The 57,671-nt window shown below is 66.1% G+C and carries 33 protein-coding genes and 1 pseudogene (2 of these 34 cut by a window edge); 22 read left to right on the top strand and 12 right to left on the bottom strand.

The annotated features are described in order from the left end of the window. The 17 genes from SLW52_RS19710 to SLW52_RS19630 all read left to right on the top strand — a co-directional run. Positions 1–4,692 carry the 3' portion of a non-ribosomal peptide synthetase/type I polyketide synthase gene (locus SLW52_RS19710; RefSeq protein WP_320740953.1) on the top strand. It extends 3,144 nt beyond the left edge of the window, so the window shows 4,692 of its 7,836 coding nt (coding positions 3,145–7,836); its start codon lies off the left edge, out of view; it ends in the stop codon at positions 4,690–4,692. A gap of 87 nt (positions 4,693–4,779) precedes the next feature. Next, positions 4,780–10,152, top strand: a complete 5,373-nt coding sequence (locus SLW52_RS19705) for a non-ribosomal peptide synthetase (protein ID WP_320740954.1) — start codon at positions 4,780–4,782, stop codon at positions 10,150–10,152. Between the two features lies 1 nt (position 10,153). Next, on the top strand, positions 10,154–19,663 hold the full coding sequence (locus SLW52_RS19700) for a non-ribosomal peptide synthetase (protein ID WP_320740955.1): 9,510 nt from the start codon (positions 10,154–10,156) through the stop codon (positions 19,661–19,663). Positions 19,664–19,678: 15 nt separating this feature from the next. Beyond that, positions 19,679–21,487, top strand: coding sequence for a carbamoyltransferase (locus SLW52_RS19695; RefSeq protein WP_295936151.1), 1,809 nt, complete (start codon positions 19,679–19,681; stop codon positions 21,485–21,487). Between the two features lie 30 nt (positions 21,488–21,517). After that, the gene (locus tag SLW52_RS19690) at positions 21,518–23,605 is read left to right on the top strand and encodes a hypothetical protein (protein WP_320740956.1); all 2,088 of its coding nucleotides are present in this window, start codon (positions 21,518–21,520) and stop codon (positions 23,603–23,605) included. Positions 23,606–23,639: 34 nt separating this feature from the next. Further along, positions 23,640–24,641, top strand: a complete 1,002-nt coding sequence (locus tag SLW52_RS19685; protein WP_320744257.1) for a TauD/TfdA family dioxygenase — start codon at positions 23,640–23,642, stop codon at positions 24,639–24,641. 278 nt (positions 24,642–24,919) lie between these two features. Then, complete coding sequence (locus SLW52_RS19680; protein ID WP_320740957.1) at positions 24,920–26,182, top strand: HlyD family efflux transporter periplasmic adaptor subunit; 1,263 nt, start codon at positions 24,920–24,922, stop codon at positions 26,180–26,182. An 87-nt stretch (positions 26,183–26,269) separates the two neighbouring features. Continuing rightward, entirely contained in the window at positions 26,270–26,992 is a 723-nt protein-coding gene (locus tag SLW52_RS19675) for an ABC transporter ATP-binding protein (RefSeq protein WP_320740958.1), read from the top strand. Then, the gene (locus SLW52_RS19670; RefSeq protein WP_295936141.1) at positions 26,992–29,430 is read left to right on the top strand and encodes an ABC transporter permease; all 2,439 of its coding nucleotides are present in this window, start codon (positions 26,992–26,994) and stop codon (positions 29,428–29,430) included. The genes SLW52_RS19675 and SLW52_RS19670 overlap by 1 nt, the downstream gene beginning before the upstream one ends. A 43-nt stretch (positions 29,431–29,473) precedes the next feature. Continuing rightward, positions 29,474–30,205, top strand: a complete 732-nt coding sequence (locus SLW52_RS19665) for an alpha/beta fold hydrolase (RefSeq protein WP_320740961.1) — start codon at positions 29,474–29,476, stop codon at positions 30,203–30,205. Then, positions 30,202–31,026 (top strand): SDR family oxidoreductase, encoded by an 825-nt coding sequence (locus SLW52_RS19660; RefSeq protein ID WP_320740963.1) that lies wholly within the window; start codon positions 30,202–30,204, stop codon positions 31,024–31,026. The genes SLW52_RS19665 and SLW52_RS19660 overlap by 4 nt, the downstream gene beginning before the upstream one ends. Before the next feature lie 38 nt (positions 31,027–31,064). Further along, complete coding sequence (locus SLW52_RS19655; RefSeq protein WP_320740965.1) at positions 31,065–34,052, top strand: non-ribosomal peptide synthetase; 2,988 nt, start codon at positions 31,065–31,067, stop codon at positions 34,050–34,052. Beyond that, on the top strand, positions 33,955–35,328 hold the full coding sequence (locus tag SLW52_RS19650) for an LLM class flavin-dependent oxidoreductase (protein WP_295936132.1): 1,374 nt from the start codon (positions 33,955–33,957) through the stop codon (positions 35,326–35,328). Before SLW52_RS19655 ends, SLW52_RS19650 begins: the two co-directional genes overlap by 98 nt. A 73-nt stretch (positions 35,329–35,401) precedes the next feature. Further along, positions 35,402–37,852 carry a penicillin acylase family protein gene (locus SLW52_RS19645; protein WP_320740969.1) on the top strand — a complete coding sequence of 817 codons (2,451 nt, stop codon included), beginning with the start codon at positions 35,402–35,404 and terminating at the stop codon, positions 37,850–37,852. After that, the gene (locus SLW52_RS19640; RefSeq protein ID WP_295937779.1) at positions 37,849–39,615 is read left to right on the top strand and encodes a cyclic peptide export ABC transporter; all 1,767 of its coding nucleotides are present in this window, start codon (positions 37,849–37,851) and stop codon (positions 39,613–39,615) included. The genes SLW52_RS19645 and SLW52_RS19640 overlap by 4 nt, the downstream gene beginning before the upstream one ends. Continuing rightward, a complete protein-coding gene (locus SLW52_RS19635; protein WP_320740971.1) occupies positions 39,612–40,964 on the top strand; it encodes a hypothetical protein in 1,353 nt (450 codons plus the stop codon). The genes SLW52_RS19640 and SLW52_RS19635 overlap by 4 nt, the downstream gene beginning before the upstream one ends. A 74-nt stretch (positions 40,965–41,038) precedes the next feature. Beyond that, positions 41,039–41,815: a hypothetical protein gene (locus SLW52_RS19630; RefSeq protein WP_320740972.1), complete on the top strand. Its 777-nt coding sequence runs from the start codon at positions 41,039–41,041 to the stop codon at positions 41,813–41,815. A 68-nt stretch (positions 41,816–41,883) separates the two neighbouring features. Here the strand turns inward: SLW52_RS19630 and SLW52_RS19625 are convergent, their stop codons facing one another. Further along, complete coding sequence (locus tag SLW52_RS19625; protein WP_295937774.1) at positions 41,884–42,639, bottom strand: alpha/beta fold hydrolase; 756 nt, start codon at positions 42,637–42,639, stop codon at positions 41,884–41,886. A 252-nt stretch (positions 42,640–42,891) separates the two neighbouring features. On the opposite strand from SLW52_RS19625, the gene SLW52_RS19620 reads away from it, so the two are divergent. Both SLW52_RS19620 and SLW52_RS19615 read left to right on the top strand, forming a co-directional pair. Beyond that, positions 42,892–44,034 carry a class I SAM-dependent methyltransferase gene (locus SLW52_RS19620; protein ID WP_295937770.1) on the top strand — a complete coding sequence of 381 codons (1,143 nt, stop codon included), beginning with the start codon at positions 42,892–42,894 and terminating at the stop codon, positions 44,032–44,034. A gap of 133 nt (positions 44,035–44,167) precedes the next feature. Next, positions 44,168–45,171 (top strand): annotated as a pseudogene (locus SLW52_RS19615) (site-specific integrase). A 156-nt stretch (positions 45,172–45,327) separates the two neighbouring features. On the opposite strand, the gene SLW52_RS19610 reads toward SLW52_RS19615, so the two are convergent. From SLW52_RS19610 to SLW52_RS19570, 9 genes are all read right to left on the bottom strand, one after another. Then, positions 45,328–46,389 carry a hypothetical protein gene (locus tag SLW52_RS19610; RefSeq protein ID WP_320740973.1) on the bottom strand — a complete coding sequence of 354 codons (1,062 nt, stop codon included), beginning with the start codon at positions 46,387–46,389 and terminating at the stop codon, positions 45,328–45,330. Between the two features lie 6 nt (positions 46,390–46,395). Next, positions 46,396–47,604 carry a hypothetical protein gene (locus SLW52_RS19605; protein WP_320740974.1) on the bottom strand — a complete coding sequence of 403 codons (1,209 nt, stop codon included), beginning with the start codon at positions 47,602–47,604 and terminating at the stop codon, positions 46,396–46,398. Positions 47,605–47,824: 220 nt separating this feature from the next. Beyond that, entirely contained in the window at positions 47,825–48,382 is a 558-nt protein-coding gene (locus SLW52_RS19600) for a hypothetical protein (protein WP_320740976.1), read from the bottom strand. A 50-nt stretch (positions 48,383–48,432) separates the two neighbouring features. Next, positions 48,433–49,239 carry a hypothetical protein gene (locus SLW52_RS19595; RefSeq protein WP_320740978.1) on the bottom strand — a complete coding sequence of 269 codons (807 nt, stop codon included), beginning with the start codon at positions 49,237–49,239 and terminating at the stop codon, positions 48,433–48,435. Between the two features lie 12 nt (positions 49,240–49,251). Further along, positions 49,252–49,902 carry a DUF3299 domain-containing protein gene (locus SLW52_RS19590; protein ID WP_320740980.1) on the bottom strand — a complete coding sequence of 217 codons (651 nt, stop codon included), beginning with the start codon at positions 49,900–49,902 and terminating at the stop codon, positions 49,252–49,254. Further along, the gene (locus SLW52_RS19585) at positions 49,889–50,485 is read right to left on the bottom strand and encodes a DUF3299 domain-containing protein (RefSeq protein WP_017913712.1); all 597 of its coding nucleotides are present in this window, start codon (positions 50,483–50,485) and stop codon (positions 49,889–49,891) included. Before SLW52_RS19585 ends, SLW52_RS19590 begins: the two co-directional genes overlap by 14 nt. A 2-nt stretch (positions 50,486–50,487) precedes the next feature. Further along, positions 50,488–51,741, bottom strand: coding sequence for an ABC transporter permease (locus SLW52_RS19580; RefSeq protein WP_320741031.1), 1,254 nt, complete (start codon positions 51,739–51,741; stop codon positions 50,488–50,490). Positions 51,742–51,743: 2 nt separating this feature from the next. Then, on the bottom strand, positions 51,744–52,457 hold the full coding sequence (locus tag SLW52_RS19575) for an ATP-binding cassette domain-containing protein (RefSeq protein ID WP_043092026.1): 714 nt from the start codon (positions 52,455–52,457) through the stop codon (positions 51,744–51,746). Continuing rightward, a complete protein-coding gene (locus SLW52_RS19570) occupies positions 52,454–52,963 on the bottom strand; it encodes a DUF2796 domain-containing protein (RefSeq protein ID WP_267105828.1) in 510 nt (169 codons plus the stop codon). Before SLW52_RS19570 ends, SLW52_RS19575 begins: the two co-directional genes overlap by 4 nt. 190 nt (positions 52,964–53,153) lie before the next feature. Here SLW52_RS19570 and SLW52_RS19565 point away from each other — a divergent pair, with 190 nt between their 5' ends. From SLW52_RS19565 to SLW52_RS19555, 3 genes are all read left to right on the top strand, one after another. Further along, positions 53,154–53,384, top strand: a complete 231-nt coding sequence (locus SLW52_RS19565) for a hypothetical protein (protein WP_017913716.1) — start codon at positions 53,154–53,156, stop codon at positions 53,382–53,384. Positions 53,385–53,716: 332 nt separating this feature from the next. Further along, complete coding sequence (locus SLW52_RS19560; protein ID WP_320740985.1) at positions 53,717–54,997, top strand: phospholipase D-like domain-containing protein; 1,281 nt, start codon at positions 53,717–53,719, stop codon at positions 54,995–54,997. A 272-nt stretch (positions 54,998–55,269) separates the two neighbouring features. Beyond that, positions 55,270–55,545, top strand: a complete 276-nt coding sequence (locus SLW52_RS19555; RefSeq protein ID WP_267105827.1) for a hypothetical protein — start codon at positions 55,270–55,272, stop codon at positions 55,543–55,545. A gap of 191 nt (positions 55,546–55,736) precedes the next feature. On the opposite strand, the gene SLW52_RS19550 is transcribed toward SLW52_RS19555, so the two are convergent. Together SLW52_RS19550 and SLW52_RS19545 are read right to left on the bottom strand one after the other, a co-directional pair. Next, positions 55,737–57,449, bottom strand: coding sequence for an ABC transporter ATP-binding protein (locus tag SLW52_RS19550; RefSeq protein ID WP_320740988.1), 1,713 nt, complete (start codon positions 57,447–57,449; stop codon positions 55,737–55,739). Positions 57,450–57,548: 99 nt separating this feature from the next. Further along, positions 57,549–57,671 carry the final stretch of a serine kinase gene (locus SLW52_RS19545; RefSeq protein ID WP_320740989.1) on the bottom strand. It continues 939 nt past the right edge of the window, so 123 of the gene's 1,062 nt are visible here — the last part of the coding sequence; its start codon lies beyond the right edge, outside the window; the stop codon is at positions 57,549–57,551.

Genomic DNA, 57,671 nt, shown 5'->3' with positions numbered 1-57,671 from the left:
GTCGCCGTGTGGAAGGACGTGGTTGGTCACGCGGCCATCGGCGTTCATGACAACTTCCTCGATGCGGGCGCAAACTCGCTGCTGTTCGTCCGGTTGCGCGCGGAGATCCAGTCGCGGCTCGGGCACGCGCTGGACATCACCGCGTTCTTCGAGCACCCCTCGATCGCCGCGCTGGCCATGCATCTGGATCCAAAGCCGGCAAGCGCGGCGGTGGCGGCGCGGGAGTCGCCGCACGTCCCACACGTCAGCCGGAACCCGCAGGCGCCGATCGCGATCGTCGCGATGGCCGGCAGATTTCCCGACGCGGCCGATCCCGACGCGCTGTGGTCGAACCTGCGCGCAGGCCACGAAGCCCTGGCGACCTTCAGCCAGGCCGAACTGCAGGCCAATGGCATCGCCGCGGCGGTCGCGGCCGATCCCGCCTTCGTCGCATCCGCGGCGCTGCTGGAGGATGTGCAGTCCTTCGACGCCGGATACTTCCGGATGACGCCGCGCGAGGCGGAGATCCTCGATCCACAGCACCGCGTGCTGATGGAACTGGCGGTGGAGGCGCTGGAGTCCGCAGGCTACGGGAACGGCGCGCAGGCCAGATCCTGCGGCGTTTTCGTGGGATGCGGAGAGAGCACCTACCTGGCCAACAACCTGCTGTCCAACATGAGCCTGGTCCGCGACCTGGGCCTGGCGGTGATGCACGCCAACAGCAATCACTACCTGGCCACCCGCATCGCCTACAAGCTGGACCTGACCGGCCCTGCGATCAATATCGCCACGGCCTGTTCCACCTCGCTGGTCGCCGTGCACCAGGCGGTGGCGAGCCTGCGCCGCGGCGAGTGCGCAATGGCGCTGGCCGGTGGCGCGGGCATTTCCGAATTCGGGCCGAGCGGCTATCTCTACCAGGAGGGCGGCATCGAAGCGCCCGACGGGCACTGCAGAGCATTCGACGCGCAGGCCAAGGGCACGCGCGGCGGCAACGGCGCGGGCCTGGTGCTGCTCAAACGCCTAGAGGACGCGCAGCGCGACCGCGACCCGGTGCTGGCCGTGATCGTCGGTAGCGCGTGGAACAACGACGGCGCGCACAAGGCCGGCTATACCGCGCCGAGCGTGAACGGACAGGTGTCCGTCATTCAGGCGGCGCTGCAGGATGCAGGGCTGCAAGCATGCGATATCCAGTACGTGGAGACGCACGGGACCGGTACCCCGCTCGGCGATCCGGTCGAGTACCGGGCGCTGCGCAAGGTGTTCGACGGCGCAGCCGCCGACAGCTGCGTGCTGGGCACCTTGAAGCCCAACATCGGCCACTTGGATGCCGCCGCGGGCGTGGCCGGGTTGATCAAGGCGGTGCAGGTGGTTCGGCACGGCGAATTTCCGCCCTGCCTGCACTACGCCGGGCCCAATCCGCTGATGGACATGGCACGGACGCCATTCCGGTTCCCGCAGCAGGTTCAGGCCTGGCTCCCAAGGGACGGCACGCCGCGCCGCGCCGGCATCAGCGCATTCGGCATCGGCGGCACCAATGTCCACGTGATCATCGAGCAGGCGCCGCCGCTGCCGGCACGTCCGCGGCCGAGCACGCTCCCGCAGGTGCTTCCGCTCTCGGCACTGACCCAGACCGCGCTGGACGCGGCTGTCGCCGCCCTGCGCGCACGGCTCGTGGCGGATCCCGAGCCGTCATTGGCCGATGTCGCCTTCACCCTGCAGGAGGGGCGCCAGGCACACGCGTGGCGGACCTTCGTGGTGGCGGAGGCTGTGGACGACGCGGCTGCCGGCCTGGCGCGGCTCGCCCAGGGTGGCGCCCGCGAGCAGGTCGAGGGCGCGTCCGCGGCGATCTTCCTGTTCCCGGGGCAGGGCGCGCAGTACGCCGGCATGGGCCTGCAGCTGCTCGATGTCGCGCCCCGCTACACGCAGGCCTTCGAGACGTGTCGCGCCCTGGTCAGCCAGCACGCCGGCTTCGACCTGCGCGCGATGCTGGCAGGGCACGAGGAGCGCCTGCGCGCGACCAGCGTCGCGCAGCCGCTGCTGTTCTCGGTCTGCCATGCCGCCGCCGCCGAACTGATGGGCAGCGGCGTCGTTCCCGAAGCCATGCTCGGGCACAGCCTGGGCGAGTACGTGGCCGCCTGCATCGCCGGGGTGTTCTCGCTGGAGGACGCCGTCCGCCTGATCTGCGCACGCGCCAGGTGCATGGAACAAAGCCAGCCCGGGGCGATGCTCGCGGTCGCTGCCGCAGTGAAGCACACCCGGCATCTGGTCGCGTCCGGCACGCTCGCGCTGGCCGCGCTCAACGGCGCGGACAGCCATGTGCTGTCCGGCTCCCACGCCGCGATCGGCCAGGCCGAGGCCGCACTGGACGGCGCCGGCATCGCGCACCGCCGCCTGCAGACCTCGCATGCCTTCCATTCGCCGATGATGGAGGCGGCGGCGCAGGGATTGCGCGCGGTGCTGGCGACGATTCCGCTGCAACCGCCACGTCACGCGTTCGTTTCCAATCTCACCGGCACGTTCATCACGGCCGAGCAGGCCTGCGATCCGGAGTACTGGGTGGCGCACATGCTGGCGCCGGTGAAGTTCGAGCAAGGCGTGCAGACGCTGTGCGCCCATCTCACCGCCAGCAATGCCCGCGCGGTGTTCATCGAAGCGGGGCCGGGCAATGCGCTCGGCAACCTGGTGCGCCGCCACCGCGATACCGCAGGTGCCGCCGTGCTGTCTTGCATGCGCGGTGCGCGGGACGCCACGTCCGATGTCCGGTACTGGCAGCAAGCGCTGGGCAGGCTGTGGTGCGCCGGCCTGGCCATCGACTGGGCCAGCCTGCGAGGTGCGGAGCAGCCGCGGCGCATCGCGCTGCCGACCTATCGGTTCGACCGTGCGCGCTATTGGCTTGCGCCACGCGCGCCGCTGGCGACTGCCGAAGCCGCCGTCAGCGCGCGTTCGACGGATGCGCGCGACTGGTTCTATGTGCCGCAGTGGCGATTGGTCCCCAACCTCGGCGATGCGGGTACGGACGACGCGGCGCTGGCCGATGCCTGGGTGGTGCTCGCCGACGACGCCGGCCTTGGCGACGCATTGTCCAGGCACATCGCCGCGCACGGCGGCACCCTGCTCGCGGCGCAAGGCGGGGAGGGCAGCGCGAGCCTCCCGGAAGAAACGCGGCTGGAGGCGCTGCTGCGGGATCTCGATGGGCGCCCATCCGTTGCCATCGTCTGCCTGTGGCCGCTGCATGCCATCACCGCGACGGAGGAGCAGGCGCGGTTCGCGCAGGACCAGCGCCGCGTACTGTATCCGCTCCTGCGCCTGCTGCAGGCGATCAATGACCGGAATCCGCGGCTTGCGGTGCGGCTGACCGTGGTCACCGACCGTGCGCTGCGCGTAACCGGCACGGAACGGATGCGGCCGGCGCTGGCGACGCTGCGCGGGCTGTGCCGGGTGGCCGCGCAGGAGTTGCCGCAGATGTCCTGCCGGCTTATCGACCTCGACGCGTCGGCGCTCGCCGACGACGGCCAGCGCGAGCGCATGGCCATCCGCCTGTGGCGCGAGATGACCTGCGTACAGGGCGTTCCCGAACTGGCGTTGCGCGGCAATACACGGTGGCTGAAGCATTACCGCCCACTCGCCGCGGTCGCACCGACGCCAGCACCGGTGCGACTGCGACGCGGAGGGCACTACCTCATCACCGGCGGCACGGGCAGGATCGGAACGGTGCTGGCCACCTGGCTGACGCAGCAGTTCGATGCGCGCGTCAGTCTGCTGGGTCGCCGGGAGCCGGCGTCCGCGGCGCCAGCCGGTGCCGACGGCAGTATCCGCTTCCTGCGCGCGGATGTGGGCGAGCGCCAGGCCCTTGCCGCCGCGCTGGATGCGGCCGAGCAGGCGTTCGGCCCGGTCGCGGGCATCATCCACGCCGCCGGGGTGGTCGCCGAGGCGCTGCTGCCGCTGGCGCAGACCGATGAGAGCGCATGCGCCGTCCATTTCGCGCCCAAGGTCGCCGGCCTGATGAACCTGGAGTCGGTCCTGCGCGGCCGCGACCTCGACTTCTGCCTGGTCATGTCGTCGCTGGCGATCGAGCTGGGCGGACTTGGCTTCACCGCCTATGCGGCCGCCAACGCCTTCGCCGATGCGTTCGTTCAGCACCTGCGCAACCAGGGGCACGAGCATTGGTTCAGCGTGGCCTGGGACGGTTGGAACTTTGGCGCGGACACGACGCCGGGCGCGGCCCACGCGATGCGCCCGGAAGAAGGCCTGCGCGCCTTCGCCGTGGCCATGGGCCATTGCGACCAGCCCTGCCTGATCAATTCTACGGCCGACCTCGATGCGCGCTTCGCCCGTTGGGTGGGATCGCTCGCGGATGCGTCCGTCGGCGGCGACGCGCAGGACCCTGCGGACGCGATGCAGGCCGGCCTGTCGCCGTCTACCGAGCGGGCCGTGGCCGCCCTCTGGCAGGATGTGCTCGGCATCCACCCAATCGATCCGAACGCCAGCTTCTTCGAACTTGGTGGCGATTCACTTATCGCGACCCGCCTCGTGGCCAAGATCCGTGCCCGCTTCAATGTCGCGGATCGTGTTTTCTCACTCTCCGAATTCTTCGCCAACCCGACCGTCGCGCACATCGCCACGCGCCTCGATGGCCTGTCGGTGACCGACCGGTCGTCCTCGATGCGCGATGCGCTGCGTGCGACGCAGACCGTCGAGGAAGGGGAGTTCTGAGGTGATTCATCGTCAAGCATCCCTTGCGTCGCCGTTGCTGCAAGGACCTGGCCCAGGCATCGCCGGGGTCGTTCTGTGGGGGCAGTCATGAAGAAGGTGGAAGGCATCATCGAGCGTGCGCTGCAGGCGCAGGTCGCGCTGTATCTCAAACAAGGCAGGCTCGCCTACACGGCTGCCGATGGCGCGCTGTCAGACGAGTTGCGCGCGGAGATCGCCGCGCACAAGGGCGACATCATCGCCTATCTCGGCGCAATGACGGCCCCAACCGACGCCGGTGGCTGGCCGCTCGATGTCGCTCCCGACGCCGGGGATCTGCCGCTTTCGCTGCAGCAGCAGCAGGTGTGGCTGGGCCACACCATCAGCGAGCAGGGCCAGTACAACATCATCAATACGTTTGACATGCGCGGGGCGCTGGACCACGACGCGCTGCGCCGCACCTTGGACGTCATCGTCGAACGCCACGCGATCCTGCGTACAGTGTATGTGCCCGGCGAGAACGGCGGCATCGGGCAACGCGTGGTGGATGCGGCACGGTTCCAGTTGCACGTGATCGATCTGAGCTGGCTCAACGATGCCGGGCAGCACAAGGAGCTGTCCGCACGCCTTGCGACCGAGCGCTCAAGGCGCTTCGATCTTGGCCACGACCTTCCTCTCCGGGTGGCGTGTTTCATCTGTTCGTCGAGGCGACACGTACTGTCGATCACGATCCATCACATCGCTTCCGATGGCTGGTCGCAGGAGCTGCTGGTCGCGGAGATCTGCGCCGTCTACGAGGCCCTGCGCGCCGGGGAAACCCCACGCCTGCCGCCGCTGCCGCTGAGTTACGGCGACTATGCCTACAGCCAGCGCCGTGCATTGGCGCAGGGCCTGTTCGCCCAGGAGCAGGCGTACTGGAAGGCGACCCTGGACGGCGTGCCGAGCGAGCCGCTGCTGCCGACCGACCTGGCGCGCCCGCCGGTTTTCGTCGCCTCCGGGGCGACGGTGGATAGCCGGCTCGACGCCGGCGACCTGGCCCAGCTGTCCAGCGTCGCCAAGCAGCACAACATGACCCTGTTCATGCTGATGCAGGCGATCCTGGCGCTGATGATCGGGCGTTGGGCCGATCGCGACGACGTCGTCATCGGGACCCCGATTTCCGGCCGTGACCGCGAAGCGACGCACGGCATCGTCGGGCTGTTCGTGAATGTGCTGCCGCTGCGCACACGCTGCCCGGCGCAGGGACCACTGGCAACATATCTGGCGCAGTCCCGCGAGAGCACGCTACAGGCGCTGTCCATGCAGGCCTTGCCGCTGGGGTATCTGCTTCAGTCGCTGGACATCGAGCAATCGATGGGGCACTCGCCGCTGTTCCAGACCGTGTTCAATCTGCAGAACGCCGTAGACGCGGCGCCGCGCCTGGGCGAAGTTGCGCTGTCCGCGCTCGCGCAGCCGCCGCTGATCAAGTACGACCTGGAGATCGTGGCGCTGCAGGATGCCGACGGCCTGACGCTGAGCTGGAAGTACGCCGATCGCCTGTTCCTGGCCGGCACCGTGCGGATGCTGGCCGATGCATGCCTGGCCGCATTGCGGCAACTGGCGGATGGGGGCGTGGAGGACGTCGCGGCACTAGACTTCGCGGGACTGGTCCCGCGCACCACGCGCATCGGCGACGGACCGGAGGATGCGCTCAGGCAGGCGCTGGCGATCGCCCAGGACGCCTTCGCCGGCTGCCCGCTCGCCTGGATCAGGCAGGGAGGCAACGCGGCGCCGCGTCACGTGCTGCACCTGTTGGCCGACGCGGTGCTCGACGCTCAGGCGCTGCGCCAACGCCAACTGGCCGTGGAGCGGCAGCTCGCGTCGACGCTTGGGCAGGACTGGGTGCCGCACGCCTGGTCGCTGGTCGGCGCGGAGTGTCTGCGCGGGGCGGACGGGCTGGACCGCAGGAAGTTGCCGACGGTGCACTTTCCGCTCGAGACGGAGGCGCAGCGGCGGGTCGCGGCCGTCTGGAACGAAATGCTCGAATGTCCTGGGCTGGGCATCACCGACGACTTCTTCGACCGTGGCGGCAACTCCATCAAGGCGATGCGCGTCACCTCGCGGCTTTCCGAACTGTGTTCGGTAGAAATGCAGATCCGCGACATCTTCGAACACACGGTCCTGGCCGACTATGCGCTCGTGCTCGAGGCGCGCGGCCTTGGAAAGCGCCCGCTGATTCCGCCACGCCCGGCGGACGCGCGGATGGCGCTGTCGTTCGCCCAGGAGCGGGTGTGGTTCATCGACCAGCTCAATGGCGGCAGCCCCGAATACAACATGCCGGCGCTGTTCCAGCTGACTGGAACGCTCGATCTGGATCTCGCCGAACGCGCGATGGGGCTGGTGATCCAGCGCCATGAAGTGCTGCGCAGCGTCTACGCCACCGACGAAGAGGGCGTCGTGCAACGGGTGCTCGAACAGGACCAATTCCACGTGCAGCGCCACGATCTGTCGGCGTCGCCGCCGGGCGAACGCGAGCCGCGCCTGGCGCGGCTGATCCAGGAGGAACTGACGCGTCCGTTCAACCTGGCGCAGGACCTGATGGTGCGCGCGACCTATTTCGGCACCGGCCGCGACGGAGAAGGACGCGCGCAGGGCGTGCTACTGTTCAACGTGCACCACATCGCCTGCGATGGCTGGTCGCAGGATCTGCTGGTCAACGAGTTCGTCGTCGCCTACCGCCATCTCGCCCAGGGCGGCGCAGCGCCGTCCGCGCTCTCGATCCAGTACGCGGACTACGCGCACTGGCAGCGGCAAAGGATGGGTAGCGATGCGTTCGAGCGCCAGTTGCAGTACTGGCTCACCCAGCTGGCCGACGCGCCGCCCGTCCATGGCTTGCGCCTGGACCGGCCCCGGCCGGAGACTAAGGCGCACGTCGGCAGCAGCATCATCAGCCGCGTGCAGGCGGCGCAGGCTGCCGCGCTGGAGCGTGTGGCGAAGCATTTCCAGCTGACCCCGTTCATGCTGACGCACGCGGCGCTGGCCTTGGTGCTGGACCGTCACAGCCATGCCGGCGAGGTGCTGATCGGCACGCCGGTGGCCAATCGCCACCAGGCGCAGACCGAGCACCTGATCGGCTTCTTCATCAATACCCTGGTGTTGCGCCTGACGACCGCGCATGCGCGCCTGGCGGACTTCCTGGCCGAGGTCCGGCAGGTGCACCTCGACGCGCAGTCCAACCAGGACGTCCCGTTCGAGCTGCTGGTGGATCGTCTGCAGGTGCAGCGGACCCCGAAGCACACGCCGTTGTTCCAGGTCATGCTGAGCGCGGATGCGGATTACGGGCTCAAGCGCGGCGACGAACGGGCGCTGCTCGAAGTGCCTGGCGCGCAGGTGCGTACCTATCCCTTCGAAGGCACCGGGGTGAAGTTCGACATCGAGATCCACAGCCGCTGGACGCCTGACGGCGCATCGATCAGCTGGACGTACGACCACAGCATCTTCGACCGCGCCAGCATCGAGCGGCTCGATGCGCATCTGCACCAGATCTTCGGCGCCCTGGCACGGCTCGCCACGGATATCGACGCCGCCGGCGCGACATCGCTGCCGCAACTGGACGTCCTGCCGTCGACACAACGCCGCCGTGTGGTCGAGGAGTTCAACCCGGCATGGGTCGAACACGCGCAACTGCGTCCGGTCCACCTCGCCATCGCGGCGCAGGCCCGCGCCACGCCGGACGCGCCCGCGGTGATCGCCGGCGACACGCGCTTGAGTTATGCGACGCTGGAGCGGCTGTCCAATCAGCTGGCCCATCGCCTGATCGCCGCCGGCGTCACGCCCGAGTTCAGGGTCGCCCTGTGCATCGAGCGCGGACCGGAGATGGTCGTGGCGGTGCTGGCCGTCCTGAAGTCCGGAGGCGCCTACGTTCCGCTCGATCCGGGTGCTCCCACCGCGCGTCTCTACGCGCAGTTGAAAGACTGTCAGCCGCTGCTGGTGCTGACGCGGTCGGCGCTGGGCCAGGCGCTGCACGACGCGCCATGCTCGGTGCTGGCGCTGGATGACGCCGCCGCTGCGGACATCGCCGGGCTGCCCGAGGACGAGCCGGTGGTCCCGGGCCTGACCCTGGGCAGCGCCGCGTACGTCATCTACACCTCCGGCTCCACCGGGACGCCGAAGGGGGTCGTGGTGGAGCATGGTGGTCTGGCGAACTATCTGCACTGGGCCGTCGACCATTACGCCGGCAACGCGCGCATCGACGCGGTGGTGTCTACGCCGCTGGTCTTCGACGCGACCGTGACCAGCCTGTTCGTGCCCTTGCTGGTGGGCGGCGCACTCACCCTGTTGCCGCCGGGCCAGGAGGTGGTGGAGCTGGAGCGACACCTGTCGGCGGCCCCGGCTCCCTGCCTGGTCAAGCTCACGCCGGCGCACTTGGCGGTCCTTGGCCACAGCCTGCAGGAAGACAGTTGCCCGCCACATCTGTTCGTGGTGGGCGGCGAAGCGCTTCCCAGCGCCACGGTGGCGCGCTGGCGCGCGGTCTCGCCGGCCTCGCGCATCATCAACGAGTACGGCCCGACCGAGACCGTCGTCGGCTGTGCGGCCTTTTCCGCCACGGACTGGCCAGGCCACGCCGACACCGTGCCTATCGGCCGGCCCATCGCCAACGCCTCGCTCTACGTGCTCGATGCCATGGGAGAACCCGTCCCGGTCGGCGTTGCCGGCGAGCTCTACATCGGCGGCGCGGGTGTCGCCCGCGGCTACCTCAATCAGCCGACCCTGACCGCCGAGCGCTTCGTGCTCGATCCGTTCAGCGCGAGGCCCGAGGCCCGTATGTACCGCTCCGGCGACGTGGCGCGATGGCTGGACGACGGCGTGCTGGAGTTCCTTGGCCGCAACGACGAGCAGCTCAAGATCCGCGGCGTGCGCATCGAGCCGGGCGAGCTCGAGGCTGCCGCGCGCCACTGCGCCGACATCGCCGAGGCCACCGTCGTGGCGCGCGAGCTCGTCTCCGACGGCGGTCTGGATCTGGTGCTGTACGCGGTGCTGCGTCCGGGCGCCGAACTCGACGTCACCGCGCTGAAGGAGCAGCTGTCCAGTCGCCTTCCGGCCTACATGCTGCCGGCCGCGATCGTGTTCCTGCCTGCACTGCCGTTGACCGGCAACGGCAAGCTGGACCGCGCGGCGTTGCCGTTGCCGGTTCCGGCGCAGGACGCGGACCTGCCGTCGCCGCCGCGCAGCGAACTGGAGCACAGGCTGCATCGCGTGTGGCAGGGCCTGCTCCCGCATGCGGTGTTCGGCTGCGACCAGGACTTCTTCGCCGTGGGTGGCAACTCGCTGCTGCTGGCCAGGCTGCAGAGCAGGATCCGCGCCGAATGCGAGGTGGCCGTGCCGGTCGGAACCCTGTTCGCGCACCGCAGCATCGCCGCGCAGGCACGCATCATCGAGCGCTTCCTGGCGGTGGCCAAAGCGGAAGAATCACTCGACGAAGACATCGTCGAAGAGGAGATCTGAGATGACAATGGACCTGTTGAACGAAGCCGGGGAAGCGGGCGTGGTCCTGTTCCTGAGCAACGGCAAGCTGAAGTTGCGCGCCAACCGCGGCGCGGTCAGCGACGAGCTGCGGCAACGCATCTTGGCGTCCAAGGCCGAGCTGATCGCGTTGCTGACGGAACTTGACGGGGTGCGACGCGAAGACGGGCGCGACGTCATCATGCCCGGCCTGCAGCGGGAAGGGCGCGTGCCGCTGTCCCTGCAGCAGCAGCGCCTGTGGGTCAACGAGACGCTGCATCCGGGAACCGCCGAGTACAGCATCCCCGCCGCCTACCGCGTGCGCGGCGCATTCTCCATCGAAGCCGCCCAGGCCGCGCTGGACGCGGTGATGGCACGGCATGCGGTGCTGCGCAGCAGCTTCCACCAGGACGACGAGCAGATCCACCAGCGGTCGCACGAGGGGCTGCAGGCCACCATCGCCCGCCACGATCTCCGTGGACTGGTCACCGCCGATCACGAGGCTGCCGTTGCCCGCATCATCGCCGCCGACGCCGGCACGCCGTTCGACCTCGCGCAACCGCCGTTGCTGCGTGCGGCCTGGATGGCGCTGGCAGCGGACGAGGGCGTGCTGTACTTCAACCTGCACCACATCGTGTTCGATGGTTGGTCCATGGACATCCTGCTGAGGGAGTTCGTGGCGTTCTACCGCGAACGCACCCAGGGCGTGCCGCATGGATTGTTGCCGCTGTCGATCCAGTACGCCGACTACGCCATCTGGCAGCGGCAACGGCAGAACCAGGAGCGGGTGGAGGAACAGCTCGGCCACTGGACGCAGGCGCTTGCCGGCGCCCCCCTCGAACACGCGCTGCCGCTGGATCACCCGCGTCCACGGCAGAGGCGGCACGTAGGCGCGCGGGTCGACGGACGCATTCCGGCCACCCAGTTGGCGCGGCTGGAAGCGCTGGCCGCACGCCTGGACGTCACCCTGTTCATGCTGCTGCACGGGGCGCTGGCGCTGGTCCTGGCGCGCCAGGGCGCGGAACCGGACGTGGTGATCGGAACCCCGGTTGCCAACCGCGGCAGCGCCCAGCTCGACGAACTGATCGGATACTTCATCAACACCTTGGTGCTGCGCGTCTCCTGTCACGAGTCGCAGACGGTCGCCGACTACTTCCGGCACGTCCGCGAGGTCAACCTGGGGGCACAGACGTGGCAGGACGTGCCATTCGATCTGTTGATCGAGCGGCTGGAGGTTCCGCGCAGCAGCGCGTACAGCCCTCTGTTCCAGATCATGTTGTCGCTGGACAATACGTCCCGAACCGCCGACAGCGGCGGGGTGCTTGCGGTGGAGCCGCTGTCCACCGGCGTGATCCAGGCTAAGTACGACCTGACCCTGTACGCGGCCGTCGATCAGCAGGGGCTGCAGTTGGGCTGGGTCTACGACACCGCGCTGTTCAGCGCCGGCACCGTCGAGCGTTTGTGCGGGCAGCTGGAGGCGCTGCTGGCGTCGCTGCCAGGGGAGCTGCTGGAGTGCCCGCTGGCAGCGCTGGACTGGTTGAAGCCCGCCGAACGGGCCGAGCTGGAGGGCGGCATGGTGGGCGACAGCGTCGCCGTCGATCATGCCCTGCTGCCGGATCTGCGGGTCGCCCAGTTCGCCCGCCAAACACCGGCCGCGGTCGCACTCGTCGACGGCGCATCGTCCCGGAGCTACGCCTGGCTTGATGCGGAAATCGACAGTCTGGCGGCACGGCTGATCGCGCACGGCGCCGCGTCCCAGGACAACGTCGGCATCGCCATGCCACCGAGCAGTGCGATGGTGGTCGCCGTCCTTGCCTGCCTACGGATTGGCGCCTGCTATGTGCCCATCGACCCCGCCGCCGCGCAGAGCAGCATCGACCACATCATCGGCGACAGCGGCCTGCGGCTGTTGCTGACGCTCTCCACCCTGCCGGACTTCACCCGGGCCACCGGCGTGGCGGCCTGCTACGTCGACGAGCCCGACGACGCAGCCGGCGCTTCGTCCGCCGCATCCTTGCCCGCCGTCGCCGCGGCGCCGGACGACCTGGCCTACATCCTCTATACATCCGGCTCCACCGGGCAACCCAAGGGGGTGGCGATTACCCGCGCCGGACTCTGCAACTATCTTGGTCATTGCCTGCGGACCTATGCGAACGAAGATATCGAGGAGGCCGTAGTCAGCTCGCCGCTCACCTTCGATGCGACCATCACCACGCTGTTCACGCCCTTGATCAGCGGATGCGCACTGCGCATCGTGGCTGCCCGCCACGAGGACTTGGCATGGACGCTCGGCGACCTGATGCTGGGTGACCGGGTCCGCCGCCTGTTCAAGTTGACGCCGGCGCACCTGGATCTGCTGGCGCGCTATTGGGAAGAGCATGGCGAGCAGCGCCAGGGCCTGGTCCCGATGCAGTTGGTCATCGGCGGCGAGCAGTTGCTGCGCAAGACGCTGGCCCCGTTGCTGGAGCGGCTCGCGGCCGGTTCCGTCTTCGTCAACGAATACGGCCCGACCGAAACCGTCGTGGGCTGCTGCGTCTACACCGTGCGCTCCATGGCCGATCTGCAGGCCGCCACCGCCGCAGTGCCAATCGGACGCCCCATCCAGAACACCCGCCTGCTGGTGCTGGACGACCAGCGCCTGGTCCCGCACGGCGCGACGGGCGAACTGTTCATCGCCGGCGCCGGCGTCGCGCGCGGCTATCTGAACCGGGACGCGCTGCAAGCACGCCACTTCGTCGTGCGCGACGTCGCGGGCACGCCGCAGCGCTTCTACCGCACCGGCGACCTGGTCAGGCGCAACAACGCCGGCGAACTGGAATTCAAGGGGCGCAACGACGAACAGATCAAGCTGCGTGGTCACCGCATCGAACCGGCCGAGATCGAAGCTTGCCTGTGCGCCTATCCCGGCATCCGCGAGGCCGCAGTGGTACTGTCCAGGCAGACGACACCGCCGCTGCTGGTCGCCTGCCTCGTCGCCGATCTCGGCGACGCGCAGGAAGCGGCGCTGCAAGCCTCGCTGCGCGACTGGTGCCAGGCGCGGCTGTCCGCGGTAAGCATCCCCGCCGCGTTCCGGCTGGTGCCGCGCCTGCCCACCACCAGCAACGGCAAGGTGGACAGGCAGGCACTCGCGGCGCTGCCCGTGCACCTGCAACCGGCCACGTCCTATCGCGCACCACAGACACCGGTCGAGCGCTCGCTATGCGCGCTGCTGGGCGCGTTACTGAATCGCGAGCGGGTCGGCCTGGACGACAATTTCTTCGCTCTGGGCGGCGATTCCATTCTCGCCATTCAGTTGGTATCGCGCGCCAGAAAGGCCGGGCTGCGCGTATCGACGCAGCAGATCTTCGAGCATCAGACGGTGGCGGCGTTGGCACGCGTGGCAGCGACGACTGCCGCGCACGCGGTGGGAGCGCAGACCAGCGCCGCGCCGTTCGCGTTGACGCCGATCCAGCAATGGTTCGTGCGCGCCCAGCCGGAGACCGCGGACCACTACAACCAGAGCCTGCTTCTAGAAGCGCCGGACGCGCTGGACCCAGCGCGCCTTGCCGCGATCGTGGAAGCGCTGCTGCGCCGGCACGATGGCCTGCGCACGCGCTTCGCCCGCGAGGGCGGGGTCTGGCGCGCGCGCGTGACGGCGTTCGATCCGAGCCAGGTTGCCGACAGCGTGGTGGTCGAGCCGCTGCCGGAAGGCGTCGACGCGCGTCGCCGCTTCATCGCCGCGCGTGGCGAGCACCACCAGGCAAGCCTGCGCCTGGATCGGGGGCCGGTATTCAAGACGGTGCTGTTCAGCGGTGCGCAAGCGTCGCGGATCCTGATCATCGCGCACCACATGGTGGTGGACGGTGTGTCCTGGCGCGTGCTGCTGGAGGATTTCGATCGCGCCTGGCAGCAGTGCCTGGACGGCAGCGAGGTCGCGCTGGGCGCCGGCGGGACTTCCTACCAATACTGGAGCCAACTGCTGGGCCGCCTTGCGGCCGAAGGGGCGTTTGCCGGCGAGCGTGACTACTGGCGCGGCCAGGCCGCCGGCGCCGGTTTCGACTATCGCGAACACCTGCCGGACCGCACGCCCACTATGCAGAGCATGCGGCAAGTGCTGGTCGAACTTTCCGACGAAGAGACCTCCGCGCTGCTGACCTACGCCAACGCGCCGTACGCCACCCGCACTCTCGAGTTGTTGCTCGCCTCCGTGTACCTGGGGCTGGCGCCGCGCGCCGGCACGACCTCCTTCAGCGTAGCGCTGGAGGGCCACGGCCGCGAGGACCTGGAAACGGGACTGGACCTCTCGGAGACGCTGGGCTGGTTCACCAGCATCCATCCCCACGTGCTGAGCGGCGATACCACCGATCCTGGCGCGACGCTGCGCAGTATTAAGGACAATCTGCGCGCCGTGCCGCGCGGCGGCATCGGATTCGGCGTGCTGAAGTATCTCGTCGCGGACGCCGCACTCCAGCAGGCGCATGGCGCCGAACAGCTGATCTTCAATTACCTGGGGCAGCTTGACGCCGGTGGCGAGGCGACGTCCGCGTTCGGCCTGGCCAACGAAGCCGCCGGATCCGAGAGCGCGCCGACCGCGCCCAGAATGCACAGGCTGTCGATCGCGGCCTTCGTTCTCGGTGGACGAATGCGCCTGACCCTGGATTACAGCGAGCACGAGTTCGGCGCCGCCACCGCGGCCGCCATGCTGGACGACATCGCCGCCGCCACGCGCATGTTGCTCGCCCACTGCGGCGCGCAGCGCCGGCAGGTGCGCACACCGGCTGACTTTCCGCTCGCCTCTCTCGATGCCGCCACCCTGGAACGGCTGCAGCAGGCCGATGAGATCGACGCCTTGTATCCGTCGACCCCAGCACAGCGCAGCATGCTGGCCGCCAACTGGTTGGACCGCACGGCCTACGTGGTACAGCTGTATCCGCTGCTGCGTGGCCCGCTCGATCCGGAGATCTTCCGTCGCGCCTGGCAGGGAGTGGTGGCTGCGCACGCGGTGCTGCGGACCCGCTTTGTCGGCGAAGGCGAGGATCAGCACCAACTGGTGCGCCGCAATGCGCAGGCCGAGGTCGCCGTCGTCGATCTGACCGGTCTGGACGAGCATACCCAGCAATTCCGTTTCGACACGCTCTGTGAGCGCGACATGCGCAGCGGGTTCGACGGCAGCGAGCCGATGCTGCACAGGATGACGGTCATCCGCATGGCGGCCGACCGCCACCGGCTGCTGTTCACCTGCCACCACAGCATCATGGATGGCTGGTCGACCGCCCTGATCCTCAACGAGTTGCTCGACAACGTGAAGTGCCTGGGGCAGGGCGGCACGCTGGCGCCGCGATCCACGCCCGACTATGGCAGCTACGTGGCCTGGTTGCTGCGCCAGGACGCGGCGGCGGCGGTCGCGTCCTGGCAGGCCCATCTGGACCAGGCGTCGCCGAGCATGCTGAAGCTGCCACGCGCAGAGGCCAGCGATACTCCGCGGCATGCGTTGCTGCAAGAAGTGGTGGATGCGGATACCACGCGGCGCATCCGAGCGTTCGCTCGCCAGCATGGCGTGACCCTCAACACGGTGGTGCAGTTCGCCTGGGCTCTGGTGCTGAAAGCGTATTGCGGCACCGCCGACGTCGTATTCGGCGCGGTGGTGTCCGGGCGCCCGGAGGCCGTGGACAACGTGGACCGCATGGTCGGCCAGTTCATCAACACGATCCCGGTGCGTGTGCGCCTGGACCGCGGCGCGGTGGGCGCGCAACTGGACGCGCTGCAGCGCAGCTTTCAGCAGCTCAACGCGCAGTCCTTCCTCGCATACAGCGAGATAAAGCGATATGCCGGCGCCATCGGCGATACCGCGCTGTTCCAGACGCTAATCGACTTCAAGAACTACCCGGTCAACGAGCATGCCACCGATGCGGACGTCCATGGCGACGCATTGAGCGTCGAAACCACCGAGGGTCACGGCACCAACAGCTTCGACATCTCGCTCATCGTCGGGGTGTACGAGGCGATGATGTTCAACTGCAGCTACCGCGGCGATCTGTACGCGCAAGCGCATGTCGAGCAGATGCTGTCCTATCTCTCCAGCGTGCTCGGCATGCTCGTACAGGGTAGGGCGGTGGCGGACATCGCGCCGCCCATCGCGCTGTCCACACCGTTCGCCACCGCCGGCGAACCGGTGTCGCCGCTGCTGCAGGGCTTCGACCGGGCAGTGGCGGCGACGCCGGAGCGGGCGGCGCTCAGCTGCGGCGAGGTGACCGTGAGCTTCGCTGCGCTCGACGCGCAGGCGAACCGCATCGCCCGCTTGCTGCAGGCACAAGGCGTCAGCCCGGACCAGCCCGTCGGCGTGATGGCCCAGCGTGGCATCGCCCTGGTCGCGGCCGTGCTGGGCATCTTCAAGGCCGGGGCGGCCTATGTTCCGATCGACCTGGCATATCCCGCGCAACGCAAGCGCTTCATCGTCGAAGACAGCGGCTTGCGCCAACTGCTGTGCGACCGCGCCAGCGAATTCCTCGACCTTCAGGGTGTCGCGCAACACCGCATTGATGCCCCCGAAGCGCTGGCCACGTATGCGGCGAGTGCCGTGGAGGCGCCGCGCCACGCCGCGTCGGATCTGGCCTATGTCATCTACACCTCCGGCTCCACCGGTACGCCCAAGGGCGTCATGGTCGAGTACGGCAACCTGCGCAACTTGATGGCCGGCATGCGCACCCAGGGCTTCGACGGCCAGGGCTGCTGGGCGGAGGTGGCGTCGTTCTCGTTCGATGCCTCCGTCCAGGGGCTGTGCCATCTGCTGCAAGGCGGGCACCTGGTGGTGCTTACCGACGAGGAAAAAGTGGATGCCGCCAGTGTCCGTGCCCGCATCCTGGAGCATGGCGTGACCGTCGCCGACTGCACGCCGACGCTGGCGTCCGCCTGGCTGGAACAGGGGCTGGACGATGTGCTGCCGCAGCTTGTCGTCGGTGGCGAAGCAGTCCCGCCCGCGCTTTGGGCACGGCTCGCGGCCTACGGGTTGCGCGGCCGCGGTCACTTCAACGCCTATGGGCCGACCGAGACCACGGTCAATGCCAGCATGGCCCGCATCGCCGGAGACACGCCCTATATCGGCTGGTGTCTGCACAATGTGCACGGACTGGTGCTGGACGCGGACATGGCCCCATGTCCCGTCGGCGTGGCCGGGGAACTGTATATCGGCGGCCACGGCGTCGTGCGCGGCTATGCCGGCAATCCGTCGCTCACGGCCGCACGCTTCGTGACCGACACTCTCAGCGGCCGCGGTGGCCGCCTGTATCGCACCGGCGATGAGGTGCGGCGGCGCCTGGACGGCGCGTTCGAGTATCTCGGCCGGCTCGACGATCAGGTCAAGGTCAACGGCTACCGCATCGAACTCGACGAGGTCGCCAACGCATTGCAACGGCACGCGCTGGTCGACGCGGCCATGGTGTTCGCCGCCCGTGCGACGGACGGCCGCCAGCGCCTGGTGGCCTGCGCTCGCGCGGTGCCGTCGGTCGACCCCCGCAATCTGGTTCCGGCCTTGAGCGCCTGGTTGCAGCAGCAGCTTCCGGCATTCATGCAGCCGCACTTGTTTGCTGTGGTCTCGCAATGGCCCATGACCTCCAACGGCAAGGTCGACCGCGACGCCCTGCAGGCAGCGGCGCGTCCGGTGCAGGCACCGGAGGAGGCGGGCAGCACCGTCGCCGCGCCGGCCGAGCAACTGCTTTGTACGTTGTTCGCATCCGTCCTGGGCGTTCAGGAGGTCGCGCCGGACGAGGACTTCTATGCGCTCGGGGGCGACTCCATCCTGGCCATCCGCATGGTCGCCAAAGCGGCGCGAGAGGGGATGGTCTTCACCGTGCGGCAACTGACGGCGCATCCCACGCCACGTCGGCTGGCGACGGTGTGCGGCGGAGCCGCGGTTACGCGGCAAGCCGCCACCGCCCAGGCGCAGGAGACGCTCTGCGCCTTGTTCGCCTCCGTGCTGGGGCGCGAACACGTCGGGCCGAACGAGAACTTCTACGCGCTCGGTGGCGACTCCATCCTGGCGATCCGCCTCGTCGCCAAGGCGGGCAAGGCCGGCATCCGCTTCAGCGTGCGGCAGCTCGCGCAGCAACCGACCCCGCGTGCCCTGGCGGCAGTGTGCGATTCCGCCGCCGCCACGCAACAGCGTACAGCGGTGACGGGCGAGCAGCCGCTGCTGCCGATCCACCACGAGGTGATCGTGGAGCAGCTGGCGGCGGGCTTGACGGTGTTCGATCACTTCAACGGCGGTTCGCTGTTCGGCCTGCCACCGGGGCTGCACGCGTCTTCTGTGCGCGACATCTACGACGCGCTGCTCTCCAGGCACGATGCGCTGCGCCTGGCATTCCGTCTGGATGCGCCGGCACCCTCGGCCGTGTACCTGGAGCCCGCGGCGCCGGTGTTCGCGCAGGCCACGGCAGTCGAACACGTGGCGGGGAATGCGGCCGACGTCGCGGCAGCGGTCAAGGCTATCTGCGTCCGCCATCAGCACGCCTTGCGGCTGGCCGACGGCGGCCTGCTGCGGCTGGTCCTCATCAGCGCCCCTGACGTCGATCGGCTGCTACTGCTGGGCCATCACGCCATCCTCGACGTGGTGTCCTGGCATCTGCTGGTCGCCGATCTCGGCGAGGCCGTACAGCAGTGCCTGCGTGGCGAACCCGTGCGGCTGGCGCCGTCCGCGTCGACCTACCAAGCGTGGGGTCGCCATCTGCTGGCCTGCGCGCGCAGCGGCCGGTTCGCCGGCGAGCTCGGCTATTGGGCGAGGCAGCTCGCCACCGCGTCGCTGGCGCCGGTGCTCGCCCCGGACGCGCCTGCCGCCGACATCGGCCATCGCCGCCATCAACCGCTGCGGCTGGATGCCGTCTCCACCGCGGCGCTGCTCGCCGCTGGCGGCGCGCACGCAGGCGCGGACATCAACGCCATTCTGCTCACGGCGCTGTACCGCGGGCTCACTGCCTGGCGCGGCGGCGGCGGCTTCCGGATCCTGCTGGAGAGCCACGGGCGCCACAGCGACGAGACCGGACTCGATCTGTCGCAAACCGTGGGCTGGTTCACCCAGTCCTATCCCTTCCTGATGGCGTTCGAAGCGGGCGACCTGCAGCAGGACCTGGCCACGGTCCGGGCCCAGCTCGCGGCCGTGCCTCATGACGGTCTCGGCTATGGCGTGCTGCGCTTCCTCGAGCGCGCACCGGCGCTGTGCGATCCGGAAATGCACGCGCCATTCCAGGTGCTCTTCAACTACCTCGGGCAGTTCAACAGCATGGTGGCCGACGCCGGCGTTCTGCGGTTCCTGCAGGAAGACATCGGGCCCTCGGCCAGCGAACGAATGCCGCTGAGCGCGGCGATGGGATTCCAGGGCGGCGTCTACGGCGGGCAACTGGCGATGAACATCGAGTTCGATGCGCGTCATTTCTCCGGCGAGGACATGCAGCGCCTCGCCGACCTCATTCATGGGCAGCTCATGCGGATCGTCGGGAATCCGACCGCACGCGTGGCCGAGGTAGCCGATTCTGCAATCAACTGAGACAAGGACAACGTGATGAGTGGGTTTATGGACAACGAAAAATCCAGAGTGGTCGTGGGCATGTCCTTCGGCTATCACGATTCGGCCTGTTGCATCCTCAAGGACGGCATGCTGGTGGCCGCGGTGCAGGAGGAGCGCTTCAGCCGGGTGAAGAACGACAAGTCATTTCCGCGCAAGAGCCTGCGCTACTGCCTGGCCGAAGCCGGGGTAGGGCTGGACGAGGTGGATTGCATCGCCTACTACGAAGAACCCGAGAAGAAGCTGTCCCGCCAGATCTGGATGGGCAGCATCGACAACGCCGACCCGGTGCGCAAGGCCGGTGTCGTCGACCATCTGTGCGCCGATGGCCCGGAGCGCACCGTGCGCGAGACCCTCGGCTACCAGGGACGCATCGAGATCGTCGAGCATCACCTGTCCCATGCGGCCAGCGCCTATTACTTCTCCGGCTTCGACGACGCGGCCGTGCTGACCGTCGATGGCGTCGGCGAGTGGGCCACCACCAGCTACTCCGAGGGCAAGGGCGCCGCGCTGGAGATTTTTGAGGAAGTGGGATTCCCCGACTCCCTTGGGCTGTTCTACAGCGCTATCACCGCCTTCCTGGGTTTCAAGGTCAACAGCGGCGAGTACAAGGTCATGGGCCTTGCGCCCTACGGTCGCAGCATCTACGCCGATCGCCTGCGGCAGCTGGTGCGCAACGGCGAGAACGGCCAGTACCGTCTGGACATGCGCTACTTCGACTTCCTTCGCACCAGCCGGATGTACTCCGACGCGCTGATCGACCTGCTCGGCGTTCCGCCGCGCGTGCCCGAATCGGAAATCGCGCAGGAATACATGGATATCGCCCACAGCCTGCAGGTGGTGCTGGAGGAAATCCTGCTGGACAAGGTGCGCTATCTGCATTCGCGCGTGCCCAGCCGCAATCTGTGTATGGCCGGCGGCGTGGCGCTCAACTGCGTGGCCAACGGCAAGATCCTGCGCGATGGCCCGTTCGAGAACCTGTTCGTGCAGCCGGCTGCGGGCGATGCGGGCTCCTCGCTGGGCGCCGCCGCGGTGGCGTGGGTGCGCCTGTTCGGCGAGCGCCCGCGCCAGCGCGATATGCCGCACGCCTATCTGGGGCCGCGGCATCAGCCGGACGATGTGCACCGGCTGCTCAACAGCACCGGGGTGCGGTTCGAGGACTATCGCGGCAGGGAGGCCGACCTGATCGCCTTCACCGCCGGCCAGCTGGCCGACGGCAAGGTCGTGGGCTGGTACCAGGGGCGCATGGAGTTCGGGCCGCGCGCACTCGGCGCGCGCTCAATCCTGGCCGACCCGCGCGACGGCGAGATGCGCGAGAAAATCAATGCGCTGGTGAAGATGCGCGAGGCCTTCCGTCCGTTCGCGCCGGCGGTCAAGGCCGAATCCGCGCAGGAGCATTTCGCGCTGACCTCGCCGTCGCCGTTCATGCTGCAGACCTGCGACGTGGAGTCGCTGCTCGACCTGCCCGCCATCACCCACGTGGACAACTCCGCGCGCGTGCAGACCGTGGAACGCGAGGTCAATCCTCGCTTCCATGCGCTGCTGAGCGCATTCGAAGCGATCACCGACTGTCCGATCCTGCTCAACACCTCCTTCAACGTGCGCGGTGAGCCGGTGGTGTGCACGCCGCTGGATGCCATCATCTGCTTCGTGCGCGCCCGGATCGATTTCCTGATCCTGGAGGATTTCGTGATCCGCCAGAGCGACATTCCGGAAATGTGGCGCGTGGGCGTGGGCAACACACCAGTCGTTCCGCCGCGCCGCGATTCCCGGGCCATCGGCCATGCCGTCTACACCTTCCTCTAAGAGTGCGCCACGATGTCCATTCATGACCCGATGAAGCAGTTGTCCGACGAAATCGCTGCGCAGGTGTATCGCAAGGAAGGGGCGGATTTCGCCAGGTTGCTGACATTCGCCAATCTCGTGGGCCGCACCTCGCCCGTGAAGGAGCCGGCAACAACGGTGGAGGAAGCGCCAGGAAAAATAGGCGTATGGAAGCTGGACGACGCTGCGCAAGCCTTTCATCGCGATACCGGAGCCAGCGCCGATTGGGCGTACTGGGCGCAGCGGCAGAGCATCCCCGTGGTCGGCGAGCGCGAGCGCGTCGTGTTCATTGGCGAATCCGTCGCCCGCGGCATGTTCTACGATCCCGGCTACACGCCCGCGCAGGTGCTGGAACAAGTGCTGGCCGGCCACCTGGGCGCGCGCGCGCCGGAGGTGATCGATCTCGCGCGCACCAACGCCTCGATGGCGACGCTGCGCCGGACCGCGCATCAGGCTGAGCAGTTGCAACCAGCGCAGGCGGTCATCTTCGCCGGCAACAACTGGGCGGGCAGCCGCTCCTATGTCGGCCCTGCGCATGCGTACGCGCTGGCCGCCAGCCTGCGCGACGGTGGCATCGCCGGATTGCGCAGGCAGATAGAGCGCGAACTGAGCGCCGAGATCACCGCGCTGATCGACGACATCGCGGCGTTGTACGCGCGGCGACAGGTGCCTGTGTGCTGGGTGCTTCCCGAATTCAACCTGGACGATTGGCGCGATCCCGAGATCCACGCGCACTGGCTGGACGGCGAGGGCGCCAACCAGACCTGGCTGTCGCACCTGGCGCAGGCCGAAGCGCGTCTGGCGGCGGGCGACTTCGACGCGGCGCGCCAGCACGCGGAAGCCATGCTGGCGCTGGATGGCGGAGACTGCGCGAGGACCGCGCACCTGCTCGCCGAATGCTGCCGCGGCCTAGGCATGCTGGAGGCACAGCGCCAATTCCTGGAAATGGCGCGCGATGCATCGATCATCGACTTCAACCGCAGCTATTCGCCGCGAATCACCACGCTGATCCGCCGCACCATTGTCGATCAGGCAGGTGCGCACGGCCATGAAGTGATCGACCTGCAGGACGTCCTCGGCGCCGCGACCGTTACCACCATCGCCGGCCGCGACCTGTTTCTCGACTACTGCCATATGACCAGCAAGGGCATCCGCCTGGCGATGACGGCGGTCGCGCGTCGGCTGATCGAGCGCACGCAAGGCGGGCAGGTGAGCGTTGCCGAACTGTTGGCGCACGCCCCCTGGCCCGCCGATGCGGACGAGGCGGACGCGCATCTGCTGGCCGCCATCCACAACGCGCACTGGGGCCAGTCCTACGAGGTGGTACTCCATTACTGCGGTCGCGCCGCGGAAAAATCCCCCGACATCCTGGAGCTGATGGACATCATCGTCGAGATCCAGAACGAACGGCTGCCGACCTGGATGAACGCACGGGCCACGGAACTGATCGAGACCGTATCGCCGCAGATCAAGCGCTACCTATTCTCCATGGAGTTCAAGTGCCTGGACAGGCTGCTGATCGACGCCTTCATCCAGTGCCACGCCGACCGCGGCAGGGACCTGGCGCCGCGCGTCTCCGCGCTGCGGGTCGGGGCACATTGCGTCGGCGCGCTCGGCGCGGTGGATCTGCTGGACCCGTACTATCACAGCACCTCGTTCTCCAACCAGCAGTTTATCGAGGGCGGGGTCAACCAGCACAACGACTTCTTCAAGGGCTACGCGCCGGTCAGCGACTTCTGCTTCGTTTCCGGCGAGGCAGGCGAGCACCGCGTGCGGATCACGCTGAAATCGGCCGACGGCAGCAACGGCGGGCACGCCGAGTTGCTGCTCAACCGCGTCGCCTGCCATCGCTTAGCGCTATCGGGCCAGTGGCAGACCCACGAGGTCGTGGTTCCTGCGGAGCTTGTGAAGCGCGGACTCAACGACATCTCGATCGCCTGGCCGACGCCGCAGCTCGACGGCACGGGCGAGCTGTCCCGGATCGGCCATGCGATCCGCCGCAACGTCGGGACCGAAATCCATCCCGTGTTCGGCCACATCTACGCCTTCGAGGCGCGCCCCCACGCGGCCACGCAGCACGGCAGACACGTCCATGCCTGACCAACAGCACATCCGCATGCAGTCGGAGACCAGCATGAGGCACGATCTGTTCCCATTGACGATCACCGCGGCGCGGCCTCGGGCTTCGCTCTCCGATGCTCTGACCGGCCACAAGGATGCGCTGGCACGCACGCTGGCCAGCGCCGGCGCCGTGCTCTACCGGGGCTTTGCGCCGATCTCCGGCGAGGAACTCGACGCGCTGGTACGGTCGCTGTCGTCGGCGCCGTACCGCAACGACGAGGAAAGCTCCCCGCGCAACCATGTCTACGGCAACGTGTACACCTCGACCAACTACCGGTCCGAGATGGACATCTTTCCGCACAACGAGAACTCTTACAAACAGGAGATTCCGACCAAGCTGTTCTTCTATTGCGTGGATCCGGGAAGCGAGGGCGGCGCCACGCCGATCGTCGACTGCCGCAAGGTGCTGAACCGCATCGACCCTGCGGTCCGGCGGCGCTTCGAGGCCCGCCGCTGGATGTATGTCAGGAACTACACCGCCGGCATCGGCGTGCCCTGGCAAGAGGCGTTCAATACGCAGTCCCGCGACGCGGTGGAGGCGTATTGCCTCAGCCAGGACATCCAGTTCGAATGGCTGGGCGAGGAGTCGCTCAAGACCTGGCAGATCCGCGACCCGGTGCTGAGGCATCCCGTCAGCGGCGATGCCGCCTGGTTCAACCACGCCACGTTCTTCAACATCGAGACGCTCGATGCGGACCTGCGCGCGTCGCTGCGCGAGATGTTCGGCGACGATGGGCTGCCGCACAATACCTACTACGGCGATGGCGCCCCAATCGAGCCGGAGGTCGTGAACATGCTGCAACAGGCCTATCTGGCCGAGGCCGTGCCGGTGGCCTGGCAGGGCGGCGACCTGTTGGTCGTTGACAATCTGATTACCGCGCACGCCAGAAAGCCGTTCAAGGGCGAGCGCCGTATCTATCTCGCACAGGCCGATCCAGTGCAACGCGGAGACTTGCCCGGCATCGAGACGGCAACCGCCCCAGAGAGCGGCGCATTCGTCGCGGCGACGGGCTGAGGCACGCATGACGCATACCCCACCTTGCATGTCGTGCGCGTCCGCGCACGATGCGACTACTATTCCTTTCTGTCTACGTCATGCACCACGATGGCAGCGCGATGCGGCTTTACACTGTGTGGGCTCCGCCATAGTCTCGCCAGCGATCACACATCTCTGTGATTGCGCTGGTTCGCCAGGCGCGCAGTCGCAATGGATGAGGGCAGGCGCCGCCGACGTTCAGCTGCGATCCCCGCACGCAGTGCAGGCGTGAATGACGTTCAGCCACGGACGAAGAAATGGATATCGCAAGATCGGAGAAGGTGCGCAGTCGGGGGAAGTGGTTCGCTTCCAAGAAGCTGTTGCTGCTGTCGGCGGCCGTTGTCGTCGTCATCGGCGGGTTTGCGCTGCGCTCCCAATCGTCCTCCGCCGCCATCAAACGCGATGCGTTGGTGATAGGTGTCGTCAAGAGTGGCAGATTCGATGTTTCCGTCGATGGCTACGGCGAATTGAAGTCCGGCAGCGCGCGTCTCATCACCAGCGACAGCAAGGCGACAGTAGAAGAGCTTGTGCTCAAACCCGGGGCGAAGGTGACGCCGGACAGCGTCATCCTGCGCATGTCCAATCCGCAGATCGAACAGGATCTGGATCTTGCCCGGCACCAGCTCGAGGCGGAGAAGATCGCGGTGCAGGAGATCGGGCTGACGCAGCAGCGAGAGCTTCAGGAAGCGCAGGCGGCCTTGTTCAAGGTGCAGTCTGAGCTGGAGCTGGCGCAGATGCGCGAGAAGGCGATGGCCGACCTCGCCAAGGCCCGCATCATCAGTTCGATCGCGTATGCCGAGATCTCGCTCAACGCGAAGCAACTGCGCAACAGCCTGCAGATCGAGAAACAGCGCTATGCGACGCTGCAGAAGATCAATGGCGCGCAGATCGAGATACGCAACCGCCTCGTGCAGGAGCGCCAGCTCGCCTATGACAAGGTCATGGAGCAGAAAAACAGGCTGACCGTCCGCGCCGGCAAGGAGGGGACCTTGCAATTGCTCTACGTGGAACTCGGCCAGAGCATCGACACCGGCAAGGAACTTGCTCTGATCGGCGGCAACCGTGACCTCGATGCGCTAGTGAAGATCCCGCAGTCCAGGAGCGATGCCGTCCAGATCGGTCAACCCGCCACCATTTCTGTTGGCGGCACGCGGGTGCCGGCCAAAGTGGTGCAGATCAATCCAGGTGTCGCCGATGGCAGCGTCCTGATCGAGCTAAAGCCCGACCAGCCACTGCCCCCGAATGCGCGGCCCGGTCTCAATGTGGACGCCACCGTCGGCGTCGGCTCGTTCCCCAATGCCTTGTACGTGGAACGTCCGGCTAATGTCGTCGCCAATGCCAGCTCCATCGTGTTCGTGGTGGATGGCGGCGCCGACGTCGCACGCCGCACCAAGGTGGAGTTCGGGCAGGAGTCCGGCAAATTGATACAGATAAGGAACGGGGTGCCCAAGGGCGCCGGCATCGTCCTATCGGATGTCTCCAAGTATGCGTCTGAGGACGTGCTAGCAATCGCCGATTAAATGCGCGCCGAGCCGGCATGCTGACCGGTCGCACCGCGCACGTTCTGCAGTCGACATATGGACCAGTCATTACTTCGGGGGTACGTCATGAGCAAGGCCAAGATCCGCGTCGAGAATCTCAGCAAGGTGTTCTCGACCGACGAAGTCGACACCTATGCGCTGTCTGAGGTGACCCTGCAAGTGCTCGAGGGCGACTACGTCGCAATCTCCGGTCCCTCCGGCTGCGGGAAGTCCACGCTGCTCTCTATTCTCGGACTGCTGGATGCTCCCACGTCGGGCAGCTACTTTCTCGACGGCATCGATGTCAGCAGGATGGGCCTGTCCGAAGGTGCGGAAGTCCGCTGCGAAAAAATCGGTTTCGTCTTTCAGCAGTTCAATCTTATCGACGGGTTGACGGTGGCCCAGAACGTCGCGCTTCCGCTGCGCTATTCGCGTACCCGGCGCAGCACGGAGCAAGTGCAGGCGCGGGTCGCAGACTGTCTGGAGAAGGTCGGCATGAACCACCGTGCCGGGCACAGGCCGAACCAGTTGTCCGGCGGTCAACAGCAGCGCATTGCCATCGCCCGCGCCCTGGTGGCCAATCCCGCAGTGCTGCTGGTGGATGAGCCGACCGGCAACCTGGACTCCGCCAACGGCGATGCCATCATGGCGTTGCTAGACGAGCTGAACCAAGCCGGCACCACCATTTGCATGGTCACCCACGATCCACGCTATGCGGATTTCGCCCGAACCAGGATTAGCCTGCTGGACGGCAAGATCCAGTCGAGCCATTCGCGGGCCGCCGAAAATCCCAAGGACGAGGCCGCCTGATGCTGCGCCAGGAACTCGCCGAAGCCTGGAGCAGTCTGGGCAAACGGCCATTGTTCGTCCTCAGCATCGTGCTAACCCTGACGGTGACCCTTGGCATCCTGCTCTGCGTGGTCAACCTCAACCAGGTGCTGCTGCTCAAGGCGCTGCCGTACCCCGCCCAGGAGCGGCTTGTGGTGGGCGTGGGCAACGTATACGAGAGCAGCGAAGTGAAATTCGCCGACAACGTCGCCTATCCCATCGCCGAGTTGCTGGAGAAGAGCAAGGCGCAGACCGGCCTCGAGCAGTTGGCGATCCTGAATTACGGCGAGGAAATCGTTACCAACATCGCCGCCCGGCCCAAGCTGCGCATCACCAATGTGACGCCCGACTACTTTCCAATGCTAGGCGCCGGCTTCGCCAAGGGCAGTGGGTTCTCCGCGCGCAATGGCCTCGGTTCGCACGAACCCGTGGCCGTTATCAGCTACGAGACTTGGCAGACCTATTTCGGGGGACGCGACAATATCCTCGACGACAAGGTCGTGGTCAACGACGTGTCCTACCGGATCATCGGCGTCACCGCCGCGCGCTTCGTGGAGCCGGAGCTGTTCCAGGCCGGTCTGAAGACCAATGTCTGGCTGCCTTGGGAATTCAACACATGGCCGCCGGAGATTCGCCGCAACTGGTCGGCCTTTACCGACCAGATCAAGCTGCTCGGCCTGCTCACAGCGAACCAGCGCCAGGCGGTCGCCGAACAGTCGATCAACAGTCTCGTCAGCGACCGCTTCAAAGCCGAGACGCGCGGTTCGGCCTTTCTAAACAATGCCTCATACCGCGTTTCGCTGGAAGGGCTGAAGCCTTATCTGGTGGAGGACGGGAGGGTTTCGGCGCTGCTGTTCCTGGCCAGTGGCCTCGCGCTGGCCATCATCGCCTTCATAAACGTCTTCAACCTGCTGCTCTCGCGCGCGGCCGAGCAATTGCGCGAACTCTCCATCCGCGCCACCCTGGGCGCGAAGAAGTCACACATCTTCCGGCAGATCTTCGCCGAACACCTGTTGCTGGTCGGCACCTCCACCGTGCTGGCGCTGTTGCTGGCCACCGTGGTGACCGCGGCGATGAAGGATAGGGTCGCGGGACAATTGCCGCGCATCGCCGAGCTGTCCATCTCCCCGGCAACGGTGGGGGTGGCCGTTGCCCTGGTGCTGCTCCTGGCCCTGGCGTTCTCTGGGCTGGTGACGCATCTTCTTAACTACCGGCGCTTGGCGTCACAGCTCAAGTCCAGCGGCAAGGGATCGGGGTTGCAAGTATCGGCAACCGTCCGCGACACGCTTGTGGTGAGCCAGATCGCGCTCGCTGCGTTTCTGCTCGTCGCCATATCAAGCGTCGTTCGTCTCTCCTACGAGACCATCAAGCGCGATCCTGGCTTCAACATTGATAACCTGGTCTTCGCCAACTTGAGTACCGGCGCACTGCAGCCCGGCCGGGACGAGCGCATCCGCAACATCGAAGATCTCACCGCGCGCTTGAAACAGTTGCCCAAGGTGAAGCAGGTGAGCAGCGCGCTGTTCGTGCCGATGATGAGCAACCGCTGGACGAGCTCGGTCAAGCTGGATGCCGCCGGCACGGAGACAGTGTCGGTGGCCACCAACCTTGTGGACGACGCTTATATTTCGGTGATGGGGGAAAAGCTGGTGAGCGGCAGCAACTTCAGCCGCGACGACGTGAACAGCTCGGCGCCGAAGGTGCTGGTCAACCAGGAGATGGCCAGGCGTATCGCACCCGACGGCGACGTCGTCGGCCGCCACGTCTACTGGCAGGCGGACGGCGAAGGCGAGTTCAAGCCGAACGAGATCATCGGGGTCGTGCGCGACGTGAACATTCCGCGCACGCCGGCCACGCCGCGGCTCTATGCGACGCGCTACAGCGGCCTGCGCTTCATCGTGCAACTCGACCAGGGCGCCACGCTGAGCCGGCAGGAGTTCCTCGACGTACTCGGCGCGGTCAACAGCCAGTACAACCTGTACGAGTACGAGCGCGTCGACGACATCTATCACCAACTGGTGCTCAAGGACCTGTTCATCGTCTGGGTGGCGATCGGCCTCGGCTTGCTGACGGTGCTGCTGGCCAGCGTCGGAATATACGGTGTGCTCAATTACGGCATCCTACTGCGCCGTTACGAACTCGGCGTGCGGATGTCCATCGGAGCGGCACCGGCGCGCATCGCACAGATGGTCTATACGGAAAACCTGATCCTCTGCGTCTACGGCACCGTCGCCAGCCTGGTCATTCTGATCGCTGCCGATCGGCTGCTGGCGCGCTACGCGGGCTACGAACTGCCGCTGTCCTGGGGCGCCGGAGCGACCGGTTATATCGTTATCGTCGCCTCGGTGGCCGCCGCCTGCTACCTGACGCTGCGCTCCATCATCACCCGTTGGCCGGTGTTTGCGCTGCGCTCAGAGTAGGCGCCCGCCGCCGCGACCATCAGATTGCAACAAGGATGAATCCATGCATGCTATACGCCTTATCTGCGTCCCGTTTGCGGGGGCCGGCGCGTCCTTCTTCAATGCCTGGAGGGGTGTTGCCGAAGGGCTCGAGCTGGTACCGATGCAGCTCCCCGGGCGTGAGAAGCGCTTTCTCGAACCGGCGCACGAGGACCTGCACGCTGCCGCAGACGAGTTGTCGGCGCATCTGCTGGCCGACAACGACGACCAGCCCGCCCTGCTGTTCGGGCACAGCCTAGGCGCGGTGCTGGCCTTCGAGCTCGCACGCCGGCTTGAGGCCTCGGCGCGATTTCCGTTGCTGGGCGCGGTGGTCAGCGGATCGCCGGATCCGTGGAGTCCCCGCGCCGAGCGGGCGTCCGACCAACGCGACGACGACGCCTTCATCGCGGATGTGTCGCGTTTCTCGGACTACCGCCACGAGGCGCTTGACGATCCGATGATGCGCGAACTACTGCTGCCGACGCTGCGCGCGGATGTGCGCATGCACGAGGAGTACCGGCCGCGCAGCGGGGCAGGGCTCGGCGTGCCGCTGATGACCGTGCGCGGTGCACACGACGCCTTGGTGTCGGCGGCGCAAGTCGCCGGCTGGTCCCGCGCCAGCAGCGCGCAATGCACGCACCGCGAGTTACCGGGCGGGCATATGTACTTCATCGCCGATCCCGCGTCGCTGTTGCAGCTGATCGAGCGTTTCGCGCGTTCGCTGCTCGCCGCCACCGCCGCGGACGCGGCCCAGTGAGGCTGGCCGGCAAGGTCGCCGTCGTCACCGGGGCCGCGCGTGGTCTGGGGCGCGAATGCGCCCGCGCGTTCGCTCGCGAAGGTGCCGACCTGGTCCTGATGGATATCGACACACACATCGATGGCGTGCCGTATCCCCTGGGTAATGCCGACCAACTGCACACCACCGCCGCGCTGTGCCGCCGGGACGGCGCGGCGGTGCTGGTGGTCAACGCCGACGTGCGCGACATGGCGGCGCTTCATCAGGCCACGGGTATGGCGCTGGAACGGTTCGGCCGGATCGACATCCTGCTGAACAATGCCGGCATCGCCGCGCCATCGGGAAAGATCGTGCACGACATCGAGGAGGAAGAGTGGAACCTGATGATCGACATCGACCTCAGCGGCGCGTGGCGCATGACCAAGGCGGTGGGACAGTTCATGACCTCGCAGCGCACCGGAAGCATCATCAATATCGCGTCCACCGCCGGAAGCGTCGGCTATCGCAACTTCTCGGCGTACGTGGCGGCCAAGCACGGCATCGTCGGGCTGACCCGCGCCGCGGCATTGGACTACGGTCCTCTCAAGGTGCGGGTCAACGCGATCTGTCCAGGTTCGGTACGTGACTCCGGCCATGTCGAGGGCCGAATGTTGTCGGAGATCGCACGCTCGCTCGACGTCGATGTGGCCGGCCACGAGCAGGTCTTCACCCAGGCGCAACCGATGAACGAACTGATCGAGCCCGCGGATGTCGCCGAAGCCGCAGTCTGGCTCGCGTCGGATGCGGCTCGCCGGGTGACCGGCAGCATCGTCACCGTCGACGGCGGATTCACGGCGCGCTGAGCGCGGCACAGAGCAACCCGAATCGGAGCCGCGCACTCATGCCTTCCACGACCCACCGCGACGCTGCGCAGGCCGCGTCCCTAGCACCCGCATCGAGCGGACACGCGCATGCCCTGCGCGTGCGACTGGCGGCGGGCGTGTGCCCGGAGCAGGCTCGGCAGCGTGCCGTCGCATTCGCCTGCACCCCCGAATGGAGCACGTGTGGCGCCGCGCCCGTTCTCCACTTCTTCAGCGAAAACCTGCCGTTCGCCGACCACACCGCTCGCGCCGACGCATTGGCCAAGCGCGAACTCGCGCGCGCATTCGGCGCCGGTCCGGCGAACATGGTAAGAGTAGTGCAACTGACCTACGCCAACGGTCCCTGCGACCTGATCGTGGCGGCGCGCCGCGACGTGGCCGGGCTCCCCACGCTAACCCGTATCGTGGACCATCTCGCGAGCGGAGTCGCGGACGCCGCACCGGCGCTCGGCGGCGGTATCTCCGCCGTCTCCGCCGCCGTACTGCCGCCGATAACAGACACCGCCCTTGGCGAGGAGCCATTGGCGCGCTGGCCAGCCGCAACGACCGAGACCGGCACCACGCGCCACGGGCCGATCGTGCTGAACGCGCCGCTGGAGGTGATCGCAAAGGCAATCACCCGCGTTGTCCTCGCCTTCGCGCGACAGGCGATAGCGCGCATTCCCGTGCTGGCCGACGTTCCGCGGGCGCAGCCCGGCGACACGGCAGCGGGCTGGACGCGGCGGGTGATCGGTGCCGACCCGCAGCACTGCGGCGGGTTGCTGACCCGCGCCGTCGCAGCGCCGTCTGATGCCGGCACACGGACGGTGCCCGGGCAGGAGCCCGGCGACTGGCTCGGCGTAGTGGTGCACGAAATGCCGGCCCTTTCTGCGCTGGATGGCACGCAACTGGACTACCTTCTCTTCCTGCAGCCTCCTTATCCGGTGATGCTGGAAGTCGCGATGACGGAAGCCGGCAGCGAAATCCGCCTGAGCCACGAACGAAGCATCTTGGGCGACGACGATGCGCGCTGGCTTCTCACCTGCATCGACACGGTCGCACGGCAACTGCTCGTCAACCCCGCCGCCGCGCTGGACAGCCTGCCGCTGCTCGACGAAGCGCAGCTGCGCGGCGTTCTCGCGCTTGGCGCCGGAGCCGAGCGGCCGCAGACGGAACCGCCGCTGCGGATCGAGGCAGGCATCGCCACCTTCGCCGCCCGCCAACCGCAGGCCCCGGCCATCAGCGACGACGCCGGGACCATGACTTACAGAGAGTTGCAGGCCTGTGCCACGACGATGGCCGCGCACTTGGCGCGCCTGGGCGTGCGGGCTGGCGATCACGTCGGCCTGTGCGTGGACCGGTCACGCCACATGATCGCCGCCGCCGTGGCGATCATGAAGCTGGGCGGCACCTATGTGCCCATCGATCCGAAGTATCCGGCGGATCGCATCGCCCATACCTGCGCCGATGCAGCCGTGACGTTGCTCATCGTGCAGAACGCGGCATCGGCGCGCCCGGCCGATTGCGCGATCGCGACGCTGCCCGCGTTGCTGGATGCCGACACTGGCGGCGGCCTGCAGGAACCGGACAGTCTGACGCCGGACGATGCGGCGTACATTATCTACACCTCAGGCTCCACCGGCCACCCGAAGGGGGTGCGCATCGCCCATCGCAGCGTGCACGCGCTAATCGCCGCGGTCCGCGACGATTTCCGGCTGGAGCCGCAAGACGTATGGAGCTTCTTCCACTCCTTTTCGTTCGACTTCTCGGTGTGGGAAGTATGGGGCGCGCTGCTGACGGGCGCGTGCGTGCATGTGGTCGGGTACGAGGCGTCGCGGGATCCCGTGGTGCTCATCGACCAGATCAACGACCGCGGCATCACCGTGCTCAGCCAGACGCCATCGGCCTTCGCCCAGCTGATGGCCCATGAAGCGCATCGTCCGATCGGTCCGCAGCTGCGGCTGGTGATCTTCGGCGGCGAAACGCTGGATACGCGGCGCCTGTTGCCGTGGTTCGATCGGCATCCGGAACAGCAGTGCCGGCTGGTCAACATGTTCGGTATCACCGAGACCACGGTGCATGTCACGGCCAGGACTGTATCGCGGCTGGATGCCCTGGAAGGATCGCGCTCGGTCGGCAAGCCGATTCCGGGCTGGCAGGCCTATGTGCTTTCCGCCGACCTGGCGCTACTGCCGCCTGGCGTCGACGGGGAGATCCATGTCGCTGGCGCCGGCGTGGCTTTGGGCTACCACGATCGCGCGGAACTCAGCGCGCAGCGTTTCCTCGCCAATCCTTTCGGTGCAGGCCGGTTGTATCGCAGCGGCGACCGCGGTCGGCTGCTGCCAGATGGCGAACTGCTCCATCTCGGGCGGCTGGACAACCAGATCAAGCTGCGTGGCTTCCGCATCGAACTCGACGAGATCCGCTCGGTCCTGCAGGATTGCCCAGGCGTGGCCAGCGCGGCTGTGCTGTTCGCCCAGCGCGATCCCGCCGATGCGGCCACCGCGCGCATCGACGCCTACGTGGTTCTCGACGGCGCCACGCTGGATCAGGTCTGGGACCTGGCATTGTCTCGACTGCCGGAGCACATGCTGCCGGCCGCCATCGCGCAGGTCTCCTCCATTCCGCTGACCATCAACGGCAAGGCCGATCCCGTCTCCATGGCGGCCCAGGTCCTGGCGTCGTCGGGCCGCGGTCTGCGCACAGGCGGGGAGCGGCCTGCGCCGGCTCCTGCGGCTGCCATCGACCGGCCGGTCGACGCCGCCGCCGCCGCTGACAACGTGACCCGCCAGTTGTTGGACATCTGGCGGGAACTGTTCGCCGTGCCGGTGTCCAGCAGCGACAACTTCTTCGACCTCGGCGGCAACTCCCTGATCGCCATCCGCATGTCCGCCAAGGCGCGAGAGCGGGGACTGCCGGGGCTGCAACTCCGTGACCTGTACGTGCATCAGACCATCGCCGGGCTTTCCGCATTCCTGGCGGCCAGCGCGCCGGCGCGGACCAACGGCTTGGCCGAACGCGCCGCCTGACCCATCGACCACAGCTCAAGGACACAGTGCCATGGATGTCGAAGACATCATCAGCCGTTGCGCCGAACAGGGCATCCTCCTGAGGATCCAGGACGGGACCTTGAACATCGAGGTCAAAAGCCCGCCCAAGGACAAGGCACTGCTGCTGGAACTCAAGCAGCAGCGCTCCCGCGTCGAGCAGGCGCTGCTCGGCGCGTCCGCGCAGCGCGACGCGAGCGCGGGGCGCGAACGCCCGACGTCGATGAGCCTATTCTACTTTTCCAGCGACGAGGGCAGCAGCGACCGCGACAAGTACCGGCTACTACTCGATGGTGCACGGTTCGCCGACAAACACGGGTTCGAGGCGGTGTGGACACCGGAGCGGCACTTTGCGCGCTTCGGCGGCCTGTACCCCAATCCGGCGCTGATGGCTTCCGCGCTGGCGGCCATCACCCGCCATGTCGCCCTGCGTGCCGGCAGCGTGGTGCTGCCGCTGAACGACCCGCTGCGCGTGGCGGAGGAATGGGCCGTGGTCGACAACCTGTCCGATGGCCGCGCCGGCGTGGCGTTCGCGTCCGGCTGGCAGCCCAACGATTTCGTGCTGGCGCCGGACGTCTATCCGACCCGCCATCAGTTCATGTACGACGGTATCGAGCAGATCCGCACCCTGTGGCGCGGCGCCTCCATCACCCGCCGCAACGGCGATGGCGAGGACATCGCGATCAGTTGCCTGCCGCGGCCGATCCAGCCGGAGTTGCCGATCTGGATCACGGCAGCCACCAGCCCGCAAACGTTCGAGTCGGCGGGCAGGATCGGCGCCAACGTCCTGTCCCATTTGACCGGGCAGACGCCGGAGGCGCTGGGCCAGAAGATCAAGGTCTACCGCCAGGCGAGGGCGGAGGCCGGGTATGCCACACCAGGGCAGGTGACGGTGATGGTTCATACCTTCATCTCCTCCGACCAAGCGTCGGTGCTGCAGGTCGCCAAGGAACCGTTCAAGCGGTATCTGGCCCAGTCGATCGACCTGTTGAGCAACCTGGCCACGCAGGTCGACATCGACCCGAAAAGCATCGGCAGCGGTGACATGGAGACCTTGCTGGAACATGCCTTCCATCGCTATCACGGAAACAGTGCGCTACTGGGCACGCCCGACAGCGCGTTGGAGTTCGCCGCCAGACTGCGCTCCATCGGCGTGGACGAGATCGCGTGCCTGGTGGATTTCGGCATCCATCCGCGGGTCGTGCTCGAAAACCTGCCGCATCTGAACCGGCTGAAGAACGCGGTGGCGGCCCTGTGACCGCTGCAGCGTGTCCTCTCCAGGCATGGCGCGGCGAAGCCGGCGCGGCGCCCTGGCGCGCGCGGGGACACACATGAGCGCGCTGTCGCGGCATCCGCTGCTGTGGCGCCTGGCCGTGTGGGTCTGCCTGCCCATCGCGATCGCGTGCTGGTTTGGCTATGCGCAGCTGCGCCAGAGCCTGCCGCAGGCGGGTGACCGCAGCGTGGCCAAGGGCCTAGCGGCGGACGTGCACATTACCCGCGACGCCCATGGCGTGCCCCATATCAGCGCCTCCAGCGACATGGACGCCTATTTCGCGATGGGCTACCTGCACGCCCAGGATCGTCTGTGGCAGCTGGAACTGGCGCGGCGGGTCGCGCAGGGACGCCTTGCCGAGGTCCTCGGGCAGCAGGCGCTGTCCAGTGACATCTGGATGCGTACCCTGGACGTCTATGGCGCCGCCGAGCGCGCCTGGCCGGCGCTGGCGCCGGACGCCAAACGGTCCCTGCAGGCATATGCCGACGGCATCAATGCACGCCTGGACGAGGGCGCGACGCTACCACCGGAATTCCTGCTGCTCGGCGTGACGCCCACGCGGTGGACGCCCATCGATTCGCTGGCGTGGTTCAAGGTGTTCAGCCTCAACCAGTCCAACGGCATGCGCGCCGAAGCGGACCGCTATCTGGCGCACAAGTTCCTTCCCGAACGACAATGGGCGCTGCTCGAGCGCAGCTACCCCGCGAATGCGCCGACCACACTGGCGCTCGATCGGCCGATGCAGGCGCTGTCTGACCTGAGCCGGCATCTGGAGCGGACCCTGGGCCTGGGTGGGCCGTATGTCGGCAGCAATGCCTGGGTGCTGGCCGGGCGGCTGACCCGCGATGGTGCGCCGTTGCTGGCCAATGACCCGCACATGAGCCTGCAGATGCCCTCAGCTTGGTACGTTGCCGACCTGTCGGCCCCCGGGTTCGCCGTCTCCGGGATGTCGGTCGTAGGCCTACCTATCATCGTGTTCGGCCGCAATCGTCACATCGCATGGGGCGGTACCAACATGATGGCCGATACCCAGGATCTCTATGCGCTGGAGACGCATCCGGAGCGTCCCAACGTCTACCGGATGAATGGACAGTGGCATGCGATGACGGTACGCCAGGAAGAGATTGCGGTGCGGGCCGACTTTCCGGCCTCGCTGCGCGCCCCACGCGCACCGGTCCGCGTGCAGCTCCGCAGCACACGCTTCGGGCCCGTTGTCAGCGACGCGACCGGGCTGATCGACCAGCCGATCAGCCTGCGCTGGTCGGGTCTGGACGATGGCGACACTTCCTACCAGGGCATCTTCCGACTCGCCTATGCGCGCAACTGGGCAGATTTCAACGCAGCGCTTGGCCAGGTCGTGACACCGGCCATCAACGTGGTCTACGCCGATGATGCCGGCAATATCGGCTATGTCGCAGCTGGACGCATTCCACTGCGAGGAACAGGAGACGGCAGCATGCCGACCCCAGCGGCGGACTCGACGTCTGGTTGGCGCGGCTACGTTCCGTTCGACGAGATGCCACGTGCCCTGAATCCGACCAGCGGCGTCATCGTCAGCGCGAACAATAAAGTGGTGGATGATCGCTACCCATATTTCATTTCGCGAGACTGGGCGCCTCCTGCTCGCGCCGAACGCATCAACTCCATGATCGCCGACGCCTTACAACGCAATGGCAAGATCGACATGGAGCAGACGCGCCTGATGCAGGCGGATACCGTGGATCTTGAAGCGCTTGCGTTGCGCGACTACCTGGTCGCCCACGTTTCCACGGAAGTGGCATCCAGCGCCGCGGTCCGGGATCTTGCGCGGTGGGACGGCCGCATGGACACGGACCAGCGTTCGGCCACGGTGTTCAATTTCTGGCTCAGGCACCTGCGCAAACGCTTGCTGCTGGACCGCATCGACGGCGAGCAGGGCGCAGCCGACCAGATACAGGCGCTGCGCGGCTACGTCGGCGGCGTCACTCCCGTCCAGATCCGCCAGCTTTTGCAAAGTGGCGACCCCGCCTGGTGCGGCGGCAACGGCAAGAGCGCCACAGGCTGCGCGGGCACCCTGCAGGCCGCGCTCGACGATGCGTTGCGGGAGCTGCGCAAGTACGGCGGCGACCCGTCGGACTGGGCGTGGGGAACGCTGCATCGCGCGCGCTTCAACCATGTCCCGTTCGGCGACGTGAACCTGCTGGATCGCCTGTTCGCACGACGTCTGCCAAGCCCTGGCTCGGAAAACTCGGTGAATGTCGCCGGCAGCCTCTACCGGCCAATGAAAGGCTACGAACAGAACTTCGGCGCGGTGTTCCGCCAGATCATGGTGATGGGGAGGGGGGGCGGGGAGCACGCCTATATGAACTCTACCGGACAATCCGGCAATCCGATGAGCCCGCACTTCGACGACATGCTGGAGCCCTTCGCGCATGCGCAGCTGTACGCGTTGAAGCAGCCGGACACCACGGCCGGCGCGATGCGCCAGACACTGCATAGGGCAGGCAGCGCGAGCGAGGCCAGACCGTGAAGCTGTTTGACCTCTTCATCCGGCGTGCCCCGAACCGGATCTTCCTCTCCATTCTGCTCGGCGCGCTGTCCGGTGTCTGCTACTCGCTGCTGATCCCGATGGTGCAGGTCGGCATCGGCGGCGCGGATGCCGCGGCGGGCAGCGCCGACACCGCCATGTTCCTGGGCGTGGAGGTGCACCAGCACAAGCTGGCCCTGGTCTTCTTCGCGCTGTGTGCCTGCGTGCTGGTGTTTCGCTCCATCTCGCAGATCACCCTGCTGCGCGTCGCCATGGAGGTGACCACCGAGCTGCGCCGCACGCTGTACGAGCGCGTCAGCCAGGCCCCGATCGCCGAACTCGAACGCATGGGATCGGCCCGGCTCATCGCCGCCATCACCACCGACGTCGGTCGCATCGTGTTCGGCGCGCGGGTACTGCCGGACCTGCTCATCAGCGCGGTGACCATCGTCGGCATGCTGGGCTTCATGAGTTACCTGGATTTTCCCGTCTTCGTCCTGGTCCTGCAGGCCATCGCCTTCGGCGCGCTCACCTACCAGATCCCGATGTTCCTCGCCAACCGCCACTTCCAGCGCTCGCGCGAACGCATTGATCCGCTGCAGGACGCCATCCAGGGACTGATCAACGGCGCGAAGGAACTCAAGCTCGATCCGGTCAAGCGTCAGCGCTACTTCCTCGACGTGCTGATGGACAACGAGTACGCCGTCATGCGCGCCGACAAGGCCGGCAACACCGTCGTGCGCCTGGCCGCCAACTACGGCGACATGATCAGTTTCCTGGTCATCGGCGTCATCGCCTACGTCTTCGTCAACTATCATGCGATTACGGCCGCCACCCTGACCAGCGTGATCATGGCGATGCTGTACATCACCACGCCTATCGCGTTGGTGATCAACACCGTTCCTGCGGTGTTCATGGCGCGCATTTCCCTGAAGAAGGTCAACGCGCTTCTGGAGGCCATTCCGTCGGAGATGTATCCGGCGGTCAGTAGCGAGGCACGCGAGGACTGGTCCACGCTGACCCTGCGCGGATTGGAGTACACCCACTCGGGCAATGGCGACGATGCGGGCTTCCACATCGGTCCCGTCGATCTGACTATCCAGCGCGGCGAAGTGACCTTCATCGTCGGCGGCAACGGCTCGGGCAAATCGACCCTGAGCAAGCTCATCACGCTCCATTACCGCGCCAACGGCGGAGAGATTCTGTTCGACGACGATCCGCTGACCGATGCCAACATCGTCGCCTACCGCAACCAGATCTGTTCGATTTACTCCGATTACCATCTCTTCGACCGGCTACTTTGCGATGCGCGGCTGGACGAGGACGAAAGGATCCGCGAGTACATGGCCCTGCTCAAACTGGAGCGCAAGCTGTCCATCGTGGGGCGCAGATTCTCCACCCGTGCGTTGTCGGATGGGCAGCGCAAGCGCCTGGCGCTGCTGGCGGCGCTGATCGAGGACAAGACACTGTATCTCTTCGACGAATGGGCGGCCGATCAAGATCCCTCGTTCAAGGAGATCTTCTATCGACGGATCATCCACGAGCTCAAATCAAGAGGTAAGGCCGTCATCGTCATCAGCCACGATGACCGTTTCTTTGGAGAGGCAGACCGGATCGTCCACATGGAGCAGGGGCGCCTGCGCGAGGCCATCGCCGGCCCCAAAGCGTCGCCTGCATCGACTCCCACCGGGCTGCCCGAAGAGCTTCAAGGACTGCCGCGAGCCGCGCCAACGCTGCCTTTCGCCACCACGAGCAACGAGCGATGATCGACCTTATTGAAAAGAACGGATCCGACGCGTCGCTGCTGAACAGGGAATTTGAGCACTACCTCGATGCCCACGGGATTTCCGATCCCATCCCGTTCCGCGATCTGGCGACGACGGAGTTCATGCGGACGTATCAGTACCCGATCAACTCATGGCCATTCTTCGTCTCGCCCGCGTTCGTGGCAGACATGCAGGAAATGAACGGAAACATCTTGCGCATCACCTATGCCGCGATCCGTGGCATCTTCAATGATGACCCCGAGCGTATGGCTAAGATCATGGGAATGGACGCCGTGAGATGCTCGTTGTTTCTCAGCAATTTGAACCTGTCAGACGTCTGCTTCCGCACCGATGCTGTTCTTACGGAGCAGGGCCTCAAGCTAGTAGAGGTAAACGTCGGCACCTCCATCGGAGGCTGGCAGATCCAATGGATGGATGAAACCTTCAGGAGCTACTCCGCGTACCGCGGCTTCTTTGACAAGCACAGCGTCAACTGCCGCAACACGCCGGTCACGTTCTTTCGCTTCTTGATCGAGTCAGCCGCGCGCATCGAGGACATCGGCACGCGCATCATCCTGATGAAGCTGAAGGAAGGCATCGATCCGGCCTTGTACGGCGAGTTTCTGCAGCAGTGTATCGGCGAGGCCGTCGCCGCGTCCGAGGTCGCTGCCGAGGTGCGGTTCTTCGCCTCGTTCGACGAGCTTGAAGTGACAACGCAGGGCACCTTCCATAATGGCGACAGAATCCACTTGGTGACCTTCGGTGATCTCAGCGGCGAGGCGCCCGCGCCGGTCCATTTGCTACGCAGCGTGCTGGCCGGCAAGCTGGCCTGCCCAGACTTTCCGACCAACATGGTGCTGTCCGATAAGCGCGCAATGGCGCTGCTGCATTACGCGGTTAAGGTTGGCGCGCTGCCCAGCGCCGACGCCTCGCTGGTCACGCGCTATGTGCCGCGCACTTTCATGCTTGGCGGGCCGCTTTACCGGGCGGACCTGATGGACGAACTATTGGCGCGCAAGGATGAATATGTGGTCAAACACTGCGACGGCATGCAGGGCATCGACGTCTATGTCGGGCGTTTCATGAGCGCGGAGGACTGGACGATAAAATTGACAACACTGGAGCGACAAGAACTGTGGATCGCCCAGGAGTATTGCGAATCCGTGCGCTTCTATGGCCACGCACCAGGCGCGCGCGAAGTCTTCGACTTCGTCTGGGGCGTGTTTCAGTTCGGCGATCGTTTCGGCGGCTCTTGGATCCGTATGATGCCGAACAGCGAAAGTTACGACGGCGTCATCAATTCCGCCCGCGGCGCGCAAGAGCGCATCGTGTTCGAAGCGGCATGTTGATGCGCAGTGCGGGCGACAGGCCAATCGCGCCGCGCGTGGCCTAAACAGATATGAACCTTAGGAGAAACGACTCGATGAACTCACTTGCTTACCTTTACTCGCGACGCGCCATCGGCGCCTGCGCGCTGATCCTGGCGCTCGCGGTCAGCGTACCAGCACAGGCGGAGCGCACCGATGTGGAAGTGCGCGTGCTGGCGCGCGGCGCGAAGTTCATCGGCGGCTACACGGCATCTGCCTTGGTGACGCTCACCGATGCGGATACGGGCGAGGTGCTGGCGAAAGGCATGACCCAAGGCTCGACCGGTGATACCCAGCGCATCCTGCAGGGCCGCGCTCCCCTGTCCACGCCAGATTCCAGCGTATTCAAGGCCACGCTCGACCTGACCGATGCGCGCCGCGTCACCGCCACGGTCACCGGGCCGATGAGCCAGCCGCAAGCGGCGACCACAGTCGCTAGCAGCCAATGGATACTCCCGGGCCGCCACGTGACGGCCGGCGACGGTTGGCTGCTCGAGTTGCCTGGACTGATCGTCGACCTGACAACACCCACCGCATATCAGTGGGTCAAGGCGAACTCGACGATCCCACTGGAGGCATCGGTCACGCTGATGTGCGGCTGCGGGCTGTCGAGCGACGGCCCCTGGAAGGCTGACGGAACAGACGTTGAAGCGTATCTCTGGATCGATGGAAAGAAGCAAAAGCCCCAAACGATGCGTTTCAATGCCACAACCAGCCGTTACGAAACCCAGCTCACGACACAAGGCCCCGGCATTTATGAGGTCCAGATCCGCGCCTGGACCGGCATGACCAACAATGCCGGTGTCGCCAGGACGACATTTTTCGTGAAATGACCCTGCCGCTCACTCCACCCTGTCGGGCGGGCGTGGGGGCAGGGCGCCATCGGCAGGCGTGCCGATGCCTAGGCCAGCACGCCGCTGGCCTGCGCGATGGCGCGGTTGACCTTTGCGATCACCTCCACACGCTGCTCGTTAACGAAGAAGTGGTCACCGGGCAGCCAATGGACCTCGCACGCTCCGGTGGTGAGCTCGCTCCAGGCGTCGACATCGGCCTGAGTCACCTCGTGGTCATCGATGCCGGCCAGGACGGTGACAGGGCAGTCCAACGGCTGCGGCCCGGCCCGGTAGACATCCGCGATCCTGAAGTCGGCGCGCAGCAAAGGAATCAGCAGGTCCAACAGCTCCGCGTTGCCCAGCACTTCCTCCGGCGTCCCATCCAGTTCACGCAGCTTGGCTATGAAGTCGTCCTTGGGCAGGTCATGGATGCTGGCACGGTTCGATGGCACGTGCGGCGCGCGGCTGCCCGATGCAATCAGCCGGGTAGGACCGGGCAGCCCGAACGACGCGCACCGACGTGCGAATGCATAAGCTACCCGGCTGCCCAGGCTGTGGCCGAACAGCAGGTAGGGCTTGTCGAACAAGCCAACGAACGCAGCACTCAGATCGGTCACCATCGCCTCCATCGAAGTGTGCGCAGGCTCGCCCATGCGGGAAGAACGCCCTGGCGGCTGCGCGCAGACAAGTTCCACGTTGCCGGGCAGACTGGAGGCCCACGGGATATATGTGGCTGCCGATCCGCCGGCATACGGCAGACAGACCAGGCGCATGGCGGCATATGGCCGAGGATCGGGACGGATAAACCAGCGGCTGGCGCTCAACGGCGTACCTTCTCTAGAGGATATGCAATGGATTTCGCACGGATCTGGAAACTGGTGCTGAGCCTGACGTCGTCGCCCAATGATACTCCCCGCAAATTGCTTTCGTGCTGGTGTAGACCGCACGCGACCACAACAGATGCCAGGCGTCGAGGGTCAGCGCGACCTCATCGTTGTGGACGGCAGCGGCAAGTGGGCAACGCCTGCAACTTTTCCCTACTTTAATCAATGAGCAGATTGCCAATAGGACCAAGGATGAAGGATGAACCCGACTTCTCGCCCACGCTCGATGCGGCGGCGCAGGCGATCGCTAATGGTGGCGGAGCGAATTTCCGCCCATCCGTAGCTTGCGGCAGCCAGCGAACGACGAATGACGTGAAGCAGATGTACGAAAGGTTCCCTTATCCAAGCCCAATCGTCGGTAACGGGCTGATTCGGGACAACGGGAACATGCTGAGCGTCCTTTTCCCGGACGAAGACTTCGCTGGCAAGCGGATTTTGGACGCTGGATGCGGAACAGGCCAGCGTGCCAATGGCGTCGCCAAGATGTTTCCCAAGGCCCAGGTCATTGGCGTTGACATGACCTCTGCGTCACTGGACGCGGCCAGGAAGATGGCAGCCAGCAATAACGTCCCCAACATCGAGTATCACCAATGTAATTTGCTGGAACTCGACTTGGAGATGGATTTCGACGTGGTCATCTCCAGTGGCGTCATGCACCACCTCGAGGATCCGATCAAGGGCCTGAGTAGACTGCGCGCGCATTTGAGCAACACCGGCGTGGCGATGATCTGGCTATATCACGCGCTTGGTGAATATGAGCGCTTTCTGAGGCGCGAATTGCTTCATCGGCTGTGGGGCGAAAACAAGTCGGACCTCGATCGCGGAGCTTCGCTGATGGACGCGCTCAGACTCGATCTGGGCTCGCATCAGTATGGGAGTGTGTCAGGGCAGTGTGGAAACGAGATCAGCTATCGATCTATCAACGCCGATGCCTACATGCACCCGATTGTGGAGGCCTACAGACTGGCTAGAGGGCTCTGCATGATGCTGGATGCGGGCTACGATTGGGTAGCAGTGGCCAGCCTGAACTTGATCGGCAAGAGTGTTCTCATCGACCTCGAAAACAGTATCGATCCAATCTACAAAGACATCTCGGTCCAGCTCAGCGACTTGTTTGAAGCAACCGACCTGCAGAACAGCTATCTGCAACTGGACCGCCTGGATCGCCTCGGCGTAATCGAACTGTTACTGAAGCCTACTGCGTTCACACTGATCGCTGGCAGCCCGAATGCAACGAAACTTCTTCCAGATTGGTTGCTACAGGGGGCCTTCGGCTACAGCTCTCGTGAGAAGCTTCAGCGTTGTGGGTCGAACAATTTCAGCATCCTGAGGTGACACGATTGTCTTTACATAAGATACATTATGCGAAATTGAATGCATCCCCGGACGGGTGTGCGGCCGGCCATCCCCGCCGCAGATCTGTCAGTGCCCGTGCTCGCAGCGACGGCCACGGCCTAGTCTTGCCCGAATGGTGCGCGAGCTGCTGGCCGAAGCAGCGGCCGAGAACACCACCCGCAGCTACACCAGTGCCCTGCGCTACTGGGCCGGCTGGAATGCCGCGCGCTACGGGGCATCGAGCTCGCACCGCCGGTGCCCGAAGCCACCGTGCTGCAGTTTGTGGTCGACCACGTGCAGCGCCGCTCGACTGACGGTGAGCTGGCGTGGGAGCTGCCGCCGATCGTGGACCAGGCCATGGTGGCGTCCGGCCTGAAGGCCAAACTTGGGCCCTGGACCTTGGCCACCGTGCGGCATCGGGTCGCCGTGCTGTCCACCGCGCACAGGCTCAAACAGGCGCTCAATCCCTGCGAACATCCAGCGATCCGTACCGTGCTCAGCCGCGCCGCCCGAGCCGCCGTCAAACGCGACGAGCGGCCGCGCAAGAAGACCGCGATCACCCTGCCCGAGCTGGAAGCCCTGCTGACCACCTGCGACGACAGCCTGGAAGGAATACGGGATCGCGCCCTACTTTGCTTCGGGTTTGCCAGCGGCGGGCGCCGGCGCAGTGAGATCGCCGCCGCCGACCTACGCGACCTGCGCCGGATCGGCGAGGCGGGCTACATCTACCGCCTGGAGCACAGCAAGACCCAGCAGGCCGGTGTCACCGCGAATTCGACCCCGGACAAGCCGGTGCTCGATCGGGCCGCCCTCGCGCTGCAGGCCTGGCTGGACGCAGCCGGGATCACCGAAGGGGCGATCTTCCGACGGCTGTGGAAGCAGCGCGTCGGCCCTGCCCTGTCTCCGGCCGCGGTAGGCGAGATCGTACAGCGGCGGGCGCGACTGGCTGGACTGGAGGGGGATTTTGGTGGGCACAGCCTGCGCTCGGGGTTCGTGACCGAGGCCAGTCGTCAGGGGGGGGCATTGCCAGCCATCATGCAGCTGACCGAGCACCGAGCGGTGTCGAGCGTGATTGGTTACTTCCAGACCGGTAGTGCTTCAGCGAACCCCGCGGCGCGCTTGCTTGAAGATTCTTAGCGGTAGGCGGACAGACGGCTATGCGTCTTGTCCGCTCGTTCTAAGGCATCATTCTCAAGTCATTTTTTTGCGTAGGCTTCTCGATTACTCAGGTTTGGCTCAGCGCACTAGTTCGCTCTCCATAAATAGCACCGCATTCATCGGCAGGGCGGGAATTCAAAGCTCATCCGCAAACTCCCGGTAAAGCTCAGCCATCAACTCTATAAAATGCTCCATTACTACAACCCATCTTTGGTAAGTGAAGGGTTGCTGCTCAGTAATTGGACGAAAATGAACGATGGAATTTCTCAACTTATAGAAATGCTGCGCCATGCTCTTGACAGTATGTTCCTCTGGACCATCAGTCCAGTGAGCCGAATAGGCACCGTAGAAGCGACAGCTCAGTGCATCCGCCGCTTCAAAAAGAGAAATCATCCCGTCCTCCTCTCTTTGGCGCCAACCCAACGTGCCTTCGATGTCTTTTGATAGAGTGAGTCCAGGATAATGAACCTGAAGAGTCTGTTTCAGCTCTAGCATTTTTGGCAGCGGAAAGAGGCGTTCGATACATCTGTACACTTCAAGGTAGGCGTGATCCCACCTGACGGCAACCAAGGCGTAGGCAAGTAGCCCCCACGGCACTCGCGCATCAATGTCAGAGGCAAGCGTTTTACAGTAATCAACGGCGCGACTTGAGTAGGGTAAGGAGCGCATCTTCTTTGCCGAAGCCATGCAATAAAGCGCGGACCGCTGTAACGCTGATTCGGCGCTCTTTGCTTCTGACATCGGCGTATCGGAAACGACACTTAATAGCGCGATGGGCCTGCAAAGATCCCTCAGGTCTTCCCAGTGTTGCCCATCGTAACCATCCCCGGCGGGAATCAGTGCTCGATCGAGCACTTCGATCTCATCGACGTCTGGACGAACTATCTCTTTCTCTGCCAAGAGGGCGGTAAACAGTCCTGCGTTAAGCTCTACATCTTGGAGCGGCTCTTGATCAGTTAGATCATCTAGCTCAAAACCAATCGTGATATAATAGAGCCGCCCTTCGTGGCGACACTGAATTATCCAGTTATTGGGGTCGAAGCGAAATTCATCAATCCATTCAACATTCTTTAGCCAAGATTTTTCGGCATCATTAGTCTTTATCCATCGTTTAGCGTCTTCAGCCTGGCGACTAACTAGGCGAACTGAGAACGCTCGAAACGCGGCTTCATTTGTACGGACCATATTGCGAGCCATCGTCTATTAAAACGCACGCCAGCACGGTTCTAAGGATGAAATCACGAAATCTTCTTCAAATAGAACTTGGAAGGCTTTGAAGAAATACTCGCGCTCAAAATCGCCGACGCCGCCAGTGCTTCCCTTGCGCACAATAGTCTCGTTCAATGTATCTAATCTCAAGAAACCACCCAGTTCTGACGGGGACTTTTGATTGAGAGACGCCACTAGGTCCGACGCCCCCTTCTTAACCCTTTCAAGCCGGTCTTGAGTCTTCGCATTATCGATTTCAGTGCCCGGCCTTCCGTACAAATATACTGCTGCGGCAGTGACAAACCCTACCCGAGCCGGTTGGCTAGAGAAAAGGTCATATCCCTTCTGGAAACGCGACGATTCACCCTCGCGATTGCCACCTTCCGCACTGTAATCGGCGCCCTTGTACATATCGAAAGCAACATCTAGTCTCGCCATGAGCTCGAACAAATCGCAGAAGCGTTGCACGAACGTTTGCTCTGAAGATGCCTCGATCAAATCAAGGCGCGTGTACTCATCAGATAGTTGCTTTCGAACGTCAACTTTTTCCTTTCGCGCGCCAAAGACAAGAAAGAGCTCGATCAAATCATCAGCTTGATAGACGCCCCCCCTCGTTCGGCGCTTGGCATCGTCCGTTCTGAGAATAGTCACGGAGGTGACGGATTCCTCAATCTGCTTGGTCACAGAATTGAAAATCACTTCCACTTGACGTCGCAAATTCCACGGGACTTGGCCTGTGTTAAGGACCAGCATGCGGTACAGGAGGCTATTTATCTTGTCCGCGATCCAGAACTCTACGCGGACCTCATAGTTAGAAGACTGTGCATCAGGAAAGGCCTCCCTGATAGCCGTAGATCGCTGCATGCCATCGATGATCGAAATCTTGTCGTTATCCACGCCTCGCAACAACGTTTCGACGTCAGAGTATGTCGGTAGCGACAATTCACTGAATTGCGCGGGCTGAAGTACAACGCCTATAACAACCGGAGGGAGGACCGCCCCCTTCTGAATGTCTTCAACCATTCGTCGACGAATTCTCAACGCTGAAGTTGTGCGAAGCGGCTCGCGCTGCCCTTCAATGCCGCCTCGATTCGAGTACGCGGCATCAACAAGTTCTAAGTAGCGACCGACGGGGACCTCCGTCATGACTGAAACGCAGCCAACACGTTGATCTTGAAGGACACTGACAGCCTTCGATACCATGAATTCGTACTCGCTATTAGCTAACAAGAGTGCAGATAGTGCGGAGCCTTTAGGGCAAGTGCAACTATTTCGTGCGGTGTCCAGAGTCCTGGGAGGGGCTATAAGGCTGATTCGTGAAGCGCGGAAGGAGGCGGGGCTTAGGTTCGGTGGCCTTTACACGTGCGCGTACCGCCCGGGGCGAAGAGGCGTAGCGGCTCTCCCCCTACCCCGATAAATCTTCCTAATCCCCCGCTTGATCCAAGTTTCCTCGGAGTCGCCTGGAGGCCGAAGGTAGGTTTAGCATTCCAGCAAGTTCGGCGATCGCTGCGGACTCATCAAAAAGCGAATGCACATGAGCACTATTGGCCGCGCGCTGCGCGTCGCTGATATCTTCGGAAGTCCAGCTATTGATTGCGCGCCAGCGTTTGGATGGGCGATAGAAATTATCGTATTGCAGTGCAATGAATCCTTGTCGACTGAGGAAGTCGGCCAGGCGCTCATTCTGCACGCACTCGACATAGAGAGCAGGCCAGGGCATCAAGGTGTCGCACAAGTCTAAAAACCCGGTAAACCAGCCCTTTCCTTGTGATCGGCGATTGACCTGGACGTTGCTCAAGGTAAGCACCCTCACATCATCGCCAAAGCCGGGCAAGCGTTGTCGGGCGCGCTTGATCCAAAGTCGTGTGCCAGCGCGCTGTAGATTCACACAATCCGGAATATTCCCCTCATCAACCAGTTCAATCCACTTGAGCAACTGCAATTCAATGCTAGGGATCCGGTTTAGCTGCGCGTTTCTCATCATTGCTCACTCATCCCGCAACTGAAGCAAAGTCACAAAGGGCCGTATACTTACCGGCAGTATTGAGGCAATTTTTCCAACATGCCAGCCACCACCGGCGTCAGCCGGTTCGCGACCTCCGGCGGAATCGCCTCACCAGCCCCCTGCCCGCCTTCGCTGCGGGCCTGCTCGCAGGCCTTGAGGATCCGCGGGCGCATGCCGGACCACAGCGCTCTGCACTGCCAGCCGTCCCGGCCCAGCGGCAGCACGGCGTAGGCGATCGATTGGCATTCCTGCGCGGCGCGGGTGGCCAGCGGCTGGCCGGCATACTCGTGCGGCACGGTGTCCAGCGTGGGTTGGTAGTAGCTGTCGGGGAATGCCGCCGCGTAGCGTTCCGGGTCCAGTTGCAGCGGCAGGCCGGTCGCCGTCAGGTCGAGCGCGCGGCCGCAGGGCGCAGCGGCGGCGGTGCGCTGGATCGCCTGGTAGATCGGATGGTCCAGGTCGGGTTCGCGCGTCGTCACCTCGGATGTTGCGACCAGTATCGGCAGGCGGGCGCGGTTGGCCATCTTGGCCAATTCACCAGAATGGGCCGGTGCGCAGCGTTCGCGGACGCTGGCCACGATCAGGAATGTGGCGTCACGCGCGAATGCGGGATCGCTCTGCAGCAGTGTGGTGATGCGTTTGTCGGCGGCATCTTCGGACAATGGTGCGACATGAAATGCGGGCACAGTTGGCGGGTGGATCGCGGTGGTAGCAGCGGCACGCGGTGTCGGTGCCACATGCCCGTGCGTGCGCAATGCCAACAGCACGCCGCCGGCAACGACGACGCCACAGGCGGCGATCGCGATCGCCAAACGCATCGGCGACTTCAGGCGCATCGGACCGTGCCCTCAGCCCTGCACCGGGGTGAGCGTGGCGTCTTCCGCCTCGTAGGTGGCATTGGCGATATCGGCCTTGAAGTCGGCCAGATGCAGCCGCCCCTGCAGGTGGAACGGGTCCCACAGCTCCGGCACGTCGATCGGGGTGCGCAGCACCACGTGCAGGATCTGGTTCGGTGGCGGCGGTGGTACGTGGATGCAGGCGCCATAGAACGGCACGAACAGCAGTTCGCTGACCTTGCCCTGGTCGTCGCTTTCCAGCGGCACCACGTAGCCGTCCAGGGCGAAGCGTTTGCCTTCCAGGCCCTTCACCACTTGCGATGAACCGAACTGCGCGGCGCGCTGGGTGCCGGAATGGTCGATCGGCATGCCGTTGACCACCGAGGGGCCATCGTCGACCGGCGCCGGCTGATCCAGCACCGCGGAGTCGCCCCGCCACGCCGTGCCGATCCGCGGCGGCGGGCGCTGGTAGATGTCGTTGGCCGGTGCCAGTTGTTCCCAGCGTTCCACTGTGTCCGGGACGGCGTCGGCGGCTGCGGCTGTGTGCTTTGCGGCCGGTGATGGTGTCGGCGTGGCGCCCGGCTGCTTCCCGCCATCACCGTGGCAGCCCACCAGCAGGCACAGCACCCCAGCCAGCAGGAGATGGCGATCAGCCTTTTTCATAGGGATGCAGGTGCGCCTGCTCCATCGTGTAGGCGGTGCCGGCGAGTTCGCCGTGCAGGGTTTCCGCGCGCAGTTGACCGGTCAGGTAGAACGGGCTGTACATGTCGGGCGGGTCGATCGGGCTGTCCAAGCGCACATGCACGATCTGGTTCGGCGGCGGCGGCGGCACGTGGATGCAGGCGCCGTAGTACGGCACGAACAGGAACTCGCGCACGCGGCCGGCGTCGTCGCTGTCCAGCGGCACCACGTAGCCCGGCAGGCGCACCTTGCGCGCCAGCACGGCGGCCACGGTGTTGTAGGTACCGGTCTGCGGCATCGCACGCTTGCCGGTGTGGTTGACCGGTGCTTCGTCGCTGTTTTCCAGCGCCTTCAGCTCGGCCGGCGGCAGCATCGCGCTCCAGTCCAGCTCGCGATAGCCGTCGGCATCGGGCTCGCCCAGTGGCGGGTTGATCGCCGCTTCCTTGGTCGGTGCTGGCTGCGCCGCCGCTGTCGCCTGCGCTTTTTCCGGGATGGGGGCTTGTTGCTGGCGGCCGCAGCCGCACAGCAGTGCGAGCGCCAGCAAGGGAAGGATCCAGCGGGTCATGCTCACAGCTCCGGCGACAGGCCATCGGCCAGGGTGCGGCGATAGGCCAGCAGGGCCGGCACGATGCCGGCGAGCACGCCGGCCAGCAGCACGCAGCCGAGCCAGCCCCATTCCGCCGCGCTGGGTGCGATGCGGTTGATCGCCAGGCCGAAATGATCGAGCACCCAGCCGCGCGCCAGCCAGCTGGCCGCGGTCACCGCCAGCAGCGCCAGTGCGCACGACACCACGGTGACCAGGCCGGCCTCGAACAGCAGCAGCCAGGCGATGTCGCGCGGCCGTGCGCCGACCGCGCGCAGGATTGCCATCTCGCGCCGGCGCTCCTGCAGCGTCGCCACCAGCAGCGCGACCATCGACACCAGGCCGAGCAGCACCACCAGCGAGGCGATCATGCGCAAGGCGCCTTCGGCGGTGCCCAGCGTGCCCCACAGCTGCTGCAGGGTGACGCCCGGCATGATCGCCAGCATCGCTTCCTCCGGGTACTCGTTGATCCGCCGCTGCACCGAGAAGGTGGCGATGCGAGTCTTCAGGCCGAGCATGAAGGCGGTGATGGTGTCCGGGGTCAGGTCCATCGCCCGCGCTTGCGCGGCGCTGACGTGCTGGCCCGGCAGGCGCACACCGGAGTGCCAGTCGATATGGATCGCCTCGATCGCCTGCAGCGAGACCAGCACGCTCGAGTCCACCGGCGTGCCGGTGCGACGCAGGATGCCGACGATCCGGAACGGCTTGTCGGCATGGTTGGCCAGGCTGATGCGCCCGGTGCCATGGGTCAGCACGATCTCGTCGCCGAGATGGCGGCCGAGCGCGGCGGCGACGTCGGCGCCGATCACCGCATCGTAGAGGTCGTCGAACGCCCTGCCCTGCGCGAACGCCAGGGGGTGCTTCGCGCCATAGTGATAGTGCTCGAAGAATCCGGTGCTGGTGCCGACCACCCGGTAGCCGCGATAGGAATCGCCAAGCGACAGCGGCACCGCCCACTTCACTTCGGGCATCGCGCTCAGGTCCTGGTAGCTCTTCCACGACACGTTGTTGGTGGCGTCGCCGATGTGGAACACCGAGTACAGCAACAGGTTCACCGGGCCCGAGCGCGCGCCGACGATCAGGTCGGTGCCGGACACGGTGCTGGCAAAACCTTCGTGCGCCTGCGTGCGGATCCGCTCCACGCCCAGCAGCAGGGTCACGCTCAGGGTGATCACCAGTACGGTCAAGGCCACGCCCAGGCGCCGGCTGCGCAGGCTGGCCAGGGCCAGCTTCAACAGGCTCATCGTGCACCTCCGGCGCCGGCGCGGTTGAGCGTGGCCAGGTCGGCCTGGGCGTCGAACAGCGGCGCGATCGACGGATCGTGGCTGACCACGATCGAACTGGTGCCGCCCTGCCGGCACTCGGCGAACAGCAACTGCAGGAAGGCCTGCGCCGCGACCGGGTCGAGCGCGGAGGTGGGCTCGTCGGCGAGCAGCAGCGGCGGCCGTGCGATCAACGCGCGCGCGGCGGCCACGCGTTGCTGCTGGCCGACGCTGAGGCGCGCGGCCGGGCGCGACCATAGCGCCGCCACGTCCAGGCCCAGCGCGACCATCAGCCGTTCGATCTCGGTGTCCAGCGCCTGCGTGCCCGCCGCCAGCCGGCCGCGGCGCGCCGAGAACTGCAGGCCCAGCGCGATATTGTCGCGGGTGCTCAGGAACGGCAGCAGGTTGAACTGCTGGAACACCACGCCGCAGTGGTCGGCGCGGAAGCGATCGCGTGCGGCCTTGCGCAAGGCCGCCAGGTCCTGCCCGGCCACGCGCACGCAGCCGGCCGTGGGCTGCAGCACGCCGGCGATCAACGCCAGCAAGGTGCTCTTGCCCGATCCGCTGGCGCCGCGCAGCAACAGTTGCTGCCCACGCGGCAGCGCAAACGATGCGATGTCCAGCACCGGAGCGGCGGCGCCGGGATAGCCGAAGCGCACCTCGGTCAGTTCGACGACGTGGTGCTGGTTCATTCCGGCAGCTTCACCCGGGTCTGCCCGGGCACCACCTCGGTGCGGCCCTGGCCCGCAGCAGTGGCGACATCGACCAGCACCGTGTGCAGCCCGGGGAAACGTTGCGGCAACAGCACCTGCAGGTGATCCAGCCGCGCCGGCTGCGTGCAGTTGAACGCGTAGCGGGCGTGGAACTCGGCATGGCTGTGACCGGGCTCGTCCGGATCGGCCATCGCCACGTCGTAGCCCTCGGTGGTGACCTGCGCGCTGCGCAACGAACAGGCCGCCGCGACCGGGAACTGCAACCAGCCGGCACCGCGCAGGGTGGCGACCGCGGCCTCCAGCCGCTGGCGCTCGCCGGCATCGCGCGTCGGGTGTTCGAAATCGAGGATGCCGATGCCGGGTGCGCTGAGCTGCACGTCCACGGCGGTGCCGTCGACGGCGACCTCCAGGTTGGCCTGGCCGTGCACGTGCGGGCCATGGTGGCGGATCGCAGCGGCGGCTGGCGAACTGGCGGAGAGGAGCAACAGGATCAGGGGAATGCCAGGTCGCATATGCAGTGCATCGGTTGAGTTACACTATAACATTAGTGAACTATCGAGCGCGGGTGCAAGCCTGCCGTTACCGTCAGTCAGCCGCGGTTCGCATCCGGCCACCACCGACGCGCCTCGCACGGCTGCCCTGTGCCGCGATGGGCGCCGAACTCCAGGGATCTTCATGTCTTCTTCCATCATTCCCGACAGCTACACCGCCTGGCGCCACTGCATCGAGGTCGACTGCGGCCTGCGACTGGAGCCTGCCTACGTCGCGCAACGCATCGCCGCGCTCAACGATCTCACCGACCACCACACCCAGCAGTTCGTGCGCTGCTGGGGCGAGCCGCATCGCCAGCAGGTGCTGCAGTGGTTTGCGCAGGCGCAGGCCGCATTCGCCGAAGGTCGCGCCTGAACCCTCGCGCGCGGCACGACGCGGTCGCCGGTGCCGTTGGACGGCGATGCATTCCTTCTGCGAACGCCGCGCGGCGCGGCATCGCGACGCCCTGATCCAATCAGAACCGTGAGTGGTCAAGCGATGAAGGTCGGCCGCGGCCTGCGTGCGCATTGGTGGCGCGCTCTGCCTTGAAGCGCTGACGCCCCTGGACGGGAACGCCAACTTGGCCGTCACCATCTCACTGACATATGCGCTGCAAAGCAGGCTGCCAAGCTACGACAGCTGCCGGTAGCATGCACGCGCATCGCCGCCCGGCATCCACTTCCCACGCTCCCGCAAGGACACCCAACGTGCCTCTCGCTTCCATCGCCAGCGTGCATCCCGCACGCCGCTTCCTGTCCGCCACCATGGCCTGCCTGCTGCTGTCGGCAGCCACCGGCGCCGAGGCCCGGCCGCAGCCCTCGCAGTTCCAGATCGTCGAGAGCGTGCCCGAGGCCAGCGTCTACGGCGAACCCGGCGTGCCGCGCACCCAGCAGACCTGGCTGGCGATGATCAACGGGGCCAGGCAGCGCATCGACATCGCCGCGTTCTACATCTCCGAGAAGCCCGGCACCGGCCTGACGCCGGTACTGGACGCACTGGCCGCCCGCGCCCGCGCCGGCGTGACGGTGCACCTGCTGGTCGACCACACCTTCCTGGCCAAGAACCCGGACAGCGTCGCCTGGCTGGGCAAGGTGCCGGGTATCACCGTGCGGGTGCTGCCGGTCGATATGCTGACCGGCGGCGTGCTGCATGCCAAGTACATGATCGTCGACGATGCCAGCGTGTTCGTCGGCAGCCAGAACTGGGATTGGCGGGCGCTGGAGCAGATCCACGAGATCGGCGCGCGCATCGACGACGCGCGCTTCGCCAAGACCTTCGCCGCGAGCTTCGACTACAGCTGGCGCCTGGCCGACGAGGGCAATCTGGCCAAGGCGCAGGCGCGCGGCGTGCAGCCGCCGGACTTCGTTCCGGTCACCGCCACCGATCCGGTGCTGCTGGATGCCGGTAGCGACGCGCCGGTGGTCGCCTTCCCCGCCTTCAGCCCGCCGGCGCTGCAGCCGGCATGGGTCAGCGCCGAGGAGCCGGCCCTGGTCGAGATGATCCGCGCCAGCCAGCATGCGCTGCGCATCCAGGTGATGACGCTCTCGGCGATCCGCAGCTTCGGGCCCAAGGGCTGGTGGGCGCCGGTCGACAGCGCCATCCGCGACGCCGCCGCCCGCGGCGTGCAGGTGCACATCATCGTCGCCGACTGGGCGCTGCGCGAACCGATGCAGGCCTATCTGAAAAGCCTGGCCGCACTGCCGAACATCGCGGTGAAGTTCAGCCGCCTGCCGCCGGCGCCGCAGGGCTTCATCCCGTATGCGCGGGTCGAGCACGCCAAGTACGCGGTGGCCGACGACCGCAGCAGCGTGATCGGCACCGGCAACTGGGAATGGAGCTACTTCAATACCGCGGTGGACGCCTCGGTGTTCGTCAAGGGCAAGGGGCCAGCCGAGACGCTGACGCGCATCTTCGACCGGGATTGGAACGGCCCCTACGTCACCACGCTGCAGCCTGGGCAGAACTACGAGGCGCCGCGGACTGAGTAGTCGCTGAGTCGTCCTGCGCGGCCTGTGCGTCCATGGGCGAGCCGGCGCATGTCAAAGCATGCGCTCGGCCCGAAGACCCAGCGCCGCGTCAATGCGTTGCGTTAACCTGTCGAATGTTGCTGCGACGGTCTTGCGCGCCGATCCCTACGAAGCCTTAACCAGCACTCCCTATCCTAGCTCCGCGCTGGAGGGCGGCCGCGGCGCCGGGCATTGCCGCATGCGCCGCAACGCACGCCTCCCACCGCGTACGGACATCAAAACAAGGAGACGCCATGAAGACGCTGCACGCACTCGTGTTCGCAGGAAGCTTGCTGGGCCTTGCTTCGCCGGCCTTCGCCGAAGTCGCCAATCTCACCAACAGCGCCGACGGTGCCAACCGCGACGCCGGCATCGCCGCGGTCAAGAAGAAGTTGCAGGACGCCTGCACCGAACGCAAGGGCAAGCCGGACGCCAACTCGTTCGAGGTGGTGTTCGAGAAGACCAGCCAGAATCCGGACGTCCCCAAGCCGTACTACGTGGATGGAAAGATGAAGTGCGATATCCCGTAGGGGGCGTGTGGCCATTTAGCCTTGCCTGTCCAGATGGCATGGCCTAGGAACAAGACCCCGCTTGCGGGGTTTTGTTTTTCTGCTGGTCCCAAATATCCGACTGCCTGACGCATACGAAGCAGTAGGCTGTAGCGGGCTGAGCGGAGTTCGGCCCCTGCTGATGAGTGCGACGCTGAGGGAATGCTGTCGGCTCAGGAAGCCCGATCAGCCAACAGCAGCGGCGACACGGTCCCGCGTTGCACCATCACGCACTGGTCGGCGATGGCGGTCAGGCCGAGGCGGTGCGAGACCGCGACCAGGGCGGTCTGCGGCAGCCGTCGCCGCAACGTGCTCAGGACCTGCTGTTCGGCGGCGGCGTCGAGCGCGCTGGTGGCTTCGTCGAGCAAGGCGACGCGCGGTTGCCGCAGCAGCACCTGGGCCAGCAGCAACCGCTGCAGTTCGCCGCCGGACAGGCGCGCGCCGGCGCCGTGCGCGGCGGTGTCCAGGCCGGCGCCGCCCTGCAGGCGCGCGGCCAGGCCGACGTCGCGCAGGGCTTCCCACATCGCCGTCTCGCTCGCGCTCGGCGCCGCCCAGGCCAGGCACTGCCGCACGCTGTGCTGCCAGGGCCGCACGCCCTGGGCGACATAGGCCAAGGGCTGCAGCGCGGCGCGGTAGCCGGCGAAGTCGAGCGCACGGCCGTCGCAGTGCGCGGCGAACTGCGGTGGCGCGACCATGCCGGCCAGCGCGTCCATCAGGCTGCTCTTGCCGACGCCGGATGGGCCGCTGATCAGGGTCAGCGTGCCCGGCGCGAGGACCAGACCGGTCAAGGCCACCGCGGCCAGCGGCGGCGCCAGGCCGATGCGTTCGATCTGGATCGGCGCCGTCGCTTCTGTCGCCGCACTGGGCTGTGCCGCCACGGTGCCAGGTGGCGTTGGCACCGTGCCGAGCGCGACGTAGCGCTGCCACAGTTCCAGTGCCGGCGCGGCCGAGCGCAGTTGCTGCACGCTCTGTCGGGTCGAGACCAGGTACGGCAGCAGCCGCCCCAGCAGCAGGCCGACGGTGATCAGCGCGCCGCGGTCGATGCCGTGCCACACCCCGGCCAGCAGCATGATCGCGGCGATGGCCGCCACCGCCGCCAGTTCCAGCAACAGGCGGCCGGAGGCGACCAGCGCCTGCTGGCGCGCGTAGCCATAGGCGAGCCGACCGGCGATCGCCTCGTAGGCTTCCTGCTCGCGCGCCTCGCGGGCGAACGAGCGCACGTGGCGCAGGCGCCGCGGGAAATCCTCGCTGAGCCAGAACAGCCGGGTCATGTCGGCGACGTACTGCCGGCTGACCCGGGCCTGTTCGTGGCCGGCGATGCGGAAGGCGAGCAGGCCCAGCGCCAGCAGCGGCGGCAGTGCCAGCACCAGCATTGGCGAGACCAGGAACGCCGCGGCCAGGCTCACCACCGCGGTGATCGCCGCCACCAGCAGTTGCAGCAGCGCGCTGAAGCCCTGCACCACGATCTCGACGTTGTAGGTGAGCAGGTTGGCGATTTCCGCCGAGCTGGCGTCGGCCAGGGCCGGCAGCGGCGCCTGCAGCAGCCGCGCATGTACCTGCCGGCGCAGGTCCAGCGCGTGGCGGCTGGCCAGGTCCGCGGCCAGTCGTGTGCCCCACCAACGCAGCAGGGCGAAGCCGCTGCTGGCGGCGACGAACAGCAGGGTCTGCGCGAGGAAGCCGGTCGGCAACGGCAAGGCGTGGCCGGCCAGGGTCAGCACGTGGCCGGGTTGCACCAGCGGCACCAGCGCGACCGCGGCCAGCGCGCCGGCCAGCGCGCCGAGCAGCGACAGCAGCACGTACCAGGCGATGCGCAGGCGTTCGCCGCGGCCGAGCACGGCGACGAAGGCGCGCAGCAAGTGCGATGCCGGTTCCGGACGTGTGCTCATCGGTGGGTATCCATGCGGCGGACCATCGACGCGGTGCGCCATCCGCACTCCCCTGGGCCGGCGATGCACGTCGCAGGCACCGTCACGTTTTGCACGGGATCAGGCCAACAGTGTTTGCACCGCATCGACCGAGGCCTCCGGATGCGTGCCGCGCTGCAGTTCGTACACGCCCAGCCGCTGCAACTGGCGCGCGAACAACGGCCAGTGCGGCTGGCACGCGGC

Source organism: Xanthomonas sp. LF02-5 (genome assembly GCF_034105325.1).
Lineage (GTDB): Bacteria > Pseudomonadota > Gammaproteobacteria > Xanthomonadales > Xanthomonadaceae > Xanthomonas_A > Xanthomonas_A sontii.
Note: the sequence above shows the minus strand (reverse complement) of the source record. Positions and strands in the feature narration are given on the sequence as shown.

Bases quoted from the DNA above. Each gene is read 5' to 3' on its own strand.
- SLW52_RS19575 (WP_043092026.1), bottom strand. From the start codon at position 52,457: ATGAACCAGCACCACGTCGTCGAACTGACCGAGGTGCGCTTCGGCTAT.
- SLW52_RS19665 (WP_320740961.1), top strand. From the start codon at position 29,474: ATGCATGCTATACGCCTTATCTGCGTCCCGTTTGCGGGGGCCGGCGCG.
- SLW52_RS19695 (WP_295936151.1), top strand. From the start codon at position 19,679: ATGAGTGGGTTTATGGACAACGAAAAATCCAGAGTGGTCGTGGGCATG.
- SLW52_RS19590 (WP_320740980.1), bottom strand. From the start codon at position 49,902: ATGAAAAAGGCTGATCGCCATCTCCTGCTGGCTGGGGTGCTGTGCCTG.
- SLW52_RS19690 (WP_320740956.1), top strand. From the start codon at position 21,518: ATGAAGCAGTTGTCCGACGAAATCGCTGCGCAGGTGTATCGCAAGGAA.
- SLW52_RS19675 (WP_320740958.1), top strand. From the start codon at position 26,270: ATGAGCAAGGCCAAGATCCGCGTCGAGAATCTCAGCAAGGTGTTCTCG.
- SLW52_RS19705 (WP_320740954.1), top strand. From the start codon at position 4,780: ATGAAGAAGGTGGAAGGCATCATCGAGCGTGCGCTGCAGGCGCAGGTC.
- SLW52_RS19555 (WP_267105827.1), top strand. From the start codon at position 55,270: ATGAAGACGCTGCACGCACTCGTGTTCGCAGGAAGCTTGCTGGGCCTT.
- SLW52_RS19635 (WP_320740971.1), top strand. From the start codon at position 39,612: ATGATCGACCTTATTGAAAAGAACGGATCCGACGCGTCGCTGCTGAAC.
- SLW52_RS19595 (WP_320740978.1), bottom strand. From the start codon at position 49,239: ATGCGCCTGAAGTCGCCGATGCGTTTGGCGATCGCGATCGCCGCCTGT.
- SLW52_RS19680 (WP_320740957.1), top strand. From the start codon at position 24,920: ATGGATATCGCAAGATCGGAGAAGGTGCGCAGTCGGGGGAAGTGGTTC.
- SLW52_RS19610 (WP_320740973.1), bottom strand. From the start codon at position 46,389: ATGGCTCGCAATATGGTCCGTACAAATGAAGCCGCGTTTCGAGCGTTC.
- SLW52_RS19685 (WP_320744257.1), top strand. From the start codon at position 23,640: ATGAGGCACGATCTGTTCCCATTGACGATCACCGCGGCGCGGCCTCGG.
- SLW52_RS19630 (WP_320740972.1), top strand. From the start codon at position 41,039: ATGAACTCACTTGCTTACCTTTACTCGCGACGCGCCATCGGCGCCTGC.
- SLW52_RS19585 (WP_017913712.1), bottom strand. From the start codon at position 50,485: ATGACCCGCTGGATCCTTCCCTTGCTGGCGCTCGCACTGCTGTGCGGC.
- SLW52_RS19565 (WP_017913716.1), top strand. From the start codon at position 53,154: ATGTCTTCTTCCATCATTCCCGACAGCTACACCGCCTGGCGCCACTGC.
- SLW52_RS19655 (WP_320740965.1), top strand. From the start codon at position 31,065: ATGCCTTCCACGACCCACCGCGACGCTGCGCAGGCCGCGTCCCTAGCA.
- SLW52_RS19670 (WP_295936141.1), top strand. From the start codon at position 26,992: ATGCTGCGCCAGGAACTCGCCGAAGCCTGGAGCAGTCTGGGCAAACGG.
- SLW52_RS19605 (WP_320740974.1), bottom strand. From the start codon at position 47,604: ATGGTATCGAAGGCTGTCAGTGTCCTTCAAGATCAACGTGTTGGCTGC.
- SLW52_RS19550 (WP_320740988.1), bottom strand. From the start codon at position 57,449: ATGAGCACACGTCCGGAACCGGCATCGCACTTGCTGCGCGCCTTCGTC.
- SLW52_RS19620 (WP_295937770.1), top strand. From the start codon at position 42,892: ATGAAGGATGAACCCGACTTCTCGCCCACGCTCGATGCGGCGGCGCAG.
- SLW52_RS19645 (WP_320740969.1), top strand. From the start codon at position 35,402: ATGAGCGCGCTGTCGCGGCATCCGCTGCTGTGGCGCCTGGCCGTGTGG.
- SLW52_RS19700 (WP_320740955.1), top strand. From the start codon at position 10,154: ATGACAATGGACCTGTTGAACGAAGCCGGGGAAGCGGGCGTGGTCCTG.
- SLW52_RS19600 (WP_320740976.1), bottom strand. From the start codon at position 48,382: ATGAGAAACGCGCAGCTAAACCGGATCCCTAGCATTGAATTGCAGTTG.